Genomic DNA, 55,340 nt, shown 5'->3' with positions numbered 1-55,340 from the left:
GGAGATGGCCAGGCCGGAGATCGCCGACACCCGGCCCCGCTTGTTATCCGGCGTGTTGAGCTGGACGAGACTGGTGCGGACGAACACCGAGATCATGTCCGCCGCGCCCAGCACGGCCAGAAGCGCGAGCGAGAGGAGGAAATCGCGCGACAGGGCGAACGCGAGCGTGGCCGCGCCGAACACGACCACGGCCCAGAGCATCTTCTCGCCCACGTTCTGCTCGAACGGGCGCCAGGCCAGCCAAATGGCTACCAAGGCGGCGCCGGCGGCCGGGGCGCCGCGCATCAGCCCGAGTCCTTCGGGTCCGACCTGCAGGATGTCGCGGGCGAACACCGGCAGCATCGCGGTCGCCCCGCCGAGCAGAACGGCGAAAAGGTCCAGCGTGATGCAGCCGAGCAGGAAGCGCTCGCGGGTGACGAACTGGAAGCCTTCGATCATCTGGCGCAGCGGATGGACCGCCGGCCCTTCGTGCTTCGCGCGGATCGGCGGGATCGTGGCGATCAGCAGGCCGGAACCGATCAGCAGGGCCGCCGAAAGGAAGTAAGGCGCCGAGGGCGACCAGGCGAACAGCAGCCCGCCCGCGGCCGGCCCGATCACCGTGCCCACTTGCCAGGCGATCGAGCTGAGCGCGATGGCTTTCGGCAGCAGGCTGGGCGGGACGATGTTGGGCGCGATGGCCGACAACGCCGGGCCGTTGAACACGCGGGCCGCGCCATGTCCGGCAGCAAGGGCGAACAACAGCGGCAGGGTCAGCGCGTCGGCCCAGGTGGCGAACGCCAGGGCCAGCGCGACCGCCGCGTCGATGGTGTTGGCGAACAGCACCACCATGCGCCGGTCGAAGCGGTCTGCGGCGACGCCCGCGAGCGGGGTCAGCAGGAACAGGGGGATGAACTGGGCCGCGCCGAGCAGGCCGAGCATGAACGCCGCGTCGCGCCGGCCCATGCCGTAATCGGCGCGGGCTACGTCGTAGACCTGGTAACCGATCAGCACCACCATCGAGAGGGTGGAGAACACAGCGAGGAAGCGCGCCATCCAGAAGCGCCGGTAGGCGGCGATCTGGAGGGGCGAAGTGGGCTCTATCACGCCCCGGCAAATGGCAGGCGCGGCGGGTGCTGCCAACCAGATAAATCTTCACGCGGAGACACGGAGATTTTGGGGTTCGCGCACGCCGCAGCACCACCCCGCTGCGACTAGGTTCGCCTTCGGCTCACCAAGTCTCGCTGCCCCTCCTCTGAAGAGGAGGGGTGATGGCGGGCCAAAAGCCCCCTCCTCTTCAGAGGAGGGGGTTGGGGGTGGTGGAGGCAGCGCGCTGCCCTCAACCCCGGCCGCGCAGACGGGGGTTGGGCTGGAGCGCTTCGATCATGGAGTCGAAATCGTCGAGCCGGATGATGCGCTCGAACTGGAAGCCGGCCCGCTCGTCGGCGATCCAGATGCAGTAGGCTTCGATCCGGCCGATCACCGGCAGGCGCACGACCACGCGGTCGCCGCGGGCGAGCTCCGGCGCAGCGTCGATCATGAAGCCGTGCGCGGAAATGTTGGCGAGGTGCATGGGCAAGTCGCCGCGCGTGCGGTGTTCGCCGATGACCGGGTAGTCGACCGGATGCCGCGTCGCCCGGCGCTGATCGGTGACGGAAAGCTGCGCTCCGCTCATACTGTCCAAGTCCCCGCGTTGGTGCTGAATTGCGAGGAGCTTGTGACACCAAATGCTGGAGAAAGAGTAAAGGCGCGGGCCTCAGGCGGCACGCAAAATCCCGTGGCGCTTGCGGCCAAGGCTGAGCTTGCGCTCCTCCCCCGCCACGAGCTGGATCAGGTGTCCCGGATCGGTCTGCGGCACGTCGTCGATCCGCACCGCGCCTTCGGCGATCTTGCGCTTGGCTTCGCCGTTGGACGCCGTGAAGCCGATCTCCGTGCATGCCGCGCCCAGGCGAATGCCCTCCGCCGGAACCAGGAGCACGGGAAGCTCCTCGCCAAGCCCGCCGCCGGCGAACGTCTGCGCGGCAGTGGATTCGGCGGCACGGGCCGCTTCCTCGCCGCGGACCAGCCTGGTCACTTCGTTCGCCAGGACGATCTTCGCCTCGTTGATCTCGCTGCCCTGGAGCGCCTCCAGCCGGGCGATCTCGTCCAGCGGAAGGTCGGTGAACAGGCGCATGAACCGGCCCACGTCGCGGTCGTCGACATTGCGCCAGTACTGCCAGAAGTCCCACGCCGGCAGTATGTCCTCGTTCAGCCACACCGCGCCGGCGACGGTCTTGCCCATCTTGGTGCCGTCGGCGGTGGTCAGCAGCGGGGTGGTTACGCCGAACACCTCGGCGCCGTCCATCCGCCTGGCCAGCTCGACGCCGTTGACGATGTTGCCCCACTGGTCCGATCCGCCCATCTGCAAGCGGCAGGCATAGCGCTGCGACAGCTCGCGGAAGTCGTAGGCCTGCAGGATCATGTAGTTGAACTCGAGGAACGAGAGCGACTGCTCCCGGTCCAGCCGCTGCTTCACCGAATCGAAGCTGAGCATGCGGTTGACCGAAAAATGCTGTCCCACCTCGCGCAGAAAGGGGATGTACTCGAGCCGGTCGAGCCATTCGGCATTATCGAGCATGATTGCATCGGTCGGACCATCGCCGAACGTCAGGAAACGGTCGAATACCTTCCGAATAGAGGCGACATTCTCGGCGATGGTCTCGACCGTCAGCAAACGGCGCGCCTCGTCCTTGAAGCTCGGATCGCCGATTTTCCCGGTGCCGCCGCCCATCAGCACGATCGGCTTGTGGCCGGCCTGCTGCAGCCGGCGCAGGAGCATGATCTGCACAAGCCCGCCGACATGCAGCGATGGCGCGGTGGGATCGAAGCCGATATAGCCAGGAATCACTTGGCTTTGCGCCAGCGCGTCGAGCGCCGACGCGTCGGTCATTTGATGAATATAGCCCCGCTCGTCGAGCAGGCGCAGGAGATCGGACTGGTACTGGCTCATGGCGCTCTCTTGTTGTGGCGGGGCGCCTAGCACGAGGGTCCTTCCTTGCAAACGTTCGAACTGAAGCCCCACCCGAGCTTCCAGCCGGCGCGGGTACGCTCCATCAGCGTGCGCTGGATGGAACTGCCCGACAAGCGGCTGATGCTGCGCTACCGGCTGGACGGCTGCGAGCAGCTGGTCGTGCCTGCCTACCGCGGCAGGGGGCGGGGCGAAGACTTGTGGAAGACCACCTGCTTCGAACTGTTCCTGTATGACGGCGAGGGGCGCTACCGCGAATACAACTTCTCCCCCAGCGGGCAGTGGGCGGCCTATGGCTTCTCGGGATATCGCAACGTCGATGCGAACCTCGATCCGAGCCAGACACCGGAGATCGCGCACGAGAGCGGCAATACCGTGTTCGTGCAGACGGTGTTCCTCCACCAGCGCGAGCTCGAAGGAGCCCAGAGCGCCGCGCTGGCGGCCGTGATCGAGGAGACCGAGGACCGCCCGTCCTACTGGGCGCTGGAGCATCCGGGCCTCAAGCCCGATTTCCACGATCCGGCTTGCTTCCGCATACCGCTTGCCTCAGCGGGCGAACGGTGAAACGGGAACGGCCATGAAATTCGGAATAGACCGCCTGCTGGCAGAGCCGGAACTGAGGAAGGAATTCGAGGGCAAGCGCGTGTCGCTGGTCGCCCATCCGGCCTCAGTCACCCTGGACCTCACCCATTCGCTCGACGCGCTGATCGCCGCCGGCATAAACGTGACCAGCGCCTTCGGCCCGCAGCACGGGCTGAAGGGCGACAAGCAGGACAACATGGTCGAAACCGCGGACGAGACGGATCCGCGCTACGGCATCCCGGTGTTCAGCCTCTACGGCGAGGTCCGGCGCCCCACCGCCGCGATGATGGACACCGCCGATGTGTTCCTGTTCGACCTGCAGGACCTCGGCTGCCGGATCTACACGTTCGTCACCACGCTGCTCTACCTGCTGCAGGCGGCGGACGAGCACGGCAAGAGCGTGTGGGTGCTCGACCGGCCCAATCCAGCGGGCCGGCCGGTGGAAGGCACGCTGCTCCTGCCGGGGCAGGAGAGCTTCGTCGGCGCCGGCCCGATGCCCATGCGGCACGGGCTGACGATGGGCGAGATGGGCCAGTGGTTCGTCCGGCACTTCGGCCTGGATGTCGATTACCGGGTTGTCGAGATGCACGACTGGCTGCCGGAAGCGGGCCCCGGCTTCGGCTGGCCCGAGAGCCGCATCTGGATCAATCCCAGCCCCAATGCCGCGAACCTCAACATGGCCCGCGCCTATGCCGGCACCGTCATGATCGAAGGCGCGACCCTGAGCGAGGGGCGGGGCACTACTCGGCCGCTGGAAGTGCTGTTCGGAGCGCCCGATATCGACGCCCGCGCCGTGCAAGCGGAGATGGACCGCCTCGCGCCGGCCTGGCTCGGCGGCTGCGCCTTGCGCGAATGCTGGTTCATGCCGACCTTCCACAAGCACGCAGGGACACTGTGCAACGCCTTGATGATTCACGCTGAAGGTCCGTTCTACCAGCACGAGGCCTTCCGCCCCTGGCGGCTCCAGGCGCTGGCCTTCAAGGCGATCCGCAGGCTCTACCCGGACTATGAAATCTGGCGCGACTTCCCTTACGAATACGAGTTCGAACGCCTCGCCATCGACGTGATCAATGGCGGCCCGGGCTTGCGCCAGTGGGTCGACGATCCCGCCGCCGAGCCGGACGACCTGGAATCCCTGGCTGCGCCGCACGAAATGCGCTGGCAAGAGGAAGTGGCGGACCTGCTGCTTTACTGAAGCCGAGGGTCAGCGTGCCGGCATCCGCCGCGCCGGACCATCCTGGAACGGGGGCAGGGGGCGGATGTCGCCCGCGTCGTGGCGCATCACCAGGACTGCACAGCCATCGATCCGCTTGTCGACCGCAGCGATCAGCAGCGGCTCTTCCGGGGAGGCGCTATCGCGCCGAAGCTGCGGCAGACCGCGCTCCTGGCGAACGCGTTCGATCCGGCCGCGACAGTTCTCCGTCGGCTCCCGCTCCTCCGCGCCAGGGGGCGGGGCGCCCTGTTCGGGTGAGGTGGCGGCCGTGGCGAGCGGCGCAAGCAGCGCGAGAACCAGACGCATGGGATCTCTCCTTGCCTGGCGGATGATATCACGCGGAGCACGCCAGTCCAACTCTGCCCAAGCGCATTCACGCTTGCTCTCGCGCCCCGGCGCTCCCTAGTTTCGAGGCAAGTCTTTGGGAGAGAACAATGCTCACGCTCTACAGCTTCGGACCCGGCGCCAATTCGCTGAAGCCCTTGCTCACACTGTACGAGAAAGGGCTGGCGTTCGAGCACAGGCGGCTCGAACCGGCCAAGTTCGAACATCACTCGCACTGGTTCAAGGCGATCAACCCGCGTGGGCAGGTGCCGGCACTGGACGACGGCGGCAGGATCGTCACCGAATCCACCGTGATCTGCGAATATCTCGAAGATGCACACCCGACCGCGCTCAGCCTACGGCCGGATGACCCGTGGGAGCGCGCAGAGATGCGCGTGTGGACCAAATGGGTCGACGAGTACTTCTGCTGGTGTGTCTCCACCGTCGGCTGGCACCGCCACATCGGCAACATGGTCAAGCACCTCTCCGACGCCGAGTTCGAAGAGAAGCTGAAGGCGATCCCGATCCCCGAGCAGCAGGTGAAGTGGCGGCGCGCGCGGGAAGGCTTCCCGCAGGACATTCTCGACGAGGAGATGCGCAAGATCGGGGTATCCGTGCGCCGGCTCGACGAGCGCCTGGCTGACCGGGAATGGCTTGCCGGCGGGGCCTACTCGCTGGCCGACATCTGCAACTTCGCCATAGCCAACGGCATGGAGAAGGGCTTCCCGGAACTGGTGAACGAAAGCGACACGCCGCACCTGCTGCGCTGGATCCAGCGGATCAACGATCGGCCCGCAGCCAAGGCCATGTTCGCCCAAGTCCCGCGTGAACGGTTCGAGCCGGCAAGGGCCGGTTGACCCCGGGGGGGCAGTGCCAGGGCCGGTTAAGGCTTCGCTTACCAACCCTTGTTATCACCGGCGCCACAATCAGGGTCGTTGGTGAGAGTCTCCATGAAGCATGAGATCGTCCAGGCGGAGCGCGCCGCCGGCATCAACGCAATCCCCCGCCATTGCGGGGAGGTGACCGTCGGCTGTTCCGACGTCGCCGGAATCGTCGAGGCAGTCGGCCATTCGTCCGAACGGCTCCGTGCCGAGCACGCCGAGCTGCGCGCCACCGTCGCCGCGCTCGAGGCGGAGCAGCGCCAGGTCACCGACGCATCCGACGAAGCGCGCATGCTGTCGCAGAAGGCCGTCGATCGGCTCGGACGCGGCACGGACCTGATCCGCTCCTCGCTCGGTCAGATCGGCGAGCTCGTGGCGCTGGTCGACACGCTGACTCAGCACGTCACCGGCTTCGCCGCGGCGATGGAGCAGGTCCGCCGGACCTCTCAGGATATCGGGCAGATCGCCGACACCACCAACATCCTGGCCTTCAACGCGATGATCGAGGCGCGCCGGGCAGGCGATGCCGGCAGGACGTTCGCGGTCGTCGCCGCCGAAGTGAAGAACTTGGCCAACGACACGCGCAAGGCGACCGAGGAAATCTCGCGCACGGTCGACGCACTGGGCGCGGAAGCCGAGCAGGTCGTCTCGCGGATCGAAGCCGGAGCGGAGGCGAGCGGGGAGGCGCGCGCCTCCATCGCCAGCATCGAGGAGACGATGCACGGAGTCATCTCACTGGTCGAGGAGGTCGATCGCCAAAACGCACTGATCGCCCGCACCACCGGCGGCGTAGGCGTCCATGTCGACCGGGTGCGCGGGGTACTCGCCGACTTCGACGCGGCGGCGGTCGAGAACGAAGGCAAGCTCGAAGTCGCCCACGCGCGCATGGGGCAACTGGAAATGACCGCCAACGTGATGTTCGACAACATCGTGAAAGCGGGCCTGTCACCGGCCGACAGCCTGATGGTCGAGCGTGCGCAGGCGGCTGCGAAGGAGATCGCCGGGCTCACCGAGACGGCGCTGGACAAGGGCGGGCTGACCGAAAGCGAGCTGTTCGACCGTGACTACCGCGAGATTCCGGGCAGCGATCCGAAGCGCTTCGCCACCCGGCTGATGCCCTGGGCCGATCGCAACTGGCGCCCCGTGCTCGACCGGATCGCCGCATCGGACAAGCAGATCATGGCCGCCATCTGCACGGACATGAATGGCCACCTGCCGGCGCACCTCTCGGAATTTTCCCGCGACCCGACCGGCGACAGAGTTCACGACACCGAGTTCTGCCGCAACGGGCGGATCATCCTCTCGGCCATCGACCGCAAGGCCAAGCAGAGCCAGGAGCCTTACATGATGGCGGTCTACCGCCAGGAAGGGGACGGGCGCAGCTACCGCGTAGTGCGCAGCGTCTATGTTCCGCTCACGATCGGCGGCCGCCGCTGGGGCGATCTGGAGCTTGCCTACAGCTTCGGCTGAGCGGCCGCTACGTTCTCCGGACAAGGAGATGCGCAGTTGGAAAAAGGGGCGACACTCTGTGATGGGGGTTGGGTTCTTCCGGGATGCAGATTGGCTGGGGCCTCGGCGGGCGCGTGGCTACTTATGGCTGCTGGCGCTGCTGAACCTTGCATCTATCGTGTTGCTCACCGGGACGTCTAATGGGGGCATCGATCGCCACGGCTTGCTGCTCGGTAGCGATTTCCTGAGCTTCTGGACGACCGGCGGAATGCTGCAGGTGCAGGAGAACATCTATGATCCTGCGGCACATTTCGCGGCGCAACAGGCCTTTTTCGTGCAAGAGGGAGCGCACACGGCCTTTTTCTACCCGCCACCGTTCCTGCTGATTTGCTATCTGCTGGGCTTCCTTCCCTATTTCCCGGCTCTGGCAGTCTGGTTGCTTGCGACTGGCGCGGTGTACTTTGCGACAGTGCGACTTTGGCTTCGGCGATCGGGCATTCGATGGTCCGCCTTGCTCATCCTTGCCGCTTTTCCGCCGGTCGTCATCACGGTGACCCATGGTCAGACGTCGTTCCTTGTCGCCGCCTTGCTCGGCCTTGGCGTTCTGCTGGCCAGGGCCCATCCCTTGCTGGCGGGCATCTGCTTCGGCCTGGCGACGATCAAGCCGCAGCTTGGGATCCTCATTCCGCTGGTTCTGCTGGTAACCGGCGAATGGCGTGTGATCGCGGCCGCGGCGGTCACGGCAGTACTGCTTGGCTTGGCCGCGACAGCCGCTTTCGACCCCGCGGTCTGGCTCGACTGGATAGCCGTCAGCGAAACGGCACAGGCGGCGATGACAGGGGGACTCATCGGCTTCGGGAAGATGCAAAGCCCGTTTGCCGCCGCCATGCTGCTCGGCGCTTCGCCTCAGTTCGCTTATACCGTCCAGGGGCTGGTCAGCCTCGCGGTCACCGGTGCGCTGTGCCGGGCGGCCTGGCGTAAGTCTTTCTCTCCGGCTTTGGGAGCGGCGATGCTTGCCGGAGCGCCGCTGGCGACACCGTTCGTGTTCGACTACGATCTGGTGCTCCTGGCCTTCCCTTTGATCTGGCTGACCGGATCGGGTTTTCGCCGATGGGAAAAACTGATCGCTGCCGGGGCGTTCATCGCTGCCGCTTTCGCCCGGCCTCTGGCCATGAGCTTCAGCATACCGATCATGCCGCTCGTGCTGGCAGCCTTCTTCATCGTGATCACGCGGCGAGCCCTGGACGAGAGCAACGACCGTAGTCCTGCACCGTCACCCAGAATTCGTTCCGGCGCCCGGTTGGATGCTGAACCGAGTTCGGCATGACGAGAGAAGAAGGAGCCCTGAGCCCTTCGTCCGATCTCTCCACAGTCGCGGAGGACCACTGCGGCCGCCGCTGGGGCGATCTGGAGCTTGCCTACAGCTTCGGCTGAACCGTCTCGGCGAAGGCGAAACTTCGCCGGTTCCGCTGCGTTGTCCGCTCGCAAGGAGATGCGCGATGGGCAAGAAGAGCGGCAAGATCGAAGTGCCGAAGAAGATCATGGGCTTCAAGCTGTCCAAGGGCACCCGCAAGGACATCAGGAAGCTGCTCAAGATGATCGGCAGCCCCGACAAGCGGCAGATGGCGATGACCGCCGCGGGCGGCCTGGTCGCTTACCTGACTGAGCGCTTTGCTGCTCACGAGCTGGAGAAGCACCACACGCCGCAGCAGGCGCACTAGGCCGTCAGCGCGTTGCAGGCGCGGGCGGCTGTCCGGGATAGCTCGAAAGGTCCGGATCGATCTTCGCCCAGGCCGGTTTCTCCGAAGTCCAGATCGCCATCTCGGGCGCGAGGCCGTGGGGCTCGTCGAGGAAACCCAGGCGGAAGGTCATGAACTGCGGCCGCGCCGAGCTTTGGGCGTAGACCGGCGTGCCGCAGGCCGAGCAGAACGATTGGGTCAGCGTATTGCCGCTTAGCGCGAGATAACTCCACCGGGCGACGTCTCCGGTGAGGGTGACATCCGCCGTTTGGAACATCGCGTTATGGGTCGGCCCGCCCGCCGCAGCCTTCTGGCACTGCCGGCACCAGCATTGGCGCGTCTGCACCGGGCCGTTCGCGAAGCTCGCGCTCACCGCGCCGCAATTGCACCGTCCCTGCATGTCGCGTCCCCTTCCCGTCAGGCGTCGATCAGATCGCGGTCCAGTTCACCGGCGCGGTTCTGGATGAAGTTGAAGCGGTGCTCCGGGTTACGGCCCATAAGCTGGTCGACCAGTTCCTTCACCGCATGCCGCTGCTCATGCTCCGGCGGCAAGGTGATGCGGATCAGGCTGCGGGTCTTCGGGTCCATCGTCGTTTCGCGAAGCTGCTGCGGGTTCATCTCGCCAAGGCCCTTGAAACGGCTGACCTCGACTTTCTTCCCCTTGAACACGGTCGCTTCCAGTTCCGCCCGGTGGGCGTCATCGCGGGCGTAGAGGCTCTCCTTGCCGGCGGTCAGGCGGTAGAGCGGGGGCTGGGCCAGGAATAAGTGCCCGCGCTTCACCAGCTCGGCCATCTCCTGGAAAAAGAACGTCATCAGCAGCGTTGCAATATGCGCGCCGTCGACGTCGGCGTCGGTCATGATGACGATGCGGTCGTAGCGCAAGTTGCCCGGGTCGCAGTCCTTGCGGATCCCACAGCCCAGCGCCAGGGTCAGGTCCGCGATCTCGCTGTTCGCGCGGATCTTGTCCGCCGTGGCGGAAGCGACGTTGAGTATCTTGCCGCGGATCGGCAGGATTGCCTGGGTCTTGCGATCACGCGCCTGCTTGGCGCTGCCGCCGGCGCTGTCCCCTTCGACGATGAACAGCTCGGTCTCGCCGCTGCCTTCGCCGGAGCAGTCGGTGAGCTTGCCCGGCAGGCGCAGCTTCTTGGCGTTCGTGGCGGTCTTGCGCTTGACCTCGCGCTCCGCCTTGCGGCGGAGCCGCTCGTCCATCCGCTCCATGACCGCGCCAAGCAGGGCCCGGCCGCGTTCCATGTTGTCGGACAGGAAGTGGTCGAAGTGGTCGCGCACGGCGTTCTCGACTAGGCGGGCGGCCTCGGGCGAAGTGAGGCGGTCCTTGGTCTGGCTCTGGAACTGCGGCTCGCGGATGAAGACCGAGAGCATGATCTCCGAGCCGGTGACGATGTCGTCGGCGGAGATGTCCTTGGCCTTCTTTTGCCCGGTGAGTTCGCCGAAGGCGCGAATGCCTTTGGTGAGCGCGGCGCGCATGCCCTGTTCGTGCGTGCCGCCATCGGGAGTGGGCACGGTGTTGCAGTACCAGGAATAGGCGCCGTCCGACCACAGCGGCCAGGCCACGGCCCATTCGACGCGGCCCTGATCATCGGGAAAATCCTGCCGCCCGGCGAAGAACTGGCTGGTCACGCACTCGCGCTCGGCCACCTGCTCCGCCAGATGGTCGGCAAGACCGCCGGGGAACTGGAACACCGCCTCTTGCGGCACATCCTCGCTGGCGAGCGCCGGTGCGCACTTCCAGCGGATCTCGACGCCGGCATAAAGGTAAGCCTTGGAGCGGGCGAGCTTGAACAGGCGCGCCGGCTTGAACTGGCGATCGCCGAAGATCTCCTCGTCCGGTGTGAAGGAGACGGTCGTGCCGCGCCGGTTGGGCGTGTCGCCGATCTTCTTCAACTTGCCGGTCGCAACGCCCTTGGAGAACTCCTGCGCGAAGACTTCCTTGTTCTTCGCCACCTCGACCCGGGTGTGGGATGACAGCGCATTGACCACCGATACGCCGACGCCGTGCAGGCCGCCGCTGGTGGCATAGGCCTTGCCGGAGAACTTGCCGCCCGAGTGGAGCGTGGTGAGGATGACCTCGAGGCTCGACTTGCCGGGGAATTTGGGATGCTCGTCCACCGGGATGCCGCGGCCGTTGTCGCTGATGGTCAGGCGGTTGCCTTCCTCCAGCGTCACTTCGATTCGGTTGGCGTGCCCGGCCACCGCTTCATCCATCGCGTTGTCGAGCACTTCGGCGGCGAGATGGTGCAGGGCCCGCTCGTCCGTGCCGCCGATGTACATGCCCGGGCGCCGCCGGACCGGCTCGAGCCCCTCCAGCACCTCGATCGAGGAAGCGTCGTAATCACCGCCGCCCTGCGGCAGCTTGTCGAACAGGTCTTCTGACATGGCCTCGGCTATAGGGCGCGGGTCCGAGCAGACTCAAGCGGAGGACGCGCGTTATCCGCCACGGCCCCATCCGCCCGCCTCAACCTCCGTTCGTCCTGAGCTTGTCGAAGGACCGCTTTTCTTCTGCGCCGCGCAGGAAGGAAGGACAGCCCTTCGACAAGCTCAGGGCGAACGGGAGGAGAGGGGGGAACGAACGTCCGGGCTGCTCAGAACCGCGCCGGCGCGGGGTCGACCACGGTGACGGTGCCGTTGCCCACCTGGCGCACTTCCATCGCCCGTTCGGCCATGCCGCCGCGCCGGAAGCGGAACGGACCGTCGAGGCCCAGGAAGCCGCCGTCGTCGAGCAGCTGCGCCGTCGGGAAGTTGCGTCCTGGCCGCCAGTCGCGGGCGACGCGGAGCGCCAGGAGCACGGCGTCGTACCCCAGCGTGGCGATGCGGTAAGGCTGCGCCCCGAAGCGCTTCTGGTAGCTGGTGACGAACTGGCGGTAGCGCGCGTCGGACACGGCCGAGAACCATGCGCCCCGCAGCGCGGCGGAGCGGGCGATCTCGTCCTCGCCGCTCCACAGCTCGGTGCCGAGGATCCGCGGCGAGGCGGAGCCTCCTTCCTTGATCTCGCCGGCAGCCATCGCGGAAAGCCGCGCGCCGTCGGCGATCAGGACGGTGTCGAAGCCGCCACGCGAACGGAGCCGCTCCGCCGCGCTGACGATGGAGGTGTTGCCCCGGTCATAGCGCTCGGTCCCGACGAGCACGCCGCCGCGCCCGCTGACGCGGCTGCGCAGCGCCGCTTCGGCGCGGCGGCCGTATTCCCCGTTGGGCACGATCGCGGCGAAACGGGTGGCCCCTTTGGATACCGCGTGGTCGACGCTGCGGGCGATCGATTGCTCGGGCATCACGCCCATCACGAACACGTCGTTCGCAGCGACCGAAGTGTCGTTCGAGAAGCTGATCAGGGGCACGTCCGCCGGGCGCGCCTGCGCCAGCACGGGCGCGACATCGCCGCCGAGCAGCGGGCCGAGGATCAGCTTGTTGCCGTCGCTCAGCGCACGTGCCGCGGCGGAGCCGGCGCCGGTCGCGGTATCGTATGTGGTGATGCGCAAGTTGCCGGCGTTGGTGTCGAGCAGGGCCATCGTCGTCGCGTTGGCGATCGACTGGCCGACGGCGCCGTTCGGGCCGGACAGCGGCACGAGCAGGGCCACCCGGTGACGCGCTTCGTCTTCCGGCAAGCCAGACTGGGTCGGTGTCGGAGTGGGAGCCGGAGGCGTCGCCGGGCCCTGGCGTCCGCCGGGAACCGCCTGACAGGCGGCGAGGCCCAGGCTGAGCGCCGCCACCCCGAATTGGCGTTTCCATTTGCCGAACATGCTTGCCGCTCCCGCTGCTGTTGGTTCACAAGCGCCCGGGTGAGCGAACTGCGCGACCCTGAACCCGAACCGTTGAATGCCGGTCTCTATATTGTCGCGACGCCGATTGGCAATCTCGCTGACATGACCGTGCGGGCAGCCGACGTGCTGAAGCGATGCGACGCGATCGCCTGCGAGGACACCCGCGTCACGGTCAAGCTGCTGCGTCACCTGGGCGTGAGCAAGCCCTTGTGGCGATACGACGATCATGCGTCGGCGGAAGACCGCACGCGGCTGCTGGAAGCGATGCGGACCAAGGCGGTGGCGCTCGTCAGCGACGCCGGCACGCCGCTGGTCTCCGATCCCGGTTACCGCCTGGTGCGGGAAGCCCGGGCGGCGGGCGTGCCGGTCACCAGCCTGCCGGGGCCGAGCGCTCCGGTGCTCGCCCTGACGCTGTCGGGCCTGCCGAACGACCGCTTCTTGTTCGCCGGCTTCCTGCCCTCCAAGGAAAAGGCGCGGGAGGAGACGCTGGAGGAACTGGCCGAGGTTCGCGCCACGCTGGTGTTCTTCGAAACCGCGCCGCGGCTGACCAAGGCGCTGGCGGCGATCCACAAGGTCCTGCCCGGCCGAGAGGTCGCCGTGGCGCGGGAACTGACCAAGCTCTACGAGGAATGTCGCACCGGCTCGCCGCAGGAGCTGATCGCCCACTACGAAGCTCATCCGCCGAGGGGTGAAATTGTCCTGCTGATCGGTCCTGCGCCGGAGAAGGCTGCCGATCCGGGCGACGCCGACCGGCTGCTGCTGGAAGCCCTGATGACGCAGAAAGCGTCCCATGCAGCGGCCAGCGTCGCGCGGGCCACGGGTCTCGACCGCAAGGCGCTTTACGCCCGGGCGATGGAGCTCAAGGCTTCGTGAACCGCGCCGCGGCCGAACGGCGCGGTCGGAAGGGCGAGGGCCTGGCCGCCCTGTGGCTGCGCCTCCAGGGCTGGCGCATCGTCGCGCGCCGGGTGAAGACCCCGCGCGGCGAGATCGACCTCGTCGCGCGGCGCGGCAGGACCGTGGCGTTCGTCGAGGTGAAGTGGCGCGCCACGGCCGCCCACCGCGATCTCTCGATCGACGACTACCGCCTGCGCCGCGTTGCCAGCGCCGCCGAGGCAGTGGCGCACCGGTTCGTGCGCGGCGGAGACAATCCGCGGATCGACGTGCTGCTCCTTGCGCCGGGCCGCTGGCCGCGCCACATCGTCAACGCCTGGCAGCCCTGAGTTCGGAGGCGAAGGTCGCGCCAGCGCCCTTCGACAAGCTCAGGGCGAACGGGTTAGGGTGGACGAGCGCCACCTTCGCCGTTCGTGGTGAGCCTGTCGAACCACGAGCCTGACGCAATCTTGGAGGGATCGAGTGAATCTACGCGTCGCAGTCCAGATGGACCCGATCGAAAGCATCAACATCACGGGCGACTCGAGCTTCGCGCTGATGCTGTCGGCGCAGGCGCGGGGGCACGAGCTGTTCCACTACGACGTCGGCAGCCTGACCCTGGACGAGAACGACCGCCTCACCGCCCTGGGGGCGCCGGTGCGGGTGAAGCCGGTGCAGGGCGAGCACTTCGAGAAGGGCGAAGCGCGCCGGATCGATCTCGGGCGAGAAATCGACGTCGTGCTGATGCGGCAAGATCCGCCGTTCGACATGGGCTACATCACTGCAACGCACCTGCTCGAGCGCATCCAGCACGAGACGCTGGTGGTCAACGATCCGGCCAGCGTGCGGGGCGCGCCGGAGAAGGTCTTCGTGCTCGACTTCCGCAAGTTCATGCCGCCGACGCTGGTCACCCGCAGCATCGCGGACGTGCGCGCGTTCATGGACCGACACGGCGCGGTCGTGGTCAAGCCGATCCACGGCAACGGCGGCAAGGCGATATTCCGCGTGCCGGAAACCGGCGACAACCTCTCGGCCCTGATCGAAATGTTCAACCAGACCTGGCCCGAGCCGCACATGGTCCAGCCGTTCCTCCCTGAAGTCGCCGAGGGCGACAAGCGTATCGTGCTGGTCGACGGTGAATATGCCGGCGCGATTAACCGCAAGCCGGGCAAGGGGGAGTTCCGTTCCAATCTGGCTCAGGGCGGTTTCGCGGAGGCGACCCAGCTCACCGCGCGCGAGGAGGAAATCTGCGCCGCGATGGGGCCGGAGCTGAAGAAGCGCGGGCTGATCTTCGTGGGCATCGACGTGATCGGCGGCAAGTGGCTGACCGAGATCAACGTCACCAGCCCAACCGGCATCGTGGCGATCGACAAGTTCAACGGGACCGACACGCCGGGGCGCATCTGGGATGCAATCGAGGCACGGCTTTGATCCCCTGTCTCGTCATCCCGGCGAAAGCCGGGATCGCTGGCCGCCAACTTCGACGCCAGATGCCGGCGATCCCGGATCAAGTCCGGGATGACGAGGTTCTTGCCGCATGCACGAACTGATCATCGAGACCATCGCGCGGGGCGGATACCTCGGGATCGCGCTGCTGATGGCGATCGAGAACATCTTCCCGCCGATTCCGTCCGAAGTGATCATGGGCATCGGCGGCGTGCTGGTCGCCCGCGGGACGATGGAGTTCTGGCCGCTGCTGGTGGCCGGCACGATCGGCTCCACCGCGGGCAACTACGTCTGGTTCTGGATCGGCGACCGCTGGAGCTATCGCCGGCTGGCGCCGTTCATCGCCCGCTGGGGTCGCTGGCTGACGCTCGACTGGGAGCATATCGAGCAGGCTAGCCGGTTCTTCCGCAGCCACGGCCAGTGGGTGGTGTTCTTCCTGCGCTTCTCCCCGTTCCTGCGCACGATCATCTCGCTACCCGCCGGGCTGGCCCACATGAGCGTGTGGCGTTTCCTGGTCTTCACGTTCGCGGGCAGTGCGATCTGGAACGTGCTGCTGATCCTGGGCGGCAAATGGTTGGCAACTTACCTCGATGAGTCCGAAGCCGTGATCGGCTGGATAATCCTCGGGCTCGTAGGGCTGGCGCTGGCGGGTTACATCTGGCGGCTGCTCACCTGGAAGCCGCGGGTCCGCGCAGGCGACTAGCCGCGCTCGTGCGGGTGCGCCTTGCGGTAAATATCGAGCAGTACGGCCGCATCGACTTTGGTGTAGATCTGCGTCGAGCCGAGGCTGGCATGGCCGAGCAGCTCCTGCAGGCTGCGCAAGTCCGCGCCCGCGCCGAGCAGGTGGGTGGCGAAGCTGTGCCGCAAGGCGTGCGGGGTCGCGGTGGCCGGCAGGCCAAGCCCGACGCGTGCGCGGGCCATGACCTTCTGCACCATTCCCTGTCCTAGCGGACCGCCCTTGGCGCCCCTAAACAGCAGGTCCTTGCCCGCCATCGGCCAGGGGCAGCGCCTTGCGTAATCGGCCACGGCTTCGCGCACCACGGGAAGCAGCGGCACGACGCGTTGCTTGCCGCCTTTGCCGGTGACGTTGAGCGTTTCGCCGAGGGGCAGGTCGGCGGCGGTGAGCGACAGCGCCTCGGCGATGCGCAGGCCGGCGCCGTACATCAGCAGCAGCACGGCGCGATCGCGGGCGCCGATCCATTCGTCGGCGGCGAGGGCGGCGACTTCGTCGGCGAGGTTCGCGGCGTCGTCAGGCGTTACCGGGCGCGGCAAGCCCTTCTTGATGCGCGGGCCGCGTAGGCGCGGGGCCGTGGCCTCGGCCTGTCCGACTTGCTCGCGGGCGAACGCGATGAAGCCTTTCAGCGCCGACAGCTCGCGCGCGGTCGAGACATTCCCGAGGCCGTCGGCGCGCCGTGCAGCGAGGTGCCCGCGCAAGGCCGCCGCATCGAGTTCGGCGATCTCGCGCCAGTCTTGCGCAGCGGTGCGCTCGATCAGCCGGCCCGCGGCGGCGCAATAGGCGCGGACGGTGTGGGGGGAGCGGCGGCGGGACTGCGCGAGATGGCCGTGCCATTGCTCGAGCAGGTCCGCCTTGCTCATGCCGCAACCAGATCCGCCGGAACGAGCTCGCCGAGCAGGGCGTCGAGCAGCGGCATGCCTTGCGGCGTGATGCCGACCAGGTCGCCCCTGCGCCAGGCGAGCCCGATGCTCTCGTAGAACGCCAGCTTGGGCGGGTGCACCAGAGCCTCCCGCCCGATCCCGAAGCGCTGCGACAAGCCTGTGAGATCGACGCCTTCGGCGAGGCGCAGCCCCATCAGCAGCGCCTCGCTGGCTTGCTCGGCCGTGCCGAGGCTTCGCTCTTCCTTGAGGCCGTTACCGGTATCAGCGACCGCATCCAGCCAGTTCTCCGGCTTCTTGTGCCGCAGCGTCGCCATACCGTCGCGCCGCCCGTGCGCGCCCGGTCCGATCCCCACGTAATCGCGATAGCGCCAGTAGGTCAGGTTGTGGCGGCTCTCCTCGCCCGGGCGGGCGTGGTTGCTGACTTCGTAGGCGGGCAGGCCGGCGGCTTCGGTCAGCTCGCGGGTGAGGGCGAACAGGTCGGCCGCCGGGTCATCGTCCAGCGGAACGAAGGCGCCTTGCCGCACCTCGGTGGCGAAGCGGGTGCCCGCCTCGATGGTCAACTGGTAGAGCGAAAGGTGCTCGGTGCCGAAGCCCAGCGCCCGGCGCAGTTCGCCTTCCCATTGCTCCAAGGTCTGACCGGGTCGGGCATAGATCAGGTCGAAGCTGACCCGGCGGAAAGCCGATTGCGCGGTGTCGAGCGCCGACAGCGCTTCCTGCCCATTGTGCAATCGCCCCAGGAACCGCAGGACCTCGTCATCGAGCGACTGTACGCCTAGCGAGACGCGGTTGACCCCGGCGCCGGCAAGCGCCGCGAAGTTCGCCGCCTCTACGGAGGAGGGATTGGCTTCCAGGGTGATCTCGATCCCCGGAGCGAAGCTCCACAGCCGTTCGGCCTCTTCCAACAGTGCGCCGACCAGCACGGGCGGCATTAGCGAGGGGGTTCCGCCACCGAAGAACACAGAATCGAGCGGCTCGCTGCCGGCAAGCTCCGCCTCATGCCGCATGTCCGCCAGCAGCATGTTGCGCCACAGCTCCACGTCGACGCCGTTCCGCACGTGCGAGTTGAAATCGCAATACGGGCATTTCGCCAGGCAGAAGGGCCAATGGATGTAGAGAGCGCGCGCCACGATGGCTCTTTCAGTCGGTGTTAGCGGGCGGAAGTCAAGGTCTTGCCTGAGCGGAGCACAGCGCGCGCCTCGCGTCCTTCGACAAGCTCAGGACGAACGGGGTGGGGGTGGCTACGCCGGAGGGGTGAACGAAATACCACATCCGTTCGTGGTGAGCTTGTCGAACCACGATGGCGCGCGCCTCTCGTCCTTCGACAGGCTCAGGACGAACGGGGTGGGGGTAGCTACGCCGGAGCGGTGAACGAAATACCACATCCGTTCGTGGTGAGCTTGTCGAACCACGATGGCGCGAACCTCGCGTCCTTCGACAGGCTCAGGACGAGCGGGGTGGGGGTGGCTACACCGGAGCGGTGAATGAAATCCCGCATCCGTTCGTGGTGAGCTTGTCGAACCACGACGGCGCGAACCTCGCGTCTTTCGATAGGGCAGGACGAACGGGGTGGGGGTGGCTACTCCGGAGCAGTGAATGAAATACCACATCCGTTCGTGGTGAGCTTGTCGAACCACGACGGCGCGAACCTCGCGTCCTTCGATAGGGCAGTACGAACGGAGCTGGGCGCGGGCGCCGCCTCGATTAGCCGAACTGGTCGGCGACCAGCTTGGCGAAAGCATCGGCGCGGTGGCTGATGCGGTGCTTTTCCTGCGGATCGATCTCGGCGAACGTCTCGCTACGGCCCGCGGGCACGAACACCGGATCGTAGCCGAAGCCCAGCGTTCCGCGTGGCGGCCAGGTGAGCATGCCGTCGGCGCGGCCTTCGTAGACCGCCGTCTCGCCATCCGGCCAGGCGAGGGCGAGCACGCACGAGAACCACGCATCGCGCGGCGTATCTGGCCCTTGGGCCTGCAGCATCCCTTCGACTTTGCCCATCGCCATGAACCAGTCGCGGCCGGGCTCGCCTTCGAACCACTGCCGCTCGGCCCAGTCGGCGGTGTAGACCCCCGGCCGGCCGCCGAGCGCCGCGACTGAGAGGCCGCTGTCGTCAGCCAGCGCGACCAGACCAGAAGCTTCGGCGGCGGCCCGCGCCTTGATCAACGCATTGTCCACGAACGTGCGGCCGGTCTCGGCCGGCTCGGGCAAGCCGAGCGATCCGGCCGAGATGCAGTCCAGCCCGTGCGGCGCCAGCAGGGCCGAGATTTCCTTCAGCTTGCCCGCGTTGTGCGTGGCAATGACCAGCTTCCCGGAACCGAGCCTACGCGTCATTCTTCCATCTCCGTTCGCCCGCGCCTGCGGACGCTACTTAACCGCCTCGTCTTGCGCGGCGAAGATCCGGTCGCAGCCGATGCGGGCGAGGCGCAGAAGGCGCAGCAGGCCTTCCTCGTCGTAAGTCGCGCCTTCCGCGGTGGCCTGGACCTCGGCGATCTTGCCGCCTTCGAGCAGCACGAAATTGGCATCGGCGTCGGCGCCCGAGTCCTCGATATAGTCGAGGTCCAGGACCGGGGTGCCCTGATAGATGCCGCAGGAGATCGCTCCGACTTTGCTTTCGATCGGGTCGACGGCGATCTTGCCGTCGGCCATCAGCTTGTTGACCGCCAGGCGCAGGGCGACCCAGGCGCCGGAGATCGCTGCGGTGCGCGTGCCGCCGTCGGCCTGGATCACGTCGCAGTCGAGCACGATCTGGCGCTCGCCGAGCTTCTCCATGTTTGTCACCGCGCGCAAGGAGCGGCCGATGAGCCGCTGGATTTCCTGCGTACGCCCGCTCTGCTTGCCCTTGGCGGCCTCGCGCTGGCCGCGGGTGTGGGTGGCGCGGGGGAGCATCGAGTACTCGGCCGTGACCCAGCCCTGGCCCTTGCCGCGAAGCCATGGCGGCACGCGCTCTTCGACGGTGGCGGTGACGAGGACGCGGGTGTCACCGAAGCTGACGAGGCAGGAGCCTTCGGCATGCTTGGTGAAGCCAGTCTGGATATCGATGACGCGCATTTCGTCAGGCGCGCGGCCGGATGGACGCATGGGTAGATCCTTGGTTTGGGGGCCGTTCGCCCGACCCTTGCGGTCGCGTGGCCGAACCGCCGTTGTTCGTTAAGGCCGCCGTAGAGGGAAAACCGCCGGTTCGGCAACGGCGAGCTTCGTTTCGGACACAGTTCGCGCGAACGGCGTTTGATTGCCGCCACGAAAAGAATAGATGAGCCGCATGTCCACGCCACCGGTGACCGAGTTGAACAACCGCGCACGGGAGATCTTCCGCCTGGTGGTGGAAGGCTATCTCACGAGCGGGCAACCGGTCGGCTCAAAAACCCTGGCCGGGGAGGGCGGGCTGGACCTTTCGCCGGCCTCGATTCGCTCGGTCCTGGCGGAGCTCGAATCGCTCGGCCTCCTGGCCGCGCCGCACACCAGCGCCGGCCGCATGCCGACCGAGACCGGCCTGCGGCTGTTCGTCGACGGGATGATGCAGGTGTCGGAGCCGACGGCGCAGGAGCGTGCGGCGATCGAACGGCGCCTGACCGAACCCGGCCCGATCGAGCAGGCGCTGGAGACGGTCAGCGCGCTTCTTTCGGACATATCCGGAGCCGCCGGAATGGTCATGGTGCCGCGCCGGGAGCCGCGGCTTGCGCAGATGAGCCTGATCCCGCTGTCCGCCCACCGCGCCCTGGCGGTGCTCGTGGGGCAGGACGGGCAGGTCGAGAACCGGGTTGTCGAGCTTGGTGCCACGATCGCCCCCGGCGGGCTGGAGCAGGCGAGCAATTTCATCACCGCGCACCTTGCCGGGCGGACCCTGGCAGAGGCCGCCCATGCCATGCGCGCCGAGATCATGGCCGGCCGTTCGCAGCTCGACGAGGCGAGCCGGGACTTGGTGGAGCGCGGGCTGGCGGTGTGGAGCGAGGACGCCACCAAGCGCCCGGTGCTGATCGTGCGTGGCCAAGCGAACCTGCTGGACGAAAGCACGCTCGGCGATATCGAGCGGGTCCGCTCGCTGATAGACGACCTGGAGAACAAGCAGTCGGTCGCCGAACTGCTCGATTCGGCGCGGGAAGCCGAAGCCATGCGCATCTTCATCGGCAGCGAGAACAGGCTGTTCGCGCTGTCGGGCTCCTCGGTCATCGCCGCGCCCTACCGCGACCGGGAAGGCCGGGTGGTCGGAGTGCTGGGGGTGATCGGCCCGACGCGGTTGAATTACGCGCGCGTCGTTCCCATGGTGGATTTCACAGCCCGTTCCCTGGGCAAGCTAATCGGATAGCAGGGTTCCATGATCAACGAAGACAAGTCGCGCGACGCCGCGGTCGAAGAAGAATTGAAGGGCGTGCCGGAGGACCTGATCGACGAGGAGTCGATGCCGGAGAACCAGGACTCCGCCGCCAGCGAAGAGATCGCCCGCCTGACCGAAGAGCTCGCCGCAGCGAAGCAGGACGTGCTCTACGCCAAGGCCGATGCGCAGAACGTGCGCCGCCGGGCCGACAAGGACGTGGCTGACGCGCGCACTTACGCCGTGACCGGCTTCGCCCGTGACGTGCTCTCGATCGCCGATAACCTGTCCCGCGCCATCGAGGCGATTCCGGAGGACCTGCGGGAGGACAGCAAGTTCAAGGGCCTCGTCGCCGGCATCCAGGCTACCCAGCGCGAGCTCGACAAGGTGTTCACGCAGCACGGCATCACGCGGATCGCCGCGGTCGGCCTGCCGCTCGATCCCAACCAGCACCAGGCCATGCTCGAAATGCCGACCGACGATGCCGAGCCGGGCACGATCGTGCAGGAGATGCAGGCAGGCTACATGATCCGCGAACGCCTGCTGCGGCCCGCGATGGTCGCGGTGGCGAAGAAGCCGGAGTAGGGGGCGGGTTCGTCGTTTGGGGTACGCTCGTGCCCATCCCCGGCGACCGGTCCAGGCGGCGAGATGGGTGCTGAAACGAGTTCAGCATGACGATGAGTGATATGACCCTCGTCACCCTGAACTTGGTTCAGGGTCCATCGGGCAGTGCGCGCAGAGGCCGCTGGTGGGCGAGACCGGGCCGCTTGTTGCCGGAGACCTTGGCGCGCGCCTCGCGTGGTTCGACAAGCTCACCACGAACGGGGTGAGAGTAGAAAGGGTGCGGGTAGAACGGGTGAGGGTAAAGAGCGGAGATACCGCCCAATCCCAATCCGTTCGTCCTGAGCCTGTCGAAGGACGCTGGCGCTGCCCCGTCACACGATCTGCGCGCGGTTCTCGTCGCGGTGTTTCTTCAGGTACTTCATGAAGGGCGTGCCGCCGGTGCCGACGTCGGGGTCGTTGCCTTTGATCGAGCCGGCCTGCTTGTTGATGTAGCTCGCCGCGTATTCGAGGTGGCGGGTGCGGAAGCGGGCGACCTGTTCGAGGCAGGCGTTGAAGGCGGCTTTCAGGCTGGATGAGCCGGAGCCGGTGACGAACGCGCGCAAGGTCGAGTGCGCTCCGAGATCTTCGATGAAGCGGCGGTGCGGTACGGGGCGGTAGTGGTGCAGTTCGTCGAGGAAGCGCTTCAGCGGATCGTCGCTGTGGCCGACGCCGAACAGCGCGTCCATTGCCGGGACGATCGAGCTCTGCGAGCCGGTCTGTCCGCGATAGGCCTGCGGCCGTCCTTCGAAGCGGTCGACACCTTCGTAGACGAGGCCTTCTCCGAGCGCCGGGTTGTTGGCCCAGCCGTGGATGTAGGGCCGCACGCGGTGGAAATAGATGTAGGGATCGCAGCGCTCCGGCATGCGGCCGAAGTGGCCGTAGATCCGCTCCCACGCCTGGTCCATTTCGACCAGCAGGCGTTCGGCCTCGGCGGCATCGCGCTGGCTGGAGGCCGCAACCAGTTTCACGGCGTTGTCGAGCAACACGCCGGCTTCGGCCTCGATGGCGACATGGACCAGCACGAACCAGTTCTCGTCCGCGCCGCCGAGGAAGTTCTGGAACATGGCGATGTTCGACAAATCGATCGGCCCGGCCTTGTCGAGCCGGTACCAGTTGTCGAGCACATAAGCGGAGTAGGGCAGCAGCGGCGCCTGGCCGAGCCGATCGGCAATGGCGACGATCGGGCGGGACAGATTGGCCGGCAGAAAGGCCGGCGGCTCCGGCTCTCCCCAGACATAGGCTTGCACCAGGAAGCTGTAGTGAACCATCGCGGTGCGGACTTCCTGCTCGGCCGCCTCGCGGGCCCACTCCTCGATCCCGGGATCGGCGAGCTGGCCGAGCCAGTGGCGGATGCGCCCGGTGGTGAGCAGGCCGGAAAGATTGCCCGCCGCCTGCTTCACTTCGTCGAACTGAGCGGGGAGGGCGACTGCGTCGATTTCGTAGGGCGAAAGGAAGCCGCGCTCGCGCGACATGCCGTAATCGGAAAGCTGCATTGGGCGGGACCCGTGGCCGGGCGCGGGTTGGGCCGCCCGGATGCAATGCAATTGGTATCAAGTGTAACCGATCAGCTCAAGCCTTGCGGAGCGAGGCGCCGGGGAAATCGACCAGCAGGTCATAATCGGCAGGATCGGCGGCGCCGGGCAGCCTGACCCCGTTGCGCAACAGGAACGCGTGGCGGACGATCTCCGCCTGCTGTTCGATGCCGTAGCGCTCCAGCCGCCAGCCGGGCTTGAGGCTGTAGTCGTAGCTGCAGAACGGATGGCGATGGAGCAGCAGGTACAAGTCGCCACGGGTCTGCGTCTGCCAGACATGGGTCATTTCGTGGATGAACAGACCCGCCCGAACGAGCGAGGCTTGCGAGAAGTCGTCGCAGTAATGCGAGGCGAGCGGATGGAAGTGGATGTGCCCGCGCGGGGCCATCGTCACCCGCCGCGGCTGGAACGGGAACCACTTGCGGCGGCGGATCGTGACTCTGGCGTAGTCGATCGCATCGCCGAACACGCTGCGGGCGAGGGCGATCTCGCCCCCGGTCAGCCGGCGCTCCCCACCGACGGGGCAGGTGGCGCCGGCTTGAGGTTCGGGCACCATTCCCCGGATTAGCGTTCGTCGCCCGCCGCGAGGATCTGCGCAGGGAAAGTCACTTTGTCGCCGCGGGCGAAGTGCAGGGTCACGTCGGCGGTCCCGCCGGCTGCGAGCGTCTCGTCGAGCTCCATCGCCATCACGTGCAGGTCGCCCGGCTTGAACTCCAGCTGGCCATTGGCCGGCACGTCGACCTGCATGACCTCGTTCATGCTCGCCTGGCCGTCCGCGGTGCTCATCTGGTGGATCATGGCGCTGCCGGCGCCTTCCAGGGAAGCGTTGCGGATCGTCACCGGGCTGTCGGAATCGTTGCTGACGCTGAAGTAGATCGCGCCGGGATTTCCCTTCACCGCCGGCAGCACGAGCCGCCCGTCGGCAACGGCAACGCCCGCGGGCGAATTCGTCGCGGCTTCCGCGGGAGCCTGCGCTTCCTCCCCGCAAGCAGACAGGCCAAGCGTGCCGACGGCCAGCGCGATGGCTGGAAAAAAGGCGATTTTCATATGATTTTCTCCCCTCCTGAGTGGCGGATTTTCTAGCCCGCCGCATCCCTTGTGCCAAGCGAAACCGCACCTATATCGCCCCCGTCAACAGAGCTGCCGACGCGCTTCGCCATGGACGGGGAGCCGACCGTGCGGCGTCCAAACGCAAAAGAGGAACTGGGGAAACCATGGCCAAAGTTATCGGTATCGACCTCGGCACCACCAACAGCTGCGTGGCTGTCATGGATGGGGGCAAGCCCAAGGTCGTCGAGAATTCCGAAGGCGCGCGTACCACGCCTTCGATCGTCGCGTTCACCAAAGACGGGGAGCGCCTGATCGGCCAGCCGGCCAAGCGCCAGGCGGTCACCAATCCGGACAACACGCTGTTCGCCATCAAGCGCCTGATCGGGCGCCGGTTCGACGATCCGATGACCAAGAAGGACATGGATCTCGTCCCCTATGACATCGTCAAGGGCAAGAACGGCGACGCTTGGGTCGAGGCCGGTGGCGAGGACTATTCGCCGAGCCAGGTTTCCGCCTTCATCCTGCAGAAGATGAAGGAAACCGCCGAGAGCTATCTGGGCGAGAGCGTGACCCAGGCGGTCATCACCGTTCCGGCGTACTTCAACGACGCGCAGCGCCAGGCGACCAAGGACGCCGGCCAGATCGCGGGCCTCGAAGTGCTGCGCATCATCAACGAGCCGACCGCGGCCGCGCTCGCCTATGGCCTCGACAAGGAAGACGGCAAGACGATCGCGGTCTACGACCTCGGCGGCGGCACGTTCGACATCTCGATCCTGGAGATCGGTGACGGCGTGTTCGAAGTGAAGTCGACCAACGGCGACACCTTCCTCGGCGGCGAGGACTTCGATCAGGCCATCGTCGAGTATCTCGCTGACCAGTTCGAGAAGAAAGAGAACATGGACCTGCGCAAGGACAAGCTTGCGCTGCAGCGGCTCAAGGAAGCGGCCGAGAAGGCCAAGATCGAGCTGTCCAGTTCGCAGAGCACCGAAGTAAACCTGCCCTTCATCACCGCGCGCATGGAAGGCGGCAGCTCCACCCCGCTGCACCTGGTCGAAACGCTGACCCGCTCGAAGCTCGAGCAGCTCGTCGGCGACCTGATCAAGCGTACGCTGGAGCCGTGCAAGAAGGCGCTGGCCGATGCCGGCATGGACAAGGGCGGCGTGGACGAGGTCGTTCTCGTCGGCGGGATGACCCGCATGCCCAAGGTCCGCGAAGTGGTCGAGGAGTTCTTCGGCAAAAAGCCGCACACCGGCGTCAACCCTGACGAAGTCGTCGCCATGGGTGCCGCGATCCAGGCCGGCGTGCTGCAGGGCGACGTCAAGGACGTGCTGCTGCTCGACGTGACCCCGCTGTCGCTCGGCATCGAGACGCTCGGCGGCGTGTTCACCCGCATGATTGATCGCAACACGACGATCCCGACCAAGAAGACGCAGGTCTACTCGACCGCCGAGGACAACCAGCAGGCGGTCACCATCCGCGTGTTCCAGGGCGAGCGCGAGATGGCGGCCGACAACAAGATGCTCGGCCAGTTCGACCTCGTCGGGATTCCTTCGGCCCCGCGCGGCGTGCCGCAGATCGAAGTCACGTTCGACATCGACGCCAACGGTATCGTCAACGTCAGCGCCCGCGACAAGGGCACCGGCAAGGAACAGCAGATCCGCATCCAGGCTTCGGGCGGCCTGTCCGACACCGACATCGACCAGATGGTCCGCGATGCCGAGAAGTTCGCCGAAGAGGACAAGAAGCGGCGTGAAGCCGCCGAGGTGAAGAACAACGCCGACAGCCTGGTCCACGCGACCGAGAAGCAGCTCGAAGAGCATGGCGGCAAGATCGACGCCGGTCTCAAGGGCGAGATCGAGACTGCGATCGCCGAAGCGAAGACCGCCATCGAAAGCGGCGATGTCGAGGCGATCAAGTCCAAGAGCCAGGCCTTGACCGAACTGGCGATGAAGCTGGGGCAGCAGATCTACCAGCAGGAACAGGCTTCGGCCGGTTCCGCGGAGAATGCCACCGACGGCGCGGCCGCCGGGTCGGAAGCCGGCGGCGAGGAAGTCGTCGACGCCGAGTTCTCCGAAGTCGACGAAGACAACAAGGGCTGATCGCCTTGTGGAAGCCTATGCCGTCACCGGTGCATTCCGCCCCGGTGGCGGCTAGGTTTGAGGGGCGGGGTCTCTGAATTATGTCTGCGACGGAAATCGATTATTACGAACTGCTCGGGGTCGACCGCACGGCGGACGACCGCACGATCAAGGCCGCCTATCGCAAGCTGGCGATGCAGCACCACCCGGATCGCAACGGGGGGTGCAAGGACAACGAGGCCAAGTTCAAGGCGATCAGCGCCGCCTACGACTGCCTGAAGGACCCGCAGAAGCGGGCCGCTTACGACCGCTACGGCCATGCGGCGTTCCAGAACGGCGGCGGCGCCGGGCAGGGCGCCGACTTCGCCGATCTCGGCGATATCTTCGAAACGATCTTCGGCAACTCCTTCGGGGGCGGCGGCGCGCGCCAGCGGGCCCGCCGCGGCGCGGACTTGCGCTATGACATGCAGATCGGTCTGGAGGACGCGTACGACGGCAAGCATGCCGAGATCCAGGTCGAAGTCTCCGTCGCCTGCGACCCCTGCCAGGGCAGCGGCGCCCAGCCCGGCACCGGCAAGCGCATGTGCGCGCTGTGCCGCGGCCACGGCAAAATCCGCGCGCAGCAGGGCTTCTTCGTTATCGAAAAGCCGTGCCACAACTGCGGCGGCCGGGGGGAAGTGCTCGAGCAGCCATGTCAGAACTGCCGCGGGGAAGGGCGCGTCGACCGTGTGCAGACGCTCGAAGTCGACATTCCGCCCGGTGTCGACACCGGCACGCGGATCCGTCTGTCGGGCAAAGGCGAAGCCGGCCCGATGGGCGCCCCTCCGGGGGACCTCTACATCTTCATCCACGTCCGCCCGCACGACGTGTTCGAGCGCGAGGGCACGACTCTGTTCACCCGTGTGCCGATCAGCTTCACCACCGCCGCCCTCGGCGGGACGATCGAGATCCCCGGTCTCGACGGGGAGCGCCACACGATCGACATCCCGCCCGGGATCCAGACGGGCAAGCAGCTCCGCAAGCGCGGCGCCGGCATGCCGGTGCTGCAAGGGCGCGGGCGCGGCGACCTCGTGACCGAGATCATGGTCGAGACCCCGACTAGACTGACGGCGCGGCAGAAGGAACTGCTGTGCGAGTTCCGCGAGACCGAGACGGGCGAGGAATGCCCGCAAAGCGCGGGTTTCCTGGCCAAGCTGAAGAACGTCTGGTCCGACCTGACCGAGTGAGCGGCGGCCCGCGCGCCGCCCTTGCGTTCTCTGTTCGTTCCGAATAAGCCTCGCTCATGTCAAAGACCAAGCGACGCTACGTCTGTCAGGCCTGCGGCGGGGTTTCGCACCGCTGGCAGGGCCAGTGCGGCGACTGTGCCGAGTGGAACACGCTGGTGGAGGATACGCCGGCTAGCGTCTTCTCGCTGAAGCACGATCTTTCCGCCGGCGGGCGGGCGATCGAGTTCGTCAAGCTCGACGCTCCGGGCGAGACGCTCCAGCGCCGCTCGACCGGACTGGCGGAGTTCGACCGCGCGCTCGGCGGAGGCCTGGTACCCGGCGCAGCGATCCTGATGGGCGGCGATCCGGGCATCGGCAAGTCCACGCTGCTGCTCCAGGCTTCGGCCAAGCTCGCGGCGGGCGGTGCGGACGTGGTCTATGTCAGCGGGGAGGAGGCGGCAGGTCAGGTCCGCCTGCGGGCGGAGCGGCTCGGCTATGCCAAGGCGCCGATCCGGCTCGCTTCGGCCACTTCCGTGCGCGACATCCTGACGACGCTGGGGCGGGGCGCTTCGCCGAGCCTGCTGGTGATCGATTCGATCCAGACGATGCATTCGGACACGATCGAGGGCGCTCCCGGCACGGTCAGCCAGGTGCGCGGCTGTGCGTTCGAGCTGATCCGCTACGCCAAGGAAAGCGGCTGCGCGCTGGTGCTGGTCGGCCACGTGACCAAGGACGGCAGTATCGCCGGGCCGCGCGTGCTGGAGCACATGGTCGACGTGGTGATGAGCTTCGAAGGGGAGCGCAGCCACCAGTATCGCATCCTTCGCGCGCTCAAGAACCGCTTCGGCGCCGTCGACGAGATCGGCGTGTTCGCGATGGCCGGGCAGGGGCTGGAGGAAGTGCCCAACCCCTCCTCGCTGTTCCTCACCGGGCGCGAGCATCCGGTGGCGGGCAGCGCGGTGTTCCCGGCGCTGGAAGGCACGCGGCCGGTGCTGGTCGAAGTCCAGGCGCTGATCGTGCGGCTGCAATCGGGCGCCACGCCGCGCCGGGCGGTCGTAGGGTGGGACAGCGGGCGCCTGGCGATGCTGCTGGCGGTGCTCGAATCCCGCTGCGGGCTCAACTTCTCCGCCGCCGAAGTCTATCTCAACGTTTCTGGGGGCTACCGCCTGACCGATCCGGCGGCGGACCTGGCTGTGGCGGCGGCGCTGATTTCCGCCCTGGCGGATAAGCCGCTGCCGCTGCGCAGCGCGTTCTTCGGCGAAGTCTCGCTGGCCGGCGAAGTCCGCCCGGTCGCCCACGCCGGGCTGCGCCTGCGCGAAACGGCCAAGCTGGGGTTCGAACAGGCCTGCGGGCCCGACGATATCGGCGATGTGCCGCGCGGCTTGCGCTACGGCGGAATGGACCGCCTGCCGAAGCTCGTTGACCGGATTATGGCGGGCGCATAGTTTACGGCGATGACGGGGTTCGACATTATCGTTCTGGTGATCGTGGGCGTCGCCGCGGTCGGGGGGTTCGCGCGCGGGTTCGTGCAGGAAGTGCTTTCGCTCGCCGCGTGGGTCCTGGCGATCGCCGCGATCCGTTTCCTGCACACCGATTTCACCGCGGCGCTCAACGAATACATCGGCACGCCTTCGGGCGCGGCCGTGCTCGCCTTCGCGCTGCTGCTGCTGATCCCCTACGGGATCGTGAAGCTGATCGCCGGACGGATCGGGAAGGCCTCGCGAAGCTCCGTAATCGGGCCGATCGACCGGGTGCTCGGCTTCGGGTTCGGTGCGGTGAAGGGCGTGATCGTCGTGGTCATCGCCTTCTCCCTTCTGGTGCTCGGGTACGACACGATCTGGGGTCCGGACGGGCGCCCGACCTGGATTCGCAATGCGCGGACTTATGCTTTCGTCAATGCCGGCTCCGAAGCGCTCGTCCAGCTGATCGAGATGCGCCGCGAACGGCTGCGCCAGGAAGAGGCGGTGACGCCGGCGGAGGCCTGAGTGGCTGCCGCCGAAAAGCTCTACACGCCCGAGTTGCTCGGCCTCGCGGTCGCTCTGGCCGAGTTTCCGCCGGACCCGGGCCTGCCGCTGCACGGCGAAGCCCGCTCCAAAAGCTGCGGCAGCACGCTGCGCGCGGACATCGCCACCGGCGCCGACGGGGGGATCGAGCGCCTCGGCCTGCAGGTCCGCGCCTGTGCCGTAGGCCAGGCGGCGGCGGCGATCTTTGCCCGCGCGGCGACTGGCCGCGACCTCGCGGCGATCGAGGCCACTCATGCCGCACTAGCGGCCTGGCTTACCGGCACTGGCGACATGCCGGACTGGCCAGGCTTGTCCGCCATCGCGGCCGCCCGGGACTTCCCCGGCCGCCACGGCGCGATGCTGCTTCCGTGGGCGGCCGCGCGCGAGGCCCTTTCCAGCGCCCACCCCTCCCGCTAATCCGCGCAGCAGGGGAGAGGACATAGAATCATGGCCACCGCAGCGCTTCCGGCAGCTCACCAGCAACCCAGCGACAAGGAGATCCGCCTCGTCATCGCCGCCTCTTCGGCCGGCACTGTGTTCGAGTGGTACGATTTCTTCATCTACGGCACGCTCGCCGCGCTGATCGGCCAGGCGTTCTTCCCCGCCGGCAACGAGACGCTGCAACTGCTGCTGGTTTGGGCCGGGTTCGCGGTCGGCTTCGGGTTCCGCCCGCTCGGCGCGATCCTGTTCGGCTATCTCGGCGACAAGCTCGGCCGCAAGTACACGTTTCTGATCACGGTGACCCTGATGGGCATTGCCACCGCTGGGGTCGGCCTCGTGCCGGACGCGGCGACGATCGGCCTCGTCGCACCGGCGATCGTGATCCTGTTCCGCATCCTCCAGGGCCTGGCGCTGGGCGGCGAATACGGCGGCGCGGCGATCTACGTGGCGGAGCATGCGCCGCCGGAGAAGCGCGGTTACTACACCAGCTATATCCAGGCGAGCGTGGTCGGCGGCTTTGTGCTGTCGATCGCCGTCGTGCTCCTGTGCCGCTGGGCGATCCCGCCGGAAGAGTTCGCCGACTGGGGCTGGCGCATCCCGTTCCTGCTCTCGCTGATCCTGCTGGCGATCTCGCTGTGGATGCGGCTCAAGCTGTCGGAAAGCCCGGTGTTCCGCGCGATGAAGGAAGCGGGCGAGACGGCGAAGAACCCGTTCACCGAAAGCTTCACTTACCCCGGCAACAAGAAGCGCATCTTCGTCGCCCTGTTCGGCGTCACCGGCATCCTGACGACGATCTGGTACACGGCGTTCTTCTCCGGCCTCTCCTTCCTGCGCGGGCCGATGCGGGTGGAGGAGCACACGGTCGAACTGATCCTGCTTGCGGCGGGCCTGATCGCGATGGGCTTCTACATCGTCGTCGGCAAATGGTCGGACAGGGTCGGGCGCAAGAAGCCGATCGTGATCGGCGCGCTGCTGACCCTGCTGCTGCTGTTCCCGGTGTTCTGGGGCATGGGCAGCCTGGCGAACCCGGGGCTCGCCCGCGCGGCGGAGGCCAACCCGGTCGTCGTCTCCGGGCCGGAATGCTCGACCGATCCGTTCGCCGAGCTGTTCGGCCGGCAGCAGAGCCGCTGCGGCCAGATCCTCGAAACGCTCACCGCCAGCGGCGTGCGCTACCAGGTGGTCGAAGGCGGCACGGTCGGCCTTACCGTGGGCGGAGCCGCAGTTCCGCTCGCCGAAGAGTGGTTCGCCGATGGCGAAGCGCGGCGGAATGGGCTGCAGCAGGCCCTCTCCGCCGCCGGCTTCGACTTCAGCCGCCAGTCGCCGCCGCTGGGCAACATCCTCGGCATTCTCGCCCTGCTGCTGGTCCTCGGCGGGTTGTCGGCGCTGACTTATGGGACGGTCGCCGCCTTGCTGTCGGAGATGTTCCCGCCGCGCATCCGCTACAGCTCGATGTCCATTCCCTATCACATCGGCGCCGGTTACCTCGGTGGCTTCCTGCCGCTGATCTCCGGGTTCATCGTGGCGCGGACCGGGGACGTCTATGCCGGCCTGTGGTACACCTGGGCCGTTGTCGCGTTCGGCGTGATCGTGGCGATCTGGGGCATTCCTTCGGGCCCGCCGCGCGATTTCGCCGATGAGATTTCCTGAACCGCCGCCGCCCTCGCTGCGGCTGCGTATCGATCGCGAGGCACTGGCGGGCAATTGGCGCGCGCTCGACCGGCTCTCGGGCACGGCCCGCGCGGGCGCGGCTGTGAAGGCGAATGCCTATGGCGTCGGCGTCGACAACGTCGTGCCCGTGCTGCGCGATGCCGGGTGCACCGCGTTCTTCATCGCCCACTGGAGCGAAGTCGGCGATCTCCTGGCCCATGTGCCGCCGGAACAGGTGAGGGTCCTCCACGGGCCCGTGTCTGCCGAGGACGCCGCCTACGCTCGCGTCACGGGGGTGCGGCCGGTGATCAACAGCCTGCACCAGGCGCGGCTCTGGCTCGATGCCGGGGGCGGGGCGTGCGACCTGATGGTGGACACCGGGATCAACCGCCTCGGCCTGCCTCCGGCGCAGGTCGGCAACCCGCTGATCGCCCGGCTGGAGATCGAAACGCTGATGTCGCACCTCGCCTCGGCGGATGAGGACAGCCCGCAGAACGCGCGGCAACTGGCGCTCTTCCGGCAACTTGCCCCGCAGGTCTCGGCCCGGCGGCTCAGCCTCGCCAACAGCGCCGGCGTCGGCCTCGGCACGGACTATGCCTTCGACATGACCCGGCCGGGGCTGGCGCTCTACGGCGGCGTTCCGCGGCCTGAGCTTGCCGAGACGATCCGACAGGTGGCACATCCGCAGGCTGCGGTGATCCAGATGCGCGACGTCTCCGCTGGCGACAGCGTCGGCTACAACGCCCGCTTCACCGCCGACCGGTCGATGCGCCTGGCGACCGTCTCGCTCGGCTATGCCGATGGCTATCTGCGCTGCTGGTCCGGGCGCGGCGCGTTGCGCTTCGGCGGAGCGGACCTTCCCCTGCTCGGGCTGGTCTCGATGGACATGGTCGTGGTCGATTGCAGCGCCGCGCCGGGCTTGCGCGAAGGCGACTGGCTCGATGTGCCCTACAGCCTTCCCGAAGCAGCCCGCCGCTGCGGCCTGTCTCAATACGAGCTGCTGACGATGCTCGGCCGCCGCTTCCGGCGCCCGGACTGAATCGGCATTTTGTTGCACCGCACTCGCTGCGAATGCTAAGGAAAATGCTGCGCAGCATGGAGAGCAGCATGGCGGACCCCACGAGCAACGGCGAAGAGCCGGTCATCGTCAAGAAGTACGCCAACCGGCGGCTCTACAACACGCGCTCCTCCAGCTACATCACGCTCGAGGATCTGGCGCGAATGACCCGCGAGGGGACCGACTTCAAGGTGCTCGACGCCAAGACCGGCAACGACATCACTCATTCGATCCTGACCCAGATCATCATGGAGGAAGAGGCGCATGGAGAGCACATGCTGCCGATCGGCTTCCTCCGCCAGCTGATCGCCATGTACGGCCACTCGATGCAGTCAATGATGCCGCAGTATCTCGAAGCCTCGATGGACAACTTCCAGGCCAACCAGCAGAAGCTGCAGGAAGCCTTCAAGGCAAGCCTCGGCCCGGATGCCTTCGCCCGCCTCGCCGAAACCAACATGGCGATGTTCAAGGCCGCCGCTGGGGCTTTCATCCCCAAGAACGCCGCCGCTCCTGCTCCGGAACCCAAAGCGGCGAACCGGACCCAGTCCGAGCTCGATGCCCTGCGCCAGCAGATGGCCGAAATGCAGAAGAAGCTGGACGAACTCGGGAAGTAGGGTTTCCAAGTCCTCCCCGGGACGGGGAGGGGGACCGCGCCCGTAGCGCGTGGTGGAGGAGGCCCTTGGCCTGGAGGAACGGTAAAGCCCGGCCGCGGTCCCCCTCCGTCAGCCCTGCGGGCTGCCACCTCTCCGTGCCGGGGAGGATTTGAAGCACAATCGTCTCTCGACTTCGCTCCGCACCAACGGCTAGTGGCGGGCCAAATCAGCTCTAGGTGAACACATGACCGCCATCCGCCATGCTTTGACCGTCAAGCGCGAGGACGACTTCGCGCAATGGTACCAGGAAGTCGTTTCCGCCGCCGATATGGCCGAGGAATCGGGCGTGCGCGGGTGCATGGTCATCAAGCCGTGGGGCTTCGGCATCTGGGAGCGGATGCAGGCGCTGATGGACCGGCGGATCAAGGCCGCCGGCGTGCAGAATGCCTACTTTCCGCTGTTCATCCCGCTGAGCAATTTCGTGCGCGAGGCGGAGCATGTCGAAGGCTTCGCCAAGGAAATGGCCGTGGTCACGCACCACCGCCTGATCGCCGACGGCAAAGGCGGGCTGATGCCCGACCCTGAGGCCCAGCTCGAAGAGCCGCTGATCGTCCGCCCGACCTCGGAAACGATCATTGGTGACGCGATGAGCCGCTGGATCCAGTCCTGGCGCGACCTGCCGCTGATGCTCAACCAGTGGGCCAACGTCGTCCGCTGGGAAATGCGCACGCGCATGTTCCTGCGCACCAGCGAGTTCCTCTGGCAGGAAGGCCATACCGCGCACGAGACGCGCGAGGACGCGATGGCCGAGACGCTGCGCGCGCTGGAGATGTACCGCGCTTTCGCCGAGGATGACGCCGCGATCCCGGTGATCGTCGGTGAGAAGCCGGCGAACGAGCGCTTCCCCGGCGCCGTCGCGACGTTCTCGATCGAGGCGATGATGCAGGACGGCAAGGCCCTGCAGGCCGGCACCAGCCACTATCTCGGCACCAGCTTCGCCGATGCCGCAAGCATTCGCTTCCAGGACCGCGAAGGCGGCCAGCAGCTCTGCCACACGACCAGCTGGGGCGTCTCGACCCGCATGGTCGGCGCGATGATCATGACCCACGGCGACGACGACGGCCTCCGCGTGCCGCCGGCGCTGGCGCCGTTCCAAGTCGTGATCCTGCCGATGCTGCGTGAGAACGAAGGCGACGCGGCGCTGCTCGCCTATTGCGACGAACTGCACGCGCAATTGCTCGCCCAGTCGGCCTTCGGCGAACCGCTGCGCGTGCTGCTCGACAAGAAGCCCGGCAAGGCAGCCGCGAAGCGCTGGGACTGGGTCCGCAAAGGCGCGCCGCTGATCGTCGAGGTCGGCCCGCGCGACATGGAGAACGGCAAAGTCGCCGTGCTGCGCCGCGACCGGCTGTGGAACGACGCCGCCAAGCCCGACTTCGCCTTCACGTTGCGCGACGAGTTCGCGGGCCAGGCCTCAGACTTGCTCGCCGACGTCCAGCAGGCGCTGTACAACGAGGCGCGCGAGCGGCGCGAGGCCAACATCGTCACCGGCATCGACAGCCTCGAAGCGCTCAAGGCCTTCTTCGCTGAAGACAAGCGCTACCCCGGCTGGGCCGAAGTCCAGTGGGCGCGTCCGGAGGGCGAAGGCCTCGACAAGGTCGTCGAGCAGCTCAAGGCGCTCAAGCTGACCTTCCGCAACGTCCCCCTCGACGCCGCTCCCGCCGACGGCACCTGCCTGTTCACCGGCCAGCCGGCTGTAGAGCGGATCTACGTGGCGAGGGCTTACTAAGAAAATCCTCCCCGGGACGGGGAGGGGGACCGCCCGCAGGGCGGTGGAGGGGGCCTGCCACAAGCGCCGCGCCAGGAGGCGGCCCCCCTCCGTCAGCCGCTTCGCGGCTGCCACCTCCCCGTCCCGGGGAGGATCTCCGGTGAGCTTACAATATCATCACACCCCATCCGCTTGCGGCGGGCGGTGTTCGCGCCCATATCCCCGTGATGCCCAATCGCAGCAAAGCGCACGGCCTGCCTTCGCGCGAACAGGTCCTCGAATTCATCCGCACCACCGACGGCCCTGCCGGCAAGCGCGAGATCGCGCGCGCCTTTGGCCTCAAGGGGCAGGAGAAGATCGGCCTCAAGAAGCTGCTCGGCGACATGGCCGAGGAAGGCCTGATCGACGGCAAGAAGTCCGCCTACCACCGCATGGGCGGCGTGCCGAAAGTCACCGTCCTGCGCGTGGTCGAGATCGACGACGGCCAACCGATCGCCATTCCCGATACCTGGCAGCCGGACGACGCCACGCCGCCGCCGCGCATCCGCATCGTCGAGAGCAAGAAGGGCGGCGCACTGAAGAAGGGCGACCGCGTGCTCGCCCGCACCGAGGAAGCGGGCAAAGGCTGGCGTGCGCACCCGATCAAGAAGCTCCCGGCCAGCGAACAGGCGATGCTCGGTGTGATCGAGGTCGACGCCGCAGGCCGCCACTGGCTCGCGCCGGTGGACAAGCGCATCCGCAGTTCCTCGCCGGTGTCGGACATCGGCGAGGCCGAGGTCGGCAACCTCGTGCTGGCCGAGCCGGCCGGCCGCTCGCAGCGCGCCGGGGTCAAGGTGATCGAAGTGCTCGGCGATCCGCTCGCCCCGCGGGCCTACAGCCTGATCGCGATCCACAAGTACGGCATTCCGCACGTCTTCCCCGAGGCCGCCCTCAGCGAAGCCGAACTTGCCGCCAAGCTGCCGCTGAGCGAGGACAAGCGCGAGGACCTGCGCCACCTGCCGATCGTCGCCATCGACCCGGTCGACGCCCGCGACCACGACGACGCGATCTGGGCGGAGCCGGACGGGGAGGGCGGCTTCCACGCTGTCGTCGCCATCGCCGACGTCAGCTTCTACGTCCGCCCGGGCAGCCAGGTGGACCGCGAGGCGCGCAAGCGCGGCAACTCGGTCTACTTCCCCGACCGCGTCGTGCCGATGCTGCCCGAAGTGCTCAGCGCCGACGTCTGCTCGCTCAAGTCCGGGCAGGACCGCGCGGCGATGGTCTGCCACATGGCCATCTCGCCCGAAGGCCAGCTCAAGTCCTTCCGCTTCACCCGCGCGCTGGTCCGCATCGCCGAAGTGATCGCCTACGAGGACGCGCAGGCCCGCGTCGACGGCGAAGGCGAGGAACCACAGCTCCGCAACCTCTGGGCCGCCTGGAAGCTGCTCTACGAGGCCCGCAACGCGCGCGACCCGCTCGAACTCGAGCTGCCTGAACGGCGCGTAGTGCTCGACGAGCACGGCAAGATCGCCGAAGTCGCCGTGCGCGAACGGATCGATGCGCACCGCGTGGTCGAGGACTTCATGATCGCCGCGAACGTCGCGGCGGCCAAGGCGCTCGAAAGCAAGGCCAGCCCGGTGGTCTATCGCGTGCACGAGCCGCCGACCCGCGAGAAGCTGGTCGCGCTGAAGGAGTATTTCGACAGCCTCGGCAAGAAGCTGGCGCTGGGGCAGGTGATCACGCCCGGCCTGTTCAACCGCATGATCAAGGACCTCGGCGACGATCCGGCGGAAAAGGCGCTGGTGATGGAAGCCGTGCTGCGCAGCCAGACGCAGGCTTATTACGGGCCGCAGAACGCCGGCCATTTCGGCCTGGCGCTGGGCAGCTACGCGCACTTCACCTCGCCGATCCGCCGTTATGCCGACGTTCTGGTCCACCGCGCGCTGGTCGACGCTTTCGGGCTCGAACAGCCGAAGCCGAAGGGCGACCTGCCGCCTGCTTCAGGCTTGTCCGATCAGGACCGCGCCGACCTCTCCAAGGTCACAGAGGCGATCAGCGTCACCGAGCGCCGCGCGATGGAAGCCGAACGCGACACCATCGACCGCTACGTCGCGGCCTGGCTCGCCTCGCGCGTTGGCGAGACGTTCGATACGCGGATCACCGGGGTGCAGAGCTTCGGGTTCTTCGCCACGATCGTTGGCCTCGGCGGCGACGGGCTGGTGCCGGTTTCCACCATCGGCTCCGACTACTATCGCTACGACGAAGGCGCGCGCGCCCTGGTCGGGGAGCGCAGCGGCGAACGCTACGCGGTCGGCGACATGCTCCAGCTGCGCCTGGCCGAAGCCAATCCGCTCACAGGCGCGCTCAAGTTCGAGCCGGTCGAAGGCGGCGGCGGCCGGATCGAAAAGCGCGGCGAGCGGCCGGACCTCGCCAAGAAAGGCCGGGCCAAGCACCCGCAAGGCCCGCGCGGCCGCCCCGGCAACATCCGCCACCAGGGCCGCGGCAAGAGGAAGTAAGCAATCCTCCCCGGGACGGGGAGGGGGACCGCACGAAGTGCGGTGGAGGGGGCCCGCCTCAAGCGCCGCGCCAGGAGGAGAACCCCCTCCATCAGCCGCCTGACGGCGTCTGCCACCTCCCCGTCCCGGGAGGACTTAGCAAAAATCCTCCCCGGGACGGGGAGGGGGACCGCACGAAGTGCGGTGGAGGGGGCCCGCCTCAAGCGCTGCGCGAGAAGGGGAGCCCCCTCCGTCAGCCGCCTGACGGCGTCTGCCACCTCCCCGTCCCGGGGAGGATCTAGCTCAACCTGTCGATCTGCTCGTCCGTCAGTGACCCAGGCACAATGAACAGCGGGCAGGGCAGGGTTCCGGCCCCGGCCGAGAAATGCGTCACCAGCGGTCCTGGCGCGCCCTCGGCGGCAGCGCCGAGCACCAGCGCCGCGACTTCCGTATGCTCTTCCAAGTATTCCTTGATGACCCCGTGGCCGTCGCCCACGCGCACGGCGATCTGCGGCATCTTGCCGCTTTCGGAGAACAGCGTCCCGGCGGCACTGTTCGCCAGCACTTCCGCCCGGTCGCGCGCTTCTTCCTCGATCGTCGCCTGCACCCCGCCGAAAGCGCTGAACTGCTGCCGCGGAACCAGGGCCAGGATGTGCACCGCCCCCCCGGTGTCGGCCGCCCGGCGCGCGGCGAAACGCAGCGCCAGGCGCGCTTCTTCCGTCTCGTCGATGATGACCAGATAGACGCGCATCGGTTCTCCCCCTGGGCGCCCGTATCCGATTAAACCGCCGCTCGTGCAAGAACCTTGGGAGCAAGACCTTGCCCAAGCCCCGCGAATTCGCCAGAGACGCCGCAGCAAATCCACCCTGACAGGACAAGCGCACGCACCATGCCCATCGCCATCAAGATGCCCGCCCTTTCGCCGACCATGGAGGAAGGCACGCTCGCCAGGTGGCTGGTGAAGGTGGGGGACAAGGTTTCCTCCGGCGACATCATGGCCGAAATCGAAACCGACAAGGCGACGATGGAGTTCGAAGCGGTCGACGAAGGCGTGATCGCCAGCATCGCGGTCGATGAAGGCACCGAGGGCGTGAAAGTCGGCACCGTCATCGCGACTCTGGCCGAAGAGGGCGAGGATCTGGACGAGGCGAAGGCGGCTGCAACCCCTGATCCCGTTCGTGCTGAGCCTGTCGGAAGCGAAGCTGGGGCGCAGGCCCAACCACCGCCCGCCACCAGCGCAGCACCCGAAGAAGAAAGCCGCCCTTCGACAAGCTCAGGGCGAACGGAAAAGGGAACAGCTCCCGCTCCTTCCGGCGATCGTGTAATCGCCTCTCCGCTCGCCAAGCGCATCGCAGCGGACAAGGGTATCGACCTTTCCACCGTCACGGGCAGCGGTCCGAACGGGCGGATCGTCAAGGCGGACGTCGAGAGCGCCGCGCCGACTTCCGTTCGTCCTGAGCCTGTCGAAGGACGCGCCGCTCCGGCCCCGGCTCCTGTCGCCGCGCAGGACTTCGGCATTCCGCACGAAGTCGAAAAGCTCTCCGGAATGCGCAAGACGATCGCGCGCCGCCTGACCGAATCCAAGCAGCAGATCCCGCACATCTACCTCACCGTGGACGTGCGGCTCGACGCGCTGCTGAAGCTGCGGGCGGAGATCAACGATGCGCTGGCGAGCCAGGGCGTGAAAGTCTCGGTCAACGACATGCTGATCAAGGCGCTTGCCAAGTCGCTGCTGGCGGTGCCGAGCTGCAACGTGCAGTTCGCCGGCGACACGCTGCTCAAGTTCAGCCGCGCCGATATCTCGGTCGCCGTCTCGATCGAAGGCGGCCTGATCACCCCGATCGTGGTCGACGCGGGCAGCAAGCCGATCTCGGCCATCGCCACCGAGATGAAGGACCTCGCCGCCCGCGCCCGCGAAGGCAAGCTGCAGCCGCAGGAATATCAGGGCGGCACGGCCAGCCTCAGCAACATGGGCATGTACGGCATCAAGCAGTTCGATGCGGTCATCAATCCGCCCCAGGCGATGATCCTGGCGATCGGCGCCGGAGAGAAGCGGCCGCACGTGATCGACGGCGCGCTCTCGGTCGCCACGATCATGAGCGCCACCGGCAGCTTCGACCACCGCGCCATCGACGGTGCCGACGGAGCCGCGTTGATGAAGGCGTTCAAGGAACTGTGCGAAAAGCCGCTGGGGCTCGTCGCCTGAGGTCATGACCGACTTGCGCGATCCCGCCATTCGCGTCGTTGCCATGCCGGCCGACGCCAATGCCTATGGCGACATCTTCGGAGGCTGGCTGCTGAGCCTGATGGACAACGCCGCCGGCCTCGTCGCCGCGCGCCGCTCCAAGGGCCGGGCCGTGACCGTCGCGCTCGACGGCATGGTCTTCCACCAGCCGGTCAAAGTCGGCGACGAAGTCACTGTTTACGCAGACATCGAACGCGTCGGCCGCACCAGCATGACCATCGCCGTCGAAGCCTGGCGCCGCGAACGCCACCGCGAAGAGCCGATCAAGGTCACCGAGGCGAAGTTCACTTTCGTCGCCGTGGATGAGGACGGACAGCCCCGGGCTGTGGACTCGAATGACTCCTGAGGCGCCGCACCCAATCCCCTATCCCCTTGCGGGAGAGGAAGGGGCCCGCGCCGAAGGCGTGGGAAGGAGAGGGGTCGGCCGCGCAGCGGCTGCTTGCGGCCCGCCCGGCGCAGCGGCGGCTTCGCCGCCGACCCCTCTCCCAACCCTCTCCCGCAAGGGGAGAGGGCCGAAAGACTTGCTCCCACTCGCGAAGCGCATGCGCCATGAACCGACGGACGCGGAGCGGAAGCTCTGGTCCATCCTCCGTGCGAAGCGGCTCGCAGGATGGAAGTTCAAGCGCCAGGAGCAGATCGACCGCTACATCGTGGATTTCGTTTGCTTCGGAGCGCGGCTGATCGTGGAAGCCGACGGCTCGCAGCACGCCGAAAACACGGCGGATGCACATCGCGACGCCTACTTGTCCGGCCAGGGATTTCGTGTCCTGCGCTTCTGGAACAACGAAATCCTGACCAACCCCGATGGGGTTGCGACCGCAATCCTGGCTGCGCTCACCGAGAGCGAAGACACAGCCGAGAACTCCTCCCCCCTTGCGGGGGAGGAAGGGGCCCGCGCCGAAGGCGTGGGAAGGAGAGGGGTCGGCCGCGCAGCGGCCGCCAGCCTCCCGCCCGGCGCAGCGGCGGCTTCGCCGCCGACCCCTCTCCCCGACCCTCTCCCGCAAGGGGAGAGGGAGGCTGTAGACGACAACTCCCGATCCTCCTCCCGTGCGGAGCTTGGAGAGGGGGCAGCGGAGTAGATCATGAGCAGTGCATATGACGTCATCGTTCTCGGATCGGGTCCCGGCGGCTATGTCGCCGCGATCCGTGCGGCCCAGTTGGGGCTGAAGACCGCGATCGTGGAGCGCGAGCTGCTCGGCGGGATCTGCCTCAACTGGGGCTGCATCCCGACGAAGGCCCTGCTGCGCTCGGCCGAGATCTTCCACTACATGCGGCACGCCGGCGACTACGGCCTCAAGGCCAAGGAGATAGAGGCCGATCTTGAAGCTGTCGTGAAGCGCAGCCGCGGCGTCGCCAAGCAGCTCAACCAGGGCGTCACGCACCTGATGAAGAAGAACAAGATCGCCGTGCACATGGGCGAGGGCAAGGTGACCGCCCCCGGCAAGCTGGAAGTGAAGGGTGAGAAGGGCACCGAAACCCTCGCTGCCAAGCACATCGTCGTTGCCGCCGGCGCGCGGGCGCGGGACCTGCCGTTCGCTCCGGCCGACGGCAAGCGCGTGTGGACCTATCGCCACGCGATGACTCCGGCGGAAATGCCGACCAGGCTGCTGGTCATCGGATCGGGCGCGATCGGGATCGAATTCGCCAGCTTCTACAACGACATGGGCGCGGAAGTTACCGTCGTCGAGATGCTCGACCGCATCGTTCCGGTCGAAGATGCCGACGTCTCCGCCTTCCTCGAGAAGTCGCTTACAAAGCAGGGCATTACGATCAAGACTGGCGCCGGGGTCGAGGAGCTGAAGGTTTCCGACAAGGGCATCTCGGCGAAGATCAAGGCGAAGGACGGCAAAGTCGAAAGCGGCGAGTTCAGCCACGTGATCGTCGCCATCGGCATCGTGCCGAACACCGAGAGCATCGGCGTCGAGAAACTGGTGGAGCTCGATCGCGGGTTCATCCAGATCGATCCTTACGGCCGCACCAAGACCAAGGGCTTGTGGGCGATCGGCGATTGCACGCCCGGCCCGTGGCTGGCGCACAAGGCCAGCCATGAAGGCGTCACCACCGCCGAGGCGATCGCGCAGGAACTGGGCAACAAAGACGTCCACCCGCATCCGCTCGACCGCAACAACATCCCGGGCTGCACTTACTGCCACCCGCAAGTCGCCAGCGTCGGCCTGACCGAGGCAAAGGCGAAGGAAGCGGGTTACGAGGTCAAGGCCGGCACGTTCCCGTTCATCGGCAACGGCAAGGCCATCGCACTGGGCGAGGCGGAAGGCTTCGTGAAGACGGTGTTCGACGCGAAGACCGGCGAGCTGCTCGGCGCACACATGGTCGGCGCCGAGGTGACCGAGCTGATCCAGGGCTACACCGTCGGTAAGACGCTCGAGACCACCGAGGCGGAGCTGATGCAGACGGTCTTCCCGCATCCAACGCTCAGCGAGATGATGCACGAAAGCGTGCTCGCCGCCTATGGCCGCGCGCTGCATATCTGACCTGCGGTAAACCGTTCATCGTATTTGCTTTTTAGCGCCGGAACCGGGCGCCTCCCTGCCGTGTTGTGAAGGCAGGGAGCTTAGGCGATGGAATACGAGATCGAAGACGAGGACCGGCTGTTCGACCCGAGCACCAATCCTAGCCTCGCGCACCGCCACCTGCGATCCCCGCAGTCCCGGCCGGCGCGCACCGTCGGCTATGCCGACTCCCGCGAAGCCCGCCGCGTCCAGAAGGCTGTGCTGATCCCCGAAGAGGAACAGCAGCCCGCATAGGGCTCGGCCTTCGGTTGTACCCCAGCGGGGGGGGTGGCTCGCTCCGACCCAAGCACGATCATCTCGAAGCTTCGGATCCGCCAGCCGCATCACGCCGCGAGTGCGATTGCACGGGCTCTAGAGGCCAGCCGGATGTCCTTGCCGATGCGCTTCCTGCCATCGGTTCGCCGCACATTGCGCTCGCATTAACCATACTCACCAGGCTGCCGCGAAGCCGTTCATGTAGCAGCAAGGCCGATCTGAGGACGCAGCGTTCGCGTACCGGTGCAGGATCCGCCGGCGCGAATTTCTGGAGGGGCATTTCAGCTTCTGACAGCCGGATGCACCATCGCCAGGGGGCGGCCGCTAGGGCCGTGATGGACGGACGGCTGATAGAGTTTCGAGGAGTGAAGCAGTGAGCGTCGTTTTCAATCATTCAAAGGCCGTGTTCATGGTCGCTCTGCTGGCGGCAGCCGGCACGGCAGCACAAGCGCAGGATTCGTCCGAAGGACGGGTCCTGACCACGGTCTATGGCTCCGGCTCGACCCAGGTTGCGGCAGAGATGACCGAAGGCCCGGAGATCGAAGGTATCATCTCTGCACGCAACGGCGACCGCTTGCAGGTCACCGGCGCCGACGGCAGCAACACGGTCATCGCCGTGGACGGCAACACCAAGATCAAGTCGAGCGGCGGCTTCCTGGGCCTCGACCGTGACAAGCTTAGCGCGGCCTCGCTGCTCAACGGCCTCCCGGTCCGGGTGGAAACCATGCAGGGAAGCGGCGGCCTGGTCGCCAGCAAGATCGACCTGAAGAGCAAGGATCTCGCGACCGCGACGATGATCCGCAACGGCACCGAACAGCGCTTCACGGAGCACGGCACGGCGATCACCCAGAACGCTGCGGCGACGGAAGCTCTGCGCGGCCGCATGGGTGATATCGATCAGTACAATGTGAAGCACACGACAAACGTGAACTTCGACATCGACAAGGCGGTGCTCTCGGCACAGGCGAAGAACGAACTCTGCTCCACGGCCGCCACGGCCGAGGGCATGGACAACGCCCTGCTGCTCGTCGTCGGTTACACCGATTCCACCGGGGACCTGGAGTACAACCAGCAACTCAGCGAAAAGCGCGCCGGCCGCGTGGTCAACCATCTCCAGCAGGCCTGCGGGTGGAAGCCCTACCGCATGCTGACGCCCACCGGGATGGCCGAAGCCGATCCGCTCGCGAGCAACGACACCGCCGAAGGCAAAGCCCAGAACCGCCGCGTCGCGGTCAGCATTCTGGTCAGCAAGGGCCTCGACGGTATCTAGGATGCGCCGGGGTGGGCCACGCCCACCCCGGCACCGATACGGGACGATCTCTGAGCGCCGCATGGCGGACAGGGTGGGATTCGAACCCACGGTGGGCTTGCACCCACGGCGGTTTTCAAGACCGCTGCCTTAAACCACTCGGCCACCTGTCCGTGCGCCTCCGCTAGCTTCGTTTTGCGCGCTTGTCACTGATCTCCCTCGTGACTCTTTCCCGGCATTGTCATAGACAAAGTCAAAGACGTATTTCTCCAGGGAAGGGGTTCGCATGACGAAGTTCGCAGTCGCCAAGGCGGCAATCGCAACCATGGCAGCGGCAGGGGCGGTCATGGCCGCAGCGCCGGCCGCGGCGCAGGGTTGCACCCGCGAGACGCTGCAGGGGGTCGCCGACAGCTATGGCAAGGCCCAGGCCGAAGGATCGGTCTTCAACCTGCCGATCGGCGAGTGGCTCGATTACCGCGAGAACATGAAGATGTCCTCCAGCGCCAGCGGCGTGATCTCCCAGCCGATGGAGTTCGCCTGGAAGCTCGAGCTGCTCGACACCGGCAACTGCCGCGTGTTCGTGGAGGGCGTGGTGCTGGAGCCCAAGCCCTACGTTCTCGCGACGCAGCTCAACTTCGGCTACTTCGGCGTCGGCCAGATGAACACCGTCGTCACCGACGAGGGCGACTGGCTGTTCGATGCCGCCAAGACCTACGAGTACGCCCGCCGCGAGAACTGGGACACGATCCCGGAAGACCGCCGCAACACCCGCGAGGAGCTGCTCGCCGCCGCCAACGCCTACCTCGACCTGTTCAAGGACAAGTCGGTCCAGGTGCCGTGGGGCACGCCCTGCGCGCGCCTCGAAGGCGGGATCTACACCGGCAAGGGCACGCCGGAGGACACCTGCAACGTCGGCGTTCCCGAAGGCGTGGACCTGGCCGAGCGCGAGTACATCGTCGACGAGACCAAAGGCGCGGTCGCGGTCATGCTGCGCTTCGGCGGCCCTAAGGGCCGGCCCGACGCGCACACCTTCCGCATCGAGGACGGCAAGATCCGCTACGTCCACACGGTCACCAACTGCGGCGACGAGGTGAACTGCGGGTTCCCGCCGCTGGCGGAAATGCTCAAGAAAAACCCGGAGATGCAGCCCGTTCTTAAAAACTGACCGAGCGGGTCCCGGGGGGGACAGAGGGAGAGAGAACGATGACCAGAGGCAAGATCGCCGCCATCCTTGGCGGCGCGGCGATGCTCGCGGTGGCGAGCCCGGCTGCGGCGCAAGCGTCCTGCAGCCGGGAGATGCTGCAACAGATGGCCGACAAGTACGTCCAGGCGCAGGAAGAAGGGCTGCCGCTGCGCCTGCCGATGGGCAACTGGATGGTCTACCGCGAGAACTTCAAGCTCTCGACGATGTCGCAGGGCGTCATCTCCACCGCGCTGCCGATCTCCTGGCATCGCGCCCTGCTCGACACCGCGCAATGCCGCGTGTTCCTTGAAATGGTCTCCCACGAGGCCGAGACCCCGCGCGTGATCGCGGTCCAGTTCGGCGTTCGCGGCGACAGCGCCAACAACATCGACGCGATCGTCACCGATGCCGACGACTGGCTGTTCGATGCGGCAAAAACGTACGAATACGCCCGCCGCGAGGACTGGTCCGAGATCCCGCCCGCCAGGCGCAACACCCGCGAGGAGCTGATCGCCGCGGCCGATGCCTACCTCGACCTGTTCAGCGACAAGTCGGTTCAGGTCCCCTGGGGCACCCCGTGCGCCCGGCTGGAAGGCAGCGCCTACACCGCCAAGGGCACGCCGGAGGACAGCTGCAACGTCGGCGTGCCGGAGAACATCGCGATGAAGGACCGCAGCTACGTCGTCGACGAGACGATCGGCGCGGTCGCGGTCTTCCTCAAGATGGGGCCCAAGGAACGGCCGGACAGCCACCTGTTCCGCATCGAGGACGGCAAGCTGCGCTTCATCCACACCGTCACCGATTGCGGCGATGAAGTGAACTGCGGCTTCGGCCCGTTCAAGGAAATGCTCGCAAGAAACCCCGGCATCCATCCCGAAATCAAGGAATAAGGCGGCCCCCGACGAGTCCCGGCCCGCGGCAGCGCCCGCTCGTCGCACAACGGCGAGCGGGGGATTCCCACCGGGCCGCGAGCGTGCGATGGTCGCCCCATGCGATTCAGCCTGCGTCTCCTCACCCTCGCCGCCATCTCCAGCCTCGCCATCGGCAGTCCCGCGCCGGCGCAGGACATGCCGTTCCACACCTACCTGCAGCAGGTCGCGGCCAAGGCGCGCGCGCAGGGGGTCAGCGAAGGCGCGATCAACGCGGTAATCGGCGGGCTGCAGCCAAACAACCGCGTGCTGGAGCTCGACCGCGACAACGTCAGCTCCGGCGGCGCCAGCAGCGGCTTTCCGCCACTTGCGCCCTACATACGCACGCACAACAGCGACGCGCGCATCTCGGCCGGCCGGCGGGTCTACCGGCAAATCCTGCCGCTCGCGGCCGAGGTCCAGCGCCGGTATGGCGTTCCGCCGGAGATCATCCTGGCGATCTGGGGCCACGAAACCGCATACGGAGCGGTGAAGGGCGGCTTCGACCTGCCGCGCTCGCTGGCGACGCTGGCGTGGGAAGGCCGCCGGCGCAACCTGTTCGAAACCGAGCTGATCGGCACGATGAAGATGGTCGACCGCGGCGTGCCGCGCTCGCGCCTCGTCGGCAGCTGGGCCGGGGCCTTCGGCAACCCGCAGTTCCTGCCGAGCGTCTACCTCCGCCTTGCCGTCGATGGCGACGGCGACGGCCAGCGCGACATCTGGAACAGCGAGGCCGACACGCTCCATTCGATCGGCAACTACTTCCGCGACGCCGGCTGGCGGCCGGGGCAGCCCTGGGGCGTGCGCGCCTTTGTCCCCAACAGCGTCAACCGCGCGGCGATCGGGACCGCGCTGAACGCCCCGGTCTGCCCCCGCGTGCACGTGCGGCACAGTCGCTGGAAGACGGTCCGCGAATGGCGCGCGCTCGGCGTGACCCCGCAGGGGCCGATCGGCGATGACGTCATGGCTGCGCTGTTCGAACCGGACGGTCCTTCCGCGCCGGGCTATCTCTTAACCCAGAATTATAGGGTCATCCTCGAATACAACTGCTCGAACTACTACGCGATGAGTGTGGGGTTGCTTGCAGATGAGATTACCCGTTGAAACGTTCACCGGCCCCGCGCGCGGCTTAGCGCTGGCCCTGCTCCTGCCCGCCGTGCTGGCGGGCTGCGCCGCCGGCGGTTCCGCCGCGCTGGACGCCGGGCCGCTCGAACTGACCGGTCCGGCCGCCGATTACCCGGTCGTCGTCGGCGAGCCCTATCGCGTGGGCGATAGGCTCTACACTCCGCTGGACGCCTTCAACTATGACGAGACCGGCCTTGCCGCCGCCGACGGCGGACAGGGCGTCTCCGCCTCGCACCACACCCTGCCGCTGCCCAGCTACGCCGAAGTCACCTCGCTGGAGAGCGGACGCACGATCCTGGTCCGCGTCGAACGGCGCGGGCCGATGGACGGCCATGCCCTGATCGCGCTCGCCCCCGCGGCGCTCGAGCAGCTCGGCGCCGCCGCCGGGGCCCCGGTCCGCGTGCGCCGGGTCAATCCGCCGGAGGAAGACCGCGCCTTCCTGCGCGCCGGCCGCGCGGCCCCGCTGCGGATGGACACGCCCGAAGCGCTGCTCACCGTGCTCCGGCGCAAGCTCGCGCCGGGCGGTGGCGCTTTGCCCAGGCCGTCGGCAGCGCCCGCCGCGCTGGCGAAAGTCGAACTCCCGCCCAGCACCGCTGCCGCAATCCCGCCGGCGCCCGCCCCCGTCGTCAGCCCCGAACCAATCCGACGGGTCGATACTCCAAAGCCGCCCAAGCCGCCCGAAACCCCGCCGCCCGCCACCACGCCGAACGGGGCCTACGTCGTCCAGGCCGTGGCCCTCAGCTCGCGCGAACGGGCCCAGGCCGTCGCCGGCGTGATCGGCGGCACGGTCAGCCAGGCCGGCAAGCTCTACCGGGTCCGCACAGGGCCGTTCGCCACCCGCGCGCAGGCCCAAGCCTCGCTCGCAAAGGTGCGGGCCGCGGGTTATAGCCAGGCACGAATCTTCACGAACAGCTGATCGGGCGGCATCCTGCTGCCCTGGTGGCAGGAGCGGGCTTGAAACGGGTTATCGGTATCGTCGCATGTCTTGCGGTCCTGGCCACGGCCGGCGCAGCAGCGCCGCCCGCGGTCGATCGGGAGCAACGCGGCCGACCGGTAGCGCCGGTCGATCCGGAGATCCCGGTCGCGCTGCTGGTCGACCTCTCGACCGGGCAGACGCTGTTCGCCCGCGAGCCGGACCGGCGCTTCATCCCGGCCTCCGTCACCAAAGTCATGACGATTTACACCGCCTTCGACCTGGTCGGCCGCGGGAAGCTCGCCCTCGACCAGGAAATCGTGATCGACCAGCAGCTGGAGGATGAATGGGGCGGGGAGGGCTCGACTCTGTTCCTCGAAGCGGGGGACCGCGTGACCGTCGGCCAGCTTCTGCTCGGCATCAGCACCGTCTCCGCCAACGATGCCAGCATCGCCCTGGCTCGCGCCGCGGCAGGTTCGGTCGAAGGCTGGCTGGAGCTGATGAATCAGAACGCGCTCAAGCTGGGCATGCGGGACAGCCACTTCGGCACGCCCAATGGCTGGCCGGACGAAGGCCGCACGTACACCAGCGCCCGCGACCTCGCGCGCCTCGCCGAAGCGCTCACGATGCGCTTCCCGGCGCTCTACAAGCGCTATTTCGGCCACCGAGGCCTGACCTACAACGGCATCGCGCAGAACAACCACGATCCGCTCACCGGCGTCGTCGAAGGCGGCGACGGGATCAAGACCGGGTACACCCGCCAGGCCGGCTACACGTTCGTCGGCTCGGCCGCGCGCGACGGCCGGCGTCTCGCGCTGGTCATCGCCGCCGCACCCACCGCCAACATGCGCAACCAGTCGGCACGGCGGCTCGTGGAATGGGGCTTCACCAACTTCGGCAGCCGGCAACTGCTTCCCGCCGACACTTACGTCGGGGAGGCGATGGTGCAGGACGGTTCGCAAACCAGCGTGGCGCTGCATACCGAAGGCGCAGTCTTCGCCAATCTCCCGCGCGGCGGGGAGGCCGGCGCGGAGCTGAGCCTGCGCTATCGCGGACCGATCGAAGCTCCCATCGCAAAGGGTGCGCGCGTGGCCACCTTGCGCGTGGCGATCCCCGGGCAGGAGCCGCACGACGTTCCGCTGGTCGCCGCCGAGGACATCGGCGAGGCGAACGCCCTGCACCGCCTGCGCAACGGGCTGGCGGGGCTGTTCCGGTGACGGAGCCTGCGCATCGTGGCCGCTTCATCGCTTTCGAAGGCGGGGAGGGGGCGGGCAAGTCCACCCAGTCGCGCCTGCTCGCCGCGGAACTGCAGCGCCGGGGGCTGGAAGTCGTCATCACCCGCGAACCCGGCGGTACCGAGGGCGCGGAGGCGATCCGCGCGCTCGTGCTCGATCCGAACGGCCCCGGCTGGGGCTCCGAAGCAGAAGCTCTGCTGTTCGCCGCCGCGCGGGCCGACCACGTCGCCAGGCTGATCCGCCCGGCGCTGGAACGCGGCGCCTGGGTCGTGTGCGACCGCTATCTCGATTCGAGCCGCGCCTACCAGGGCGGAGGCGGGGGCGTGGACGACGCCGACCTGCTCGCGCTGCACCGGTTCGGCTCCGGCGGGCTGCTGCCTGACCTGACCCTGCTGATGGAAGTCCCCGACGCGGAACTCGCCACTCGTCTCGCCCGCCGCGACGGCGGGGAGAGCGACCGCATCGGCGGCCGGGAAGAGGCATTCCACCGCCGCGTGCGCGAGGCTTTCCGGCACATTGCCGATGCCGAGCCAAGCCGGTTCGCCCGGATTGACGGCTCCGGCACCGCACAGGAAACGCACGGCGCGATCCTCGCCGCGCTCGCTTCTCTGCTCGGGGATCCGCAATGATCTATGCCGGGCACGAGGAACCCTGGCGGCAATGGCGCGCCGCACTCGCGGGCGAGCGCATGCACCACGCCTGGCTGCTCTCCGGCCGCCGCGGGATCGGCAAGGCAGCCTTCGCTATGGAGGCGGCGCGCGAGCTCGTCGGAGGACCGGCCACCGGCAACCACGCCGACATCGTCGTGCTGAGCCACTTGCCGAAGGACGACAAGGAAGAGGCCAAGCGCGACGAAGGAAAGCCCTTCGAAACCAAGCGCAACATCTCCATCGCGCAGATCCGCGCGATGCAGCAGAAGCTGACCACCCGGCCCACCCTGGGCGATCGGCGCGCGGTGATCATCGATCCGGCCGACGATCTGGAGAGCAGCGCTTCGAACGCGCTCCTCAAGAGCCTGGAGGAGCCGCCGCAGGGCACATTCTTCCTGCTGGTGGCCCACCGCATCGGCCGGCTCCTGCCCACGATCCGCTCGCGTTGCCGCGTCCTGCGCTTCCCGCAGCTGGAGGACAAGCAGATCGACGCGATCCTTCGCCGGGAGGCTCCGCAAAGCGACGCCCAGCCCCGCGCCGCCGCCATCGCCGCCTCCGGCGGGTCGCCGGGCACGGCGCTCGATTTCCTCGGCCTCGGCCTGGGGGAACTTCACACGCTGATGGAGGAACTGGTCCGCGTCGGCGATCCGGACTTCACTCGCCGCGGCGCCCTGGCCGAAGCGATCGGCGCGCGGCCCGACCGCCAGCGCCAGCTTGCAGCGATCGATCTCGCCCGCTCGGTCGTCACCAACGCTATGCGCGATGTCGAGCGGCCGGCGATCCCGGCCCTGGCGGAGGCGCACGACGAATTGTGCCGCCTCGCCGCCCAGGCGCCGACCTACAATTTCGATCCCGGGCTGCTGGTCATGGAAATCGGCAGCTTGCTCGCCACGCTCGGCGATCCTAGGGGTCACCCCCATGGCTGAGCCTTATTATATCACCACCGCGATCCACTATCCCAACGGCAAGCCGCATATCGGCCATGCCTACGAGACCGTCGCCGCCGACGTCGCCGCGCGCTTCCAGCGCCTGCGCGGCCGCGAAGTGCGATTCCAGACCGGCACCGACGAGCACGGCCTGAAGATGGCCCAGAAGGCCCGCGACCTTGGGACAACGCCGCGCGAGTTGGCCGACGAGATGTCGGGGCATTTCCGCACCTTGTTCGATCGTCTGAACATCTCCTACGATCGCTTCTTCCGCACTACGGAAGAGGTTCACCACCGCGCCAGCCAGGCGATCTGGCGGGCGATGGAAGCGAACGGAGATCTCTACCTCGATCGCTACGAAGGCTGGTACTCGGTCCGCGACGAAGCTTATTACGACGAGAGCGAGCTGGTGAAGGGGGAAGGGGGCGAGAAGCTTTCCCCGCAGGGCACGCCGGTCGAATGGACGGTCGAGGAGAGCTGGTTCTTCCGCCTGTCGAAGTACCAGGAGCCGCTCCTGGCACTTTACCGCGACAACCCCGAATTCGTCCGCCCGGCGGGCAAGATGAACGAAGTGCGCAGCTTCGTTGAAGGCGGCCTGCGCGATCTCTCCGTCAGCCGGACCAGCTTCGACTGGGGCGTGAAAGTGCCCGGCGCCGACGATCACGTGATGTACGTCTGGGTCGATGCGCTGACCAACTACCTCACCGGGCTCGGCTACCCTGACGATACCGAGGAGTTCCGGACCTTCTGGCCGGCCAGCGTCCACCTGATCGGCAAGGACATCGTCCGGTTCCACGCGGTCTACTGGCCGGCTTTCCTGATGAGCGCCGGTATCGCGCTGCCGAAGGAAGTCTTCGCCCATGGATTCCTGCTCAATCGCGGGCAGAAGGAATCGAAGTCGCTCGGCAACGTCACCGATCCGCACGAGCTCGCCGACCGGTTCGGCGTCGATGCCTTGCGCTATTTCCTGCTGCGTGAGTTCACATTCGGGCAGGATGGCAGCTATTCGGCGGAAGCCATTGTAAACCGCGCGAATTCCGAACTGGCGAACAGCTTCGGCAATCTTGCCCAGCGGGTCCTCAGCTTCATCGCCAAGAACTGCGGCGGCGGCTTCACGCCCGAAGCGCCTGTCGCGGATGCGGACGCGGCGCTCACCGATCGCGTGCGGCAGGCCTGTGCCGTCGAGCTTCCGGCCGCCTTCGAGAAACTCGCATTCGCGCAAGGTCTCGAGGCCTGGATGCAGGCCGTGTTCGCCTGCAATGCCTATGTCGACGAGCAGGCCCCCTGGGCCCTGCGCAAGACCGATCCCCAGCGGATGGAGCGCGTCCTGGCGACGCTCTACGGCTGCATCCGCGATCTTGCGATTGCAGTTTCTCCCGTAATTCCAGATGCTTCAGCCAAAATCCTCGACGCGATGTGCATCGATGAGGGCGCCCGCAGCTTCGCCGCGCTGGCGGCCGGCGCTCCCTTCCAGGCGGTCCGTGTCGACAATCCCAAGCCCGTCTTCCCGCGCCTCGAAATGCCAGAGACCGAGCCGGCCTGATGCTCATCGATAGCCACTGTCATCTCGAATACGACGGTCTCGCCGAAGACCAGTCCGGCGTCCTGAACCGCGCACGGGCGGCGGGGGTAGGGGGCTTCCTCAACATCTCAACCCGCCAGACCGAATGGGCCCGCGTCGTCGCCACTGCCGAGCGCGAGCCGGACGTCTGGGCCAGCATCGGCATCCACCCGCACGAGGCGGACCAGCACGCCGATTTCGGCGAAGCGGCACTGCTCGAAGCCGCGCAGCACCCCAAAGTCATCGGCATTGGCGAAACCGGCCTCGACTACTACTACGACAAGTCCGACCGCCAAGTGCAGCAGGCTCTCTTCCGCACCCACATCCGCGCCGCGCGCCGAACACAACTTCCTATCATCATCCACACGCGCGAAGCTGAAGAAGATACCGCCTCGATCCTTGAAGATGAAATGAAGCAGGGCACGTTCCCCGCTCTGATCCACTGCTTCACCGCCTCCGCAGACTTCGGCCGCCGTGTCCTCGAGCTAGGCCTGTCGATTTCAATCTCCGGCATCGTCACCTTCAAGAACGCCAAGGACCTCCAGGCATTCGCCGCGGAGATCCCCGCAGACCGCATCCTGGTCGAAACCGACAGCCCATTCCTCGCACCTGTCCCGCATCGCGGAAAACCGTGCGAACCCGCCTTCGTCACCGACACCGCCGCCTTTGTTGCCGACTTACGCGGCGAATCTCCCGACACTCTCGCGGAAAACACCACCCGCAACTTCCGCTCACTGTTCACCAAGGCAGTATTGTGAAACTCCTCGTTCTCGGCTGCGGGACCTCGACCGGCGTTCCCCGCATCGGCAACGACTGGGGTGAGTGCGATCCGAACGAGCCGAAGAACCGCCGCTCGCGGGTCTCGATCATCGTCGAAAGCGCGGCCGGAGCGCGGATCCTGGTCGATACCTCGACCGACCTGCGGCACCAACTCCTGGCCAACAATATCGCCGCGGTGGACGCAGTCTTCTGGACCCACGATCATGCCGACCACTGCCACGGCATAGACGATCTGCGCCCGATGCGCTTCGGCCGTGCAGGGCCTCTGCCGGGGTTCGCATCGGAAGACACGCTCCGGCGGCTAAAGCAGCGCTTCGGCTATGTCTTCGCCGGCATGTACGGCTATCCGACGATCGTTCAGCTCGAGAGCCTCGAACGGGTCAAGATCGTCTCCGGGTTCTCCGTAGCCTCGTGCGAGATGCCGCACGGGCAGATGAACAGCACCGCCTTTCGCTTCGAAGCAGACGGCAAGTCCATCGGCTATGCCACTGACTTTAATACGATCACCGATGAAATGGTCGCGCTGTTCGAAGGCCTCGACATCCTCGTCACGGATTGCCTTCGCCGTGAGAGCCACCCAACGCACGCCAGCCTTGCCATGGCGCTGGAGTTCGGCGAGCGGACCGGAGCACGCACGACCGTGCTGACGCATCTCGACAAGAGCATGGACTACGCGACGCTTTCGGCCGAAATCCCGGACAACGTCCTGGTCGGCTACGACGGAATGCAGATCGATCTGCGATAGCTGCGATGTGGGTCTCGCTCGTCTCGCTGCTCGGTTTCCTGATCCTGGCCATCGCCGCGCTACGCGCTCACCGGCTCGATGCGCGCAGAGCGGTGGTTTATGTGCTCGCGTGGGGCGCGATCTTCCTTGCAGTGGCAGCTGCGTTCGGCGCGCTCGCATAAAGACGCCGCACCCTCACATTTTACATAATACATATTATCATCGCTGGTGACTTGTCTGGGTGCAAGGGCTCACCCTCTCCACGGCACGCCGGAATGGCAGAACTTTCCCAGGCACCCGAACACCGTCACGTGGCTAAGCGATCGGCTCGCTCGCTACCATGAACGCACGCTCGATATCCGCCATGGGAATGGCGTCGGCAGCGAATCCGAACGTTCCACACTCGAGGACTTCCTGCGCCGCCTGCACGAGAGCTCCATATGCGCGCCGCGCGAACGCACTGCCGACACTCACCCGAGCGACGCCCAGGTCGGACAGTTCCTCCAGGCTGAGATCGGAGCCGACCAGGCCCATAACCACATTCACCGGCCGATCGACAGCGCCGACCACGGCGCGTATCTGCTCGGCGGTGGCCAGGCCGGGAGCATAGAGAACGTCGGCGCCGGCGTCCTGGTAGGCCTGCAAGCGCCGTACCGTATCCTGCAGATCGGGTCGCCCATGCAGGAAATTCTCGGCCCGTGCGACCAGTTGAAATGGCACACCGGATCGGCGAACCGCCTCCGCCGCGGCCTGGATCTTCGCCCTCGCCCGCTCCAAGTCGTAGATCGGACCGCCCGTGGAATATGTCGCGTCCTCGATCGAAGCACCGGCGAGGCCGATAGCGATCGCCCGCTCAATGCACCGGGCCGCTGCCTCGGGCGTATGCCCAAAGCCGTTCTCCAGATCGGCGCTGACCGGAAGATGAGTGGCAGCTACGATGTCCGCCGCGTTCGCGAAGATCGCCTCCTCGCCAGGCGCGCCGTTCGGCTCTCCCCGCGAGAACGCGAGCCCCGCCCCCGACGTAGCCAGCGCTGGAAAGCCGGCTGCGGTCAGAAGCCGAGCTGACCCTCTGTCCCACGCATTACCGATGGCGAACGTAACGCCACTCTCATGAAGGGCCTTCAGCTGCAGGGCTTTGGCAAGCTGATCGTCGCGCATTCGATAGCTCCGGCAAAGCGCAGGATGAGCGTGAGCTCATCCGACAGCGACGTGGGCAATCACCTTTTCAGACCTAGGCGATCGATGTGCGACGTGTCGAGCACGCACCTCGTGGGCCTGATCCGCGCCAACGCGTTCAGCCCCGCGGCGTGAGCGGCGGGGTTGTTGTGTCTATTGTGGATGGTTTTTTGGTGGTTGCGGGGGTTGGATTTGAACCAACGACCTTCAGGTTATGAGCCTGACGAGCTACCGGACTGCTCCACCCC

Annotated in this window: 55 protein-coding genes and 1 tRNA gene (1 of these 56 running past the window's edge); 39 read left to right on the top strand and 17 right to left on the bottom strand. The window is 67.1% G+C overall.

Annotation, left to right across the window (positions count from 1 at the left end; all coding sequences use genetic code 11):
- The 3 genes from GRI75_RS14280 to tyrS all read right to left on the bottom strand — a co-directional run.
- Positions 1-1,080 carry the 5' portion of an MFS transporter gene (locus GRI75_RS14280; RefSeq protein ID WP_407925150.1) on the bottom strand. Its footprint begins 213 nt before the window's first position, so 1,080 of the gene's 1,293 nt are visible here — the first part of the coding sequence; it begins with the start codon at positions 1,078-1,080; its stop codon lies beyond the left edge, outside the window.
- 235 nt (positions 1,081-1,315) lie between these two features.
- Positions 1,316-1,651, bottom strand: a complete 336-nt coding sequence (locus GRI75_RS14275) for a PilZ domain-containing protein (RefSeq protein WP_160747677.1) — start codon at positions 1,649-1,651, stop codon at positions 1,316-1,318.
- A gap of 81 nt (positions 1,652-1,732) precedes the next feature.
- Complete coding sequence (gene tyrS, locus GRI75_RS14270) at positions 1,733-2,965, bottom strand: tyrosine--tRNA ligase (protein ID WP_160747676.1); 1,233 nt, start codon at positions 2,963-2,965, stop codon at positions 1,733-1,735.
- A 45-nt stretch (positions 2,966-3,010) separates the two neighbouring features.
- Here tyrS and GRI75_RS14265 point away from each other — a divergent pair, with 45 nt between their 5' ends.
- A complete protein-coding gene (locus GRI75_RS14265) occupies positions 3,011-3,547 on the top strand; it encodes a DOMON-like domain-containing protein (protein ID WP_160747675.1) in 537 nt (178 codons plus the stop codon).
- Positions 3,548-3,560: 13 nt separating this feature from the next.
- A complete protein-coding gene (locus GRI75_RS14260) occupies positions 3,561-4,760 on the top strand; it encodes an exo-beta-N-acetylmuramidase NamZ family protein (protein ID WP_160747674.1) in 1,200 nt (399 codons plus the stop codon).
- A gap of 9 nt (positions 4,761-4,769) precedes the next feature.
- On the opposite strand, the gene GRI75_RS14255 is transcribed toward GRI75_RS14260, so the two are convergent.
- Positions 4,770-5,084 carry a hypothetical protein gene (locus tag GRI75_RS14255; protein ID WP_160747673.1) on the bottom strand — a complete coding sequence of 105 codons (315 nt, stop codon included), beginning with the start codon at positions 5,082-5,084 and terminating at the stop codon, positions 4,770-4,772.
- 128 nt (positions 5,085-5,212) lie between these two features.
- Between GRI75_RS14255 and GRI75_RS14250 the strand changes: the two genes are divergently transcribed.
- The 4 genes from GRI75_RS14250 to GRI75_RS14235 all read left to right on the top strand — a co-directional run bounded on the left by GRI75_RS14250 (position 5,213) and on the right by GRI75_RS14235 (position 9,153).
- A complete protein-coding gene (locus tag GRI75_RS14250; RefSeq protein WP_160747672.1) occupies positions 5,213-5,959 on the top strand; it encodes a glutathione S-transferase family protein in 747 nt (248 codons plus the stop codon).
- 93 nt (positions 5,960-6,052) lie between these two features.
- Positions 6,053-7,453: a methyl-accepting chemotaxis protein gene (locus tag GRI75_RS14245; protein ID WP_160747671.1), complete on the top strand. Its 1,401-nt coding sequence runs from the start codon at positions 6,053-6,055 to the stop codon at positions 7,451-7,453.
- A gap of 28 nt (positions 7,454-7,481) precedes the next feature.
- The gene (locus GRI75_RS14240; protein ID WP_235911677.1) at positions 7,482-8,759 is read left to right on the top strand and encodes a glycosyltransferase family 87 protein; all 1,278 of its coding nucleotides are present in this window, start codon (positions 7,482-7,484) and stop codon (positions 8,757-8,759) included.
- Positions 8,760-8,931: 172 nt separating this feature from the next.
- Entirely contained in the window at positions 8,932-9,153 is a 222-nt protein-coding gene (locus GRI75_RS14235; protein WP_160747670.1) for a hypothetical protein, read from the top strand.
- A gap of 4 nt (positions 9,154-9,157) precedes the next feature.
- Here the strand turns inward: GRI75_RS14235 and GRI75_RS14230 are convergent, their stop codons facing one another.
- The 3 genes from GRI75_RS14230 to GRI75_RS14220 form a co-directional block, all read right to left on the bottom strand.
- Complete coding sequence (locus GRI75_RS14230) at positions 9,158-9,571, bottom strand: GFA family protein (protein ID WP_160747669.1); 414 nt, start codon at positions 9,569-9,571, stop codon at positions 9,158-9,160.
- A gap of 17 nt (positions 9,572-9,588) precedes the next feature.
- Positions 9,589-11,565: a DNA topoisomerase IV subunit B gene (parE, locus tag GRI75_RS14225; RefSeq protein ID WP_160747668.1), complete on the bottom strand. Its 1,977-nt coding sequence runs from the start codon at positions 11,563-11,565 to the stop codon at positions 9,589-9,591.
- Positions 11,566-11,771: 206 nt separating this feature from the next.
- Positions 11,772-12,923, bottom strand: a complete 1,152-nt coding sequence (locus tag GRI75_RS14220) for a penicillin-binding protein activator (RefSeq protein WP_160747667.1) — start codon at positions 12,921-12,923, stop codon at positions 11,772-11,774.
- Positions 12,924-12,962: 39 nt separating this feature from the next.
- Here GRI75_RS14220 and rsmI point away from each other — a divergent pair, with 39 nt between their 5' ends.
- From rsmI to GRI75_RS14200, 4 genes are all read left to right on the top strand, one after another.
- Positions 12,963-13,817, top strand: a complete 855-nt coding sequence (gene rsmI, locus GRI75_RS14215) for a 16S rRNA (cytidine(1402)-2'-O)-methyltransferase (RefSeq protein ID WP_328597995.1) — start codon at positions 12,963-12,965, stop codon at positions 13,815-13,817.
- Complete coding sequence (locus GRI75_RS14210; protein WP_160747666.1) at positions 13,814-14,164, top strand: YraN family protein; 351 nt, start codon at positions 13,814-13,816, stop codon at positions 14,162-14,164. Before rsmI ends, GRI75_RS14210 begins: the two co-directional genes overlap by 4 nt.
- Positions 14,165-14,297: 133 nt before the next feature.
- A complete protein-coding gene (gshB, locus tag GRI75_RS14205) occupies positions 14,298-15,245 on the top strand; it encodes a glutathione synthase (protein ID WP_160747665.1) in 948 nt (315 codons plus the stop codon).
- 106 nt (positions 15,246-15,351) lie between these two features.
- Positions 15,352-15,963, top strand: coding sequence for a DedA family protein (locus GRI75_RS14200; protein ID WP_160747664.1), 612 nt, complete (start codon positions 15,352-15,354; stop codon positions 15,961-15,963).
- Here GRI75_RS14200 and GRI75_RS14195 read toward each other — a convergent pair.
- The 4 genes from GRI75_RS14195 to rph all read right to left on the bottom strand — a co-directional run bounded on the left by GRI75_RS14195 (position 15,960) and on the right by rph (position 19,952).
- Entirely contained in the window at positions 15,960-16,856 is an 897-nt protein-coding gene (locus GRI75_RS14195) for a tyrosine recombinase XerC (RefSeq protein WP_160747663.1), read from the bottom strand. The genes GRI75_RS14200 and GRI75_RS14195 overlap by 4 nt on opposite strands.
- Positions 16,853-18,004, bottom strand: coding sequence for a radical SAM family heme chaperone HemW (gene hemW / locus GRI75_RS14190; RefSeq protein ID WP_160747662.1), 1,152 nt, complete (start codon positions 18,002-18,004; stop codon positions 16,853-16,855). The genes GRI75_RS14195 and hemW overlap by 4 nt, the downstream gene beginning before the upstream one ends.
- A gap of 574 nt (positions 18,005-18,578) precedes the next feature.
- Positions 18,579-19,205: an RdgB/HAM1 family non-canonical purine NTP pyrophosphatase gene (rdgB, locus tag GRI75_RS14185; protein WP_160747661.1), complete on the bottom strand. Its 627-nt coding sequence runs from the start codon at positions 19,203-19,205 to the stop codon at positions 18,579-18,581.
- A gap of 33 nt (positions 19,206-19,238) precedes the next feature.
- Positions 19,239-19,952 (bottom strand): ribonuclease PH, encoded by a 714-nt coding sequence (gene rph / locus GRI75_RS14180; RefSeq protein WP_160747660.1) that lies wholly within the window; start codon positions 19,950-19,952, stop codon positions 19,239-19,241.
- A gap of 181 nt (positions 19,953-20,133) precedes the next feature.
- Here rph and hrcA point away from each other — a divergent pair, with 181 nt between their 5' ends.
- The gene (gene hrcA, locus GRI75_RS14175; RefSeq protein ID WP_160747659.1) at positions 20,134-21,177 is read left to right on the top strand and encodes a heat-inducible transcriptional repressor HrcA; all 1,044 of its coding nucleotides are present in this window, start codon (positions 20,134-20,136) and stop codon (positions 21,175-21,177) included.
- A gap of 9 nt (positions 21,178-21,186) precedes the next feature.
- A complete protein-coding gene (locus GRI75_RS14170; protein WP_160747658.1) occupies positions 21,187-21,768 on the top strand; it encodes a nucleotide exchange factor GrpE in 582 nt (193 codons plus the stop codon).
- A 350-nt stretch (positions 21,769-22,118) separates the two neighbouring features.
- On the opposite strand, the gene GRI75_RS14165 is transcribed toward GRI75_RS14170, so the two are convergent.
- From GRI75_RS14165 to GRI75_RS14155, 3 genes are all read right to left on the bottom strand, one after another.
- Positions 22,119-23,279 (bottom strand): PrnB family protein, encoded by a 1,161-nt coding sequence (locus tag GRI75_RS14165; protein WP_160747657.1) that lies wholly within the window; start codon positions 23,277-23,279, stop codon positions 22,119-22,121.
- Between the two features lie 76 nt (positions 23,280-23,355).
- Positions 23,356-23,874, bottom strand: coding sequence for a vgr related protein (locus GRI75_RS14160; protein ID WP_160747656.1), 519 nt, complete (start codon positions 23,872-23,874; stop codon positions 23,356-23,358).
- An 8-nt stretch (positions 23,875-23,882) separates the two neighbouring features.
- Complete coding sequence (locus GRI75_RS14155; RefSeq protein ID WP_160747655.1) at positions 23,883-24,365, bottom strand: copper chaperone PCu(A)C; 483 nt, start codon at positions 24,363-24,365, stop codon at positions 23,883-23,885.
- 167 nt (positions 24,366-24,532) lie between these two features.
- Here GRI75_RS14155 and dnaK point away from each other — a divergent pair, with 167 nt between their 5' ends.
- The 10 genes from dnaK (at position 24,533) to rnr (ending at position 37,652) form a co-directional block, all read left to right on the top strand.
- Complete coding sequence (dnaK, locus tag GRI75_RS14150; protein ID WP_160747654.1) at positions 24,533-26,467, top strand: molecular chaperone DnaK; 1,935 nt, start codon at positions 24,533-24,535, stop codon at positions 26,465-26,467.
- Positions 26,468-26,547: 80 nt separating this feature from the next.
- Positions 26,548-27,672: a molecular chaperone DnaJ gene (gene dnaJ / locus GRI75_RS14145; protein ID WP_160747653.1), complete on the top strand. Its 1,125-nt coding sequence runs from the start codon at positions 26,548-26,550 to the stop codon at positions 27,670-27,672.
- 56 nt (positions 27,673-27,728) lie between these two features.
- Positions 27,729-29,096, top strand: a complete 1,368-nt coding sequence (radA, locus tag GRI75_RS14140; RefSeq protein WP_160747652.1) for a DNA repair protein RadA — start codon at positions 27,729-27,731, stop codon at positions 29,094-29,096.
- 9 nt (positions 29,097-29,105) lie between these two features.
- Positions 29,106-29,636, top strand: coding sequence for a CvpA family protein (locus GRI75_RS14135; RefSeq protein WP_160747651.1), 531 nt, complete (start codon positions 29,106-29,108; stop codon positions 29,634-29,636).
- Positions 29,637-30,071: an iron-sulfur cluster assembly scaffold protein gene (locus tag GRI75_RS14130; protein WP_160747650.1), complete on the top strand. Its 435-nt coding sequence runs from the start codon at positions 29,637-29,639 to the stop codon at positions 30,069-30,071.
- Positions 30,072-30,101: 30 nt separating this feature from the next.
- Positions 30,102-31,742 carry an MFS transporter gene (locus GRI75_RS14125; protein ID WP_160747649.1) on the top strand — a complete coding sequence of 547 codons (1,641 nt, stop codon included), beginning with the start codon at positions 30,102-30,104 and terminating at the stop codon, positions 31,740-31,742.
- Positions 31,729-32,781: an alanine racemase gene (locus tag GRI75_RS14120; protein WP_160747648.1), complete on the top strand. Its 1,053-nt coding sequence runs from the start codon at positions 31,729-31,731 to the stop codon at positions 32,779-32,781. The genes GRI75_RS14125 and GRI75_RS14120 overlap by 14 nt, the downstream gene beginning before the upstream one ends.
- A 44-nt stretch (positions 32,782-32,825) precedes the next feature.
- Positions 32,826-33,413 (top strand): polyhydroxyalkanoate synthesis repressor PhaR, encoded by a 588-nt coding sequence (gene phaR, locus GRI75_RS14115; RefSeq protein WP_235911676.1) that lies wholly within the window; start codon positions 32,826-32,828, stop codon positions 33,411-33,413.
- 223 nt (positions 33,414-33,636) lie between these two features.
- Complete coding sequence (locus tag GRI75_RS14110; RefSeq protein ID WP_160747647.1) at positions 33,637-35,178, top strand: aminoacyl--tRNA ligase-related protein; 1,542 nt, start codon at positions 33,637-33,639, stop codon at positions 35,176-35,178.
- Positions 35,179-35,384: 206 nt separating this feature from the next.
- Complete coding sequence (gene rnr / locus GRI75_RS14105) at positions 35,385-37,652, top strand: ribonuclease R (RefSeq protein WP_160747646.1); 2,268 nt, start codon at positions 35,385-35,387, stop codon at positions 37,650-37,652.
- A gap of 277 nt (positions 37,653-37,929) precedes the next feature.
- Here the strand turns inward: rnr and GRI75_RS14100 are convergent, their stop codons facing one another.
- Complete coding sequence (locus GRI75_RS14100) at positions 37,930-38,382, bottom strand: universal stress protein (protein ID WP_160747645.1); 453 nt, start codon at positions 38,380-38,382, stop codon at positions 37,930-37,932.
- 138 nt (positions 38,383-38,520) lie between these two features.
- Here GRI75_RS14100 and GRI75_RS14095 point away from each other — a divergent pair, with 138 nt between their 5' ends.
- The 6 genes from GRI75_RS14095 to GRI75_RS14070 all read left to right on the top strand — a co-directional run bounded on the left by GRI75_RS14095 (position 38,521) and on the right by GRI75_RS14070 (position 43,932).
- On the top strand, positions 38,521-39,837 hold the full coding sequence (locus GRI75_RS14095) for a pyruvate dehydrogenase complex dihydrolipoamide acetyltransferase (RefSeq protein ID WP_160747644.1): 1,317 nt from the start codon (positions 38,521-38,523) through the stop codon (positions 39,835-39,837).
- Between the two features lie 4 nt (positions 39,838-39,841).
- Positions 39,842-40,222, top strand: a complete 381-nt coding sequence (locus GRI75_RS14090) for an acyl-CoA thioesterase (RefSeq protein ID WP_160747643.1) — start codon at positions 39,842-39,844, stop codon at positions 40,220-40,222.
- Positions 40,179-40,955 carry an endonuclease domain-containing protein gene (locus GRI75_RS14085; RefSeq protein ID WP_328597994.1) on the top strand — a complete coding sequence of 259 codons (777 nt, stop codon included), beginning with the start codon at positions 40,179-40,181 and terminating at the stop codon, positions 40,953-40,955. Before GRI75_RS14090 ends, GRI75_RS14085 begins: the two co-directional genes overlap by 44 nt.
- 3 nt (positions 40,956-40,958) lie before the next feature.
- On the top strand, positions 40,959-42,368 hold the full coding sequence (gene lpdA / locus GRI75_RS14080) for a dihydrolipoyl dehydrogenase (protein ID WP_160747641.1): 1,410 nt from the start codon (positions 40,959-40,961) through the stop codon (positions 42,366-42,368).
- 87 nt (positions 42,369-42,455) lie between these two features.
- On the top strand, positions 42,456-42,641 hold the full coding sequence (locus GRI75_RS14075; RefSeq protein WP_160747640.1) for a hypothetical protein: 186 nt from the start codon (positions 42,456-42,458) through the stop codon (positions 42,639-42,641).
- Positions 42,642-43,035: 394 nt separating this feature from the next.
- Complete coding sequence (locus GRI75_RS14070) at positions 43,036-43,932, top strand: OmpA family protein (protein WP_160747639.1); 897 nt, start codon at positions 43,036-43,038, stop codon at positions 43,930-43,932.
- A gap of 62 nt (positions 43,933-43,994) precedes the next feature.
- On the opposite strand, the gene GRI75_RS14065 is transcribed toward GRI75_RS14070, so the two are convergent.
- Positions 43,995-44,084 (bottom strand) — tRNA-Ser (locus GRI75_RS14065).
- A 113-nt stretch (positions 44,085-44,197) separates the two neighbouring features.
- On the opposite strand from GRI75_RS14065, the gene GRI75_RS14060 reads away from it, so the two are divergent.
- The 11 genes from GRI75_RS14060 to GRI75_RS14010 all read left to right on the top strand — a co-directional run bounded on the left by GRI75_RS14060 (position 44,198) and on the right by GRI75_RS14010 (position 54,098).
- On the top strand, positions 44,198-45,076 hold the full coding sequence (locus GRI75_RS14060) for a hypothetical protein (RefSeq protein WP_160747638.1): 879 nt from the start codon (positions 44,198-44,200) through the stop codon (positions 45,074-45,076).
- 38 nt (positions 45,077-45,114) lie between these two features.
- Positions 45,115-45,984, top strand: coding sequence for a hypothetical protein (locus GRI75_RS14055; protein ID WP_160747637.1), 870 nt, complete (start codon positions 45,115-45,117; stop codon positions 45,982-45,984).
- Between the two features lie 99 nt (positions 45,985-46,083).
- The gene (locus tag GRI75_RS14050; RefSeq protein ID WP_160747636.1) at positions 46,084-47,106 is read left to right on the top strand and encodes a lytic murein transglycosylase; all 1,023 of its coding nucleotides are present in this window, start codon (positions 46,084-46,086) and stop codon (positions 47,104-47,106) included.
- Positions 47,090-48,043, top strand: coding sequence for an SPOR domain-containing protein (locus tag GRI75_RS14045; protein ID WP_160747635.1), 954 nt, complete (start codon positions 47,090-47,092; stop codon positions 48,041-48,043). Before GRI75_RS14050 ends, GRI75_RS14045 begins: the two co-directional genes overlap by 17 nt.
- A gap of 38 nt (positions 48,044-48,081) precedes the next feature.
- Positions 48,082-49,257 carry a D-alanyl-D-alanine carboxypeptidase family protein gene (locus GRI75_RS14040; protein WP_235911634.1) on the top strand — a complete coding sequence of 392 codons (1,176 nt, stop codon included), beginning with the start codon at positions 48,082-48,084 and terminating at the stop codon, positions 49,255-49,257.
- Positions 49,254-49,904, top strand: a complete 651-nt coding sequence (gene tmk, locus GRI75_RS14035) for a dTMP kinase (RefSeq protein WP_160747634.1) — start codon at positions 49,254-49,256, stop codon at positions 49,902-49,904. The genes GRI75_RS14040 and tmk overlap by 4 nt, the downstream gene beginning before the upstream one ends.
- Positions 49,901-50,851 carry a DNA polymerase III subunit delta' gene (locus GRI75_RS14030; RefSeq protein WP_160747633.1) on the top strand — a complete coding sequence of 317 codons (951 nt, stop codon included), beginning with the start codon at positions 49,901-49,903 and terminating at the stop codon, positions 50,849-50,851. The genes tmk and GRI75_RS14030 overlap by 4 nt, the downstream gene beginning before the upstream one ends.
- Positions 50,844-52,394, top strand: coding sequence for a methionine--tRNA ligase (gene metG / locus GRI75_RS14025; RefSeq protein WP_160747632.1), 1,551 nt, complete (start codon positions 50,844-50,846; stop codon positions 52,392-52,394). The genes GRI75_RS14030 and metG overlap by 8 nt, the downstream gene beginning before the upstream one ends.
- Positions 52,394-53,170, top strand: a complete 777-nt coding sequence (locus tag GRI75_RS14020; RefSeq protein WP_160747631.1) for a TatD family hydrolase — start codon at positions 52,394-52,396, stop codon at positions 53,168-53,170. The genes metG and GRI75_RS14020 overlap by 1 nt, the downstream gene beginning before the upstream one ends.
- Positions 53,167-53,937 carry an MBL fold metallo-hydrolase gene (locus GRI75_RS14015; protein WP_160747630.1) on the top strand — a complete coding sequence of 257 codons (771 nt, stop codon included), beginning with the start codon at positions 53,167-53,169 and terminating at the stop codon, positions 53,935-53,937. The genes GRI75_RS14020 and GRI75_RS14015 overlap by 4 nt, the downstream gene beginning before the upstream one ends.
- A 5-nt stretch (positions 53,938-53,942) precedes the next feature.
- Entirely contained in the window at positions 53,943-54,098 is a 156-nt protein-coding gene (locus GRI75_RS14010) for a hypothetical protein (RefSeq protein ID WP_160747629.1), read from the top strand.
- 133 nt (positions 54,099-54,231) lie between these two features.
- Here GRI75_RS14010 and GRI75_RS14005 read toward each other — a convergent pair whose 3' ends face one another.
- Positions 54,232-55,074 carry an isocitrate lyase/PEP mutase family protein gene (locus tag GRI75_RS14005; RefSeq protein ID WP_160747628.1) on the bottom strand — a complete coding sequence of 281 codons (843 nt, stop codon included), beginning with the start codon at positions 55,072-55,074 and terminating at the stop codon, positions 54,232-54,234.
- Between the last annotated feature and the right edge of the window lie 266 nt (positions 55,075-55,340).

Source organism: Croceibacterium soli, assembly GCF_009828065.1.
Taxonomy (GTDB): domain Bacteria; phylum Pseudomonadota; class Alphaproteobacteria; order Sphingomonadales; family Sphingomonadaceae; genus Croceibacterium_B; species Croceibacterium_B soli.
The sequence above is the reverse complement of the archived record's forward strand: the minus strand, read 5'-3'. Positions and strand labels throughout refer to the sequence as shown.

Excerpts from the sequence above, each read along its gene's own strand:
- GRI75_RS14200 (WP_160747664.1), top strand. The coding sequence starts at position 15,352 with ATGCACGAACTGATCATCGAGACCATCGCGCGGGGCGGATACCTCGGG.
- GRI75_RS14085 (WP_328597994.1), top strand. The coding sequence starts at position 40,179 with ATGAGGACGGACAGCCCCGGGCTGTGGACTCGAATGACTCCTGAGGCG.
- GRI75_RS14120 (WP_160747648.1), top strand. The coding sequence starts at position 31,729 with ATGAGATTTCCTGAACCGCCGCCGCCCTCGCTGCGGCTGCGTATCGAT.
- GRI75_RS14050 (WP_160747636.1), top strand. The coding sequence starts at position 46,084 with ATGCGATTCAGCCTGCGTCTCCTCACCCTCGCCGCCATCTCCAGCCTC.
- GRI75_RS14155 (WP_160747655.1), bottom strand. The coding sequence starts at position 24,365 with ATGAAAATCGCCTTTTTTCCAGCCATCGCGCTGGCCGTCGGCACGCTT.
- GRI75_RS14220 (WP_160747667.1), bottom strand. The coding sequence starts at position 12,923 with ATGTTCGGCAAATGGAAACGCCAATTCGGGGTGGCGGCGCTCAGCCTG.
- GRI75_RS14060 (WP_160747638.1), top strand. The coding sequence starts at position 44,198 with ATGACGAAGTTCGCAGTCGCCAAGGCGGCAATCGCAACCATGGCAGCG.
- GRI75_RS14250 (WP_160747672.1), top strand. The coding sequence starts at position 5,213 with ATGCTCACGCTCTACAGCTTCGGACCCGGCGCCAATTCGCTGAAGCCC.
- dnaK (WP_160747654.1), top strand. The coding sequence starts at position 24,533 with ATGGCCAAAGTTATCGGTATCGACCTCGGCACCACCAACAGCTGCGTG.
- GRI75_RS14135 (WP_160747651.1), top strand. The coding sequence starts at position 29,106 with ATGACGGGGTTCGACATTATCGTTCTGGTGATCGTGGGCGTCGCCGCG.
- GRI75_RS14160 (WP_160747656.1), bottom strand. The coding sequence starts at position 23,874 with ATGGTGCCCGAACCTCAAGCCGGCGCCACCTGCCCCGTCGGTGGGGAG.
- GRI75_RS14010 (WP_160747629.1), top strand. The coding sequence starts at position 53,943 with ATGTGGGTCTCGCTCGTCTCGCTGCTCGGTTTCCTGATCCTGGCCATC.
- GRI75_RS14045 (WP_160747635.1), top strand. The coding sequence starts at position 47,090 with ATGAGATTACCCGTTGAAACGTTCACCGGCCCCGCGCGCGGCTTAGCG.
- GRI75_RS14095 (WP_160747644.1), top strand. The coding sequence starts at position 38,521 with ATGCCCATCGCCATCAAGATGCCCGCCCTTTCGCCGACCATGGAGGAA.
- GRI75_RS14090 (WP_160747643.1), top strand. The coding sequence starts at position 39,842 with ATGACCGACTTGCGCGATCCCGCCATTCGCGTCGTTGCCATGCCGGCC.
- GRI75_RS14075 (WP_160747640.1), top strand. The coding sequence starts at position 42,456 with ATGGAATACGAGATCGAAGACGAGGACCGGCTGTTCGACCCGAGCACC.
- tyrS (WP_160747676.1), bottom strand. The coding sequence starts at position 2,965 with ATGAGCCAGTACCAGTCCGATCTCCTGCGCCTGCTCGACGAGCGGGGC.
- GRI75_RS14275 (WP_160747677.1), bottom strand. The coding sequence starts at position 1,651 with ATGAGCGGAGCGCAGCTTTCCGTCACCGATCAGCGCCGGGCGACGCGG.
- GRI75_RS14020 (WP_160747631.1), top strand. The coding sequence starts at position 52,394 with ATGCTCATCGATAGCCACTGTCATCTCGAATACGACGGTCTCGCCGAA.
- dnaJ (WP_160747653.1), top strand. The coding sequence starts at position 26,548 with ATGTCTGCGACGGAAATCGATTATTACGAACTGCTCGGGGTCGACCGC.
- rph (WP_160747660.1), bottom strand. The coding sequence starts at position 19,952 with ATGCGTCCATCCGGCCGCGCGCCTGACGAAATGCGCGTCATCGATATC.
- metG (WP_160747632.1), top strand. The coding sequence starts at position 50,844 with ATGGCTGAGCCTTATTATATCACCACCGCGATCCACTATCCCAACGGC.
- GRI75_RS14260 (WP_160747674.1), top strand. The coding sequence starts at position 3,561 with ATGAAATTCGGAATAGACCGCCTGCTGGCAGAGCCGGAACTGAGGAAG.
- GRI75_RS14165 (WP_160747657.1), bottom strand. The coding sequence starts at position 23,279 with ATGCAGCTTTCCGATTACGGCATGTCGCGCGAGCGCGGCTTCCTTTCG.
- GRI75_RS14005 (WP_160747628.1), bottom strand. The coding sequence starts at position 55,074 with ATGCGCGACGATCAGCTTGCCAAAGCCCTGCAGCTGAAGGCCCTTCAT.
- GRI75_RS14170 (WP_160747658.1), top strand. The coding sequence starts at position 21,187 with ATGATCAACGAAGACAAGTCGCGCGACGCCGCGGTCGAAGAAGAATTG.
- GRI75_RS14055 (WP_160747637.1), top strand. The coding sequence starts at position 45,115 with ATGACCAGAGGCAAGATCGCCGCCATCCTTGGCGGCGCGGCGATGCTC.
- hrcA (WP_160747659.1), top strand. The coding sequence starts at position 20,134 with ATGTCCACGCCACCGGTGACCGAGTTGAACAACCGCGCACGGGAGATC.
- GRI75_RS14235 (WP_160747670.1), top strand. The coding sequence starts at position 8,932 with ATGGGCAAGAAGAGCGGCAAGATCGAAGTGCCGAAGAAGATCATGGGC.
- GRI75_RS14030 (WP_160747633.1), top strand. The coding sequence starts at position 49,901 with ATGATCTATGCCGGGCACGAGGAACCCTGGCGGCAATGGCGCGCCGCA.
- GRI75_RS14110 (WP_160747647.1), top strand. The coding sequence starts at position 33,637 with ATGACCGCCATCCGCCATGCTTTGACCGTCAAGCGCGAGGACGACTTC.
- GRI75_RS14240 (WP_235911677.1), top strand. The coding sequence starts at position 7,482 with ATGCGCAGTTGGAAAAAGGGGCGACACTCTGTGATGGGGGTTGGGTTC.
- radA (WP_160747652.1), top strand. The coding sequence starts at position 27,729 with ATGTCAAAGACCAAGCGACGCTACGTCTGTCAGGCCTGCGGCGGGGTT.
- GRI75_RS14100 (WP_160747645.1), bottom strand. The coding sequence starts at position 38,382 with ATGCGCGTCTATCTGGTCATCATCGACGAGACGGAAGAAGCGCGCCTG.
- GRI75_RS14255 (WP_160747673.1), bottom strand. The coding sequence starts at position 5,084 with ATGCGTCTGGTTCTCGCGCTGCTTGCGCCGCTCGCCACGGCCGCCACC.
- GRI75_RS14195 (WP_160747663.1), bottom strand. The coding sequence starts at position 16,856 with ATGAGCAAGGCGGACCTGCTCGAGCAATGGCACGGCCATCTCGCGCAG.
- GRI75_RS14125 (WP_160747649.1), top strand. The coding sequence starts at position 30,102 with ATGGCCACCGCAGCGCTTCCGGCAGCTCACCAGCAACCCAGCGACAAG.
- GRI75_RS14245 (WP_160747671.1), top strand. The coding sequence starts at position 6,053 with ATGAAGCATGAGATCGTCCAGGCGGAGCGCGCCGCCGGCATCAACGCA.
- phaR (WP_235911676.1), top strand. The coding sequence starts at position 32,826 with ATGCTGCGCAGCATGGAGAGCAGCATGGCGGACCCCACGAGCAACGGC.
- lpdA (WP_160747641.1), top strand. The coding sequence starts at position 40,959 with ATGAGCAGTGCATATGACGTCATCGTTCTCGGATCGGGTCCCGGCGGC.
- GRI75_RS14230 (WP_160747669.1), bottom strand. The coding sequence starts at position 9,571 with ATGCAGGGACGGTGCAATTGCGGCGCGGTGAGCGCGAGCTTCGCGAAC.
- rnr (WP_160747646.1), top strand. The coding sequence starts at position 35,385 with ATGCCCAATCGCAGCAAAGCGCACGGCCTGCCTTCGCGCGAACAGGTC.
- rdgB (WP_160747661.1), bottom strand. The coding sequence starts at position 19,205 with ATGACGCGTAGGCTCGGTTCCGGGAAGCTGGTCATTGCCACGCACAAC.
- parE (WP_160747668.1), bottom strand. The coding sequence starts at position 11,565 with ATGTCAGAAGACCTGTTCGACAAGCTGCCGCAGGGCGGCGGTGATTAC.